This is a genomic window from Streptomyces sp. NPDC047061 (assembly GCF_040643955.1).
In the GTDB taxonomy this organism is placed as follows: domain Bacteria; phylum Actinomycetota; class Actinomycetes; order Streptomycetales; family Streptomycetaceae; genus Streptomyces.
Window position 1 is genome coordinate 413,029 of sequence record NZ_JBEYVI010000004.1, and the last position, 56,960, is coordinate 469,988.

Below are 56,960 nucleotides of genomic sequence, written 5' to 3' on the forward strand. Positions count from 1 at the left end.
ACATGCGAAGGTCGGGGCAGGCCGGTGCCACCCGGCGTTCTCTCCGGCCGGGGATCGGCTGCTTGCGTCAACTTTCGCCGCCCGACCCCGGGAAGGGCACCACACCGCAGAAATATTCACGGCAACTTTTGCGATCTCCACAACGACAGAGGAGTGAGGCCCGCTCCGGCGGGCCCGTCCCCAGCACTTCGGACGTATGTAAGGACTCCCCTGTGGCCTCTGTCTCTCACCGTCGGTCCCTCCGTAAGCGTCGTGTTCTCGTCGTCTCCGCCGCTGTCGTGGCCGCCGGGGTCGGTGCCGGTGCGCTCGTGCTGAGCGCGAACGCCACGTCGGCCGTCGACCTGTACCACCGGACGCTCGCCGTCAAGGACGGCTGGGCGTCGTCCGGTTCCGGTACGACCGGTGGTGCGAAGGCCGACGCCGCGCACACCTTCACCGTGGCCACCCGTGCCCAGCTGGTGAAGGCGCTGGGTTCGGCGAGCGACACCACCCCGCGCATCATCAAGGTCAAGGGCACCATCGACGCCAACACCGACGGCAGCGGCAAGAAGGTGACCTGCGCGGACTACGCGGCCGGCACCGGGTACTCGCTGAGCGCCTATCTGAAGGCGTTCGCCCCGTCGACGTACGGCCGTTCCAAGCTGCCCTCCGGCAGCCAGGAGACGGCGCGGGCCGCCGCGCAGAAGAAGCAGGCCGCGAACATCGTCTTCAAGGTGCCGGCCAACACCACGATCGTCGGCGTCCCCGGCACCAAGGCCGGCATCACCGGGGGCATGCTCCAGATCCAGAAGGTCGACAACGTCATCGTCCGCAACCTGACGTTCTCCGACACCGAGGACTGCTTCCCCCAGTGGGACCCGACCGACGGCGACGACGGCAACTGGAACTCCGAGTACGACGCGGTGACGCTGCGCGGGGCGACGCACGTGTGGGCCGACCACAACACGTTCACCGACGCCGGGCACTTCGACAGCCTCAACCCGAAGTACTACGGCCGTGAGTACCAGGTCCACGACGGCGAACTCGACATCACCAAGAGCTCGGACCTGGTGACCGTCGAGCACAACCAGTTCACCAGCCACGACAAGACGATGCTGATCGGCAGCAGCGACAGCGAGCCGAGCGGCAAGCTGCGCGTCACGCTCCACCACAACATCTGGAAGGGCATCGTCCAGCGCGCCCCGCTCACCCGCGTCGGCCAGGTGCACCTCTACAACAACGTCTACGACGTGACCCCCCTGAACGGCTACGCGCTGCAGTACAGCATCAACTCGCGCGCCAAGGCCCAGGTCGTGGCCCAGAACAACTACTGGACCGTGCCGAGCTCCGTCAAGGTCTCCAAGCTGCTCAGCGGCGACGGCACCGGCTCGGTCGCGGGCAGCGGCAACCTCGTCAACGGCACGGCCACCGACCTCGTCGCCGCCTACAACGCCGCGAACTCCAAGAAGATCAAGAAGACGGTGAACTGGACCCCGACCCTGACGGCGGGCCTGGAGAGCAGCGCGAAGAACCTGCCGGCGGAGCTGGCGAAGACGGCGGGGGCGGGAGTCCTCAGCTGACACGCACCGCGCATCGGATGGGTGAGGGCGACCGGAGGCCCTCACCCACGGTCGATAGCACTGCGTCAGATGGATGATGCACCGGGCCTGCGAAGCAAATAGCCCCACACAGGGCCGAAGCTTTCATCCTCCGGTGGGAGGGTGTCCGACCAGTTGCGCTTCTCGATGGGCGCCAGCAGGGACTCAAGGGTGCACGACCAGGCCTCGCACAGGGAGCGCAAAAAATATCCGTCCAGGTCACTCGACATCCGCCACCACCTCTTCTGCCAGGTTGCCCGGGTGTCGTTGCTCGCGGACTGATAGGCGGTGTCGCGGGTCTCCGTGTAGGGGAAGACCTCGAACAGGGGAGGGCCGGGGTACTTCTCGCAGATGAGGATCCAGCTGTCGGGGAGCCGCACCCGCTGCCAGGAGAGGTAGTGATAGACGCCTGGTGGTCGGGTGTTCCAGGCGAGGGGGGCGCCGACGGCCAGGAAGATCTGGTCATGCCGCGCGGCCCACTCGGCGATGTCGCGGGGGCGCATCGAGCCCTGTGAGGTGAGAGCGAATGCCACGTCGTCGGGGAGTGTGTTGAACGCTCGGTACAGGATGCCGGCCAGTTCCAGCTGCAGCGGTTCGCCGAACTGCTCCGTATCGCGCAGCTGTTGTACCTGGGCCCGTATCCACTGACGTACCTGTTCCTGGTTGGCGATCAGGTCAGCTCGGTCCCTCGAGGCACGGTTCGGCCGCCCGCCGAGGTATCCGACGAAGGGCGTTGCCTGGTCGGCCAGGAAACCATTGACCGTCACGATTCCCCGGTAGCGGTGACCACCTCGGTAGTACACGCTGTTCCAGAGCGTGGCCAGTCCGATACGGGCTCCGGAATCGTCCAGCACCTCGGTGGCCCGTGCGGCGAACTCGTCGCGCATCTCCAGGCGCTGCTTCTCCTCCCCGATGCTCCAGCTGTCGATGTCGGCCGGGTAGAGACGGTCGAAGACCTGCTCCGGGGAAGCAGCGGTCAGGGAGAACGGGGCGAGGGTGTCACCCGTGGCCGAGGCGGGCTCATGGGTGTGGATGGGAACCGAGTTCTCCAGGACCAGGCGCTGGACCAGCTGGCTGAGCCGGTCGTCCTCAGTGCGGTACAGGAGGCCCAGTGTGTCGTTGGGACTCTTCTTCAAGGTGACACGTACCGTCGTGCCCTCGGCCACCCAGCCTTGCGTGGGCATGGGCGTGAGCAGGGGGCGGTGCGTGGGTCCCCCGAAGGTAAGGCGCCGGGCGTCCTGGACCGAGGCGTCGTAACGGCGGGTGATCAGTTCCACGTGGTCGCCGAGCAGGAAGACCGAGAAGAAGCCGATGCCGAACCGGCCACTGGGCTTGAAGCCGCCGCTGGCCAGTCCGGGCAGGCGGTTGCGGAGGCCGGGGGAGCTCCAGCCGCTGTTGCCGAAGTCCAGCAGGTTATGGGTGAGCGTCTCCTCGTCCATGCCCACTCCGTTGTCACGCACTTCCAGGAACCAGGAACCGCTCGTCTCGGTCAGCCGGATTTCGATCCGTCCGTCGGTGAAGTCCGGCTGCAGAGCCTGGCGGGCAAGGATGGCATCCTGGGCATTCTGAACGAGTTCACGTAGCCCGACTTCGGGTTCGTTGCCGTAGAGCTGCTCTCCGCCCAGGCTCCTGACCAGGGCGGGGACGTCGGAGACCTTGATGGTCGCGTCGATCGGGCGCCAGCCTTGCACCGGAAAATGCTCGGCGAAGCGCTCGGGGGAGTCGACTCCGGCGACGGCGCGGGCCGCGAGCCGGTTCTTGCCCAGGTCGTGCAGGAGGGCGTCGACCGCTTTCAGCTCCTGGTCGATACCGCGCAGATAGTCGAGGGCCAGCCACCAGGAGGATGCGTCTTCCGGAAGGAAGGGCCGCTGTGAGGTGTACGTGACGCGGTCGCCGTTCAGGTCTGGGCGCCCGGTGTAGGTCTGGAAGCGCCAGTGCTCGCGGGAGGACTCCTGCGGATTGCGGAGCGCGAACAGCAGTGTGGGAGCGCGACGGCCGTCGATCTGGGCCGCGTCCGCCAGCCGTAGGATGCAGGCCAGCTTGAGCGGATCGATGGTCCAGTCGCGTGACTGCCACGGCCATGAGTTCAACCTGCGGCGGAACTCGTCGGCGAGTCGGTCCACCGGCCACCAGTGACTGGCCGCAAGGCTGCCGATCAGCGGACCGTACGCCTCCCGTAACCGGACGTCGTCGATGAGGTAGATCTCGTTGCCCGCGCTGGATCTCCAAGCCTGATCCACCAGTCGGCGTGCCTGCTCGGCGTGTGATTCACGGATCGCGGTGACACGGCAGGCGGCGGCGATCTCAGCAGTCGGGGAGTCGAGTTGATCCTGGTCCGGCCAGCATCCCTCTTGACGGTAGTAGGCCACGGACAGCAGGTCGCGCCATCGCTCCTCGCCCAGAGCTGCAGGTACGCCTGTCGAGTATGCGGCCTCCCCCATCGCCGCATCGTGGAGCACGAAGGCGCAGCCCAGCACGTAGGCTTCTGCGGGATTGAGCGTCACCTCCTTTCCGCAGACGAGATCGGCCGTCTCCCACAGGGCGTCCACGTGACTGATGTCGTGCACGGTGAAATCGGGCATGCTGCGAGCGTTTTCCTGAAGCAGCGTGGCTGCTTCCTGCCGCAGTTTCAGATACGACGTACGCAACCGCTCGCGCTGTTCGGAGTGAGGGTCGTCACCCGGGCACGCGGCAAGGGTGCTGTGCCATAGAAACGTGCTTGTGTAGTCGTGCTCGGACACCTGGGACGATCACCTCATTGCCGGCAGGAGGAAGAACGCGGCGATCAGCCACATCGTGATCACCGAGACGAGGATGAAGAGCAGCACGTAGGTCTCGTACCAGCGCAGGAAGTTGCCAGGGCGGGGGCGTTTGCGGAAGCCGGGGCCGACGATCTCGTCGGTGATGTCGCACTCTTCGTTGCGATAGTCGAGCCAGTTCATCGCACCCACCACGATCAGGGTGCTGGTGAACGCGGCGACTACGGTGACGAGGGCGAGTAACCCGATCACTCCGCCGCGTGCGGTGGCCGGTGCCAGGTCCCACTTCCGATAGCCCACGAAGAGGGCAAGAGCCGCACTGACCAGTGCCGTGGCGAGCGTCTGGTAGAGGGCGAGGAAGCGGTACGCGTTCTCGTTCACCGCGTGGATCTGCTGAAGGATGTACCGGTACCGCTCCAGCGCGAACTCGTTCCGGACCGAAGCCGTTTCCGGCCTGGTCTCCCCCGGTGCCGCCATTGCCCCCCACCTGTCCGATTCAGCAGCATAGGCAACTCACGGCTGCCGGGCTCCAGTTTCGCCCACACTCGTGGGCCGGGCCAGGGTGCCGCAGCGCCCGCCGTCGTGGGTCACGACTCCCACGCGGAGACCACCTCTCGTGCTCCCCACACCAGTCCGACTGCGCCGGCGGTCACCGCGGACGTTGTCCCGGACAGCGACACGACGGCCAGGCCGGTGGTCCCGGGGCTGAAACCGGGGATCTCCACGGCACCTTGCGCGAGGGCGTTCAGATCGCGCTGATCGAAGGGTGTGGCCAGCCACTTCACGGATCCCGCGAAGAAGATGGTTCCTGCCACCGGGGCGCGGTCGGCGCCGACGAGGTCGATCTCCGGTGCGAACCGGCGGTTCCACCAGCCGCCGACGAACTCCGTGTCGGGCCAGGGAAAACTCCCCGCGGCGGCGGCGAGTTCCAGCGCCTCGCGGATCAACGGTTCGACGGCCCGGCCGCGCCAGGCGGCCCAGCGTCGCTCGACCACCTGGTACGCCGCTTCGGGGCGACCGCGGCGGGACAACTCCTGCGCGGACCTCATGGCAGCCAGATAGAGACGGAGATTGCTGTCGGCCACCCGGTAGAGGGCGGGTTTGCCGGGCTTCGCCGACAGAGGGGCGTCCAATGCCAGAATCCGCTTCTCCTCGGTGAGACGGCGCAGCAAGGGTGACAGGACCCCTGAGGGCAGCGCCCCGCTCTGGCTGCCCGCCGTCGCCGCGATGTTGGCGTGCGTACGGTCGCCGCTGCCCACCGCCTCCAGTACACGGCGGGCCTGGTCGGGTGCCGGGAACTCGGCCAGCAGGGCGGCCTCCGGCACACCGAACAGGGGAGAGGCAGGGTCGGCGCACTCGGATCTGATGAAATCGAGTGCGGGAGTGCCGTGCGGCCAGGCACGCAGAATTCCGGGCAGACCACCGGAGACGAGGTGCGCGTCCAGGGCGTCGGCCGGGGCCAGTCCCAGCGCGTTCCCCGTCTCGGCCGGGTTGAGGGGGCCGAGGACCAGACCGTCGGCACGCCCGTAGAAGGGACGGTCGTAGGCCGTGAACCGTTCCATCATGTGCAGGTCACTGCCGAGCAGGAGCAGTAGGACGGGACGGGCGGACAGCAGTCGGTCCCAGGCGGTTTGCAGTGCGCCGTCGAACACGGGGTCCTGTTCGGCGAGCCAGGGCAGTTCGTCGAGTACGACGATGCTGGGTGCGTCGGGCAGCAGGGTTGCGAGGACGCGGAAGGCGTCGGGCCAGTTGGTGGGTGCTGTCCTGGGCACGAGTTCCGGGTCGGAGGGAAGCGAGGACTCACCGAGTTCTGTCATGAAGGCGGCGATGCCTTCCAGAGGCGAGGCGCCCTTGGTCGCGGTGAAGAAGACGTACGGGCGGCCTGCGCGGTCGCAGAATTCCTGGACGAGCCGGGACTTCCCGACTTGCCGCCGCCCTCTTATGGCGACCGCGGCTCCGGCCCCTTGCCTCTCGACCCGGTCGAGCCGCTTGGCCAGTAGGGCGAGTTCGGCGTGACGACCCACGAAAGGAGCGGGCATGGGAGCCTCCGGCACTTTGGTATGTCCTGGCTACATAGATTACTTCTACATAACGCGGACGGTCGTTCGGGCAGAGGCCGTGTCGGTGGGCGCGCGAGTTGAGAAGATCTTCGGCCCGGCTGTCACACACGCGGTGACGCTCGCGTCAGAGAGGTGTCCGACACCTTGTGGTGAGGGGAGCCTCTCATGCGTATCGCTCACGTCGTCGTCACCGTTGTCGCGGCCCTGCTGGCCGGGTTCTCCGGAACCGTGCTGCTGATGCGGGCCGACTGGATCGTCAAGGCGCTGACCGACTACCGGGTGCCGCCGGCCTGGTGGACCCCGCTCGGGCTGGCCAAGGCCGCCGGTGCGGTCGGCCTGCTGGTCGGGCTGGCCGTGCCGGTGGTCGGGGTGCTGGCGGCCGTGGGGCTGCTGGTCTACTTCACCGGGGCCGCGATCACCGTGGCCCGGGCGAAGTGGTACTCGCACATTCCGTTCCCGCTGGTCTACGCCGCGCCGGTGGCCGGAGCGCTGGTGCTGGGCCTGCTGAGCTGACGGCGGCCGGGGGAGCTCAGTCCTGGGGGGACTTGGGCTTCGCGCGGTGGACGCGGCGGCGCAGGGCCGGGCCCAGCCGGACCATGAGGCGCTTGTCGATGCCGGTGACCTGGCGTTCCACCGCGGACAGCCGCTTGGTGGCGGCGGCCAGTTCCTTGCGGAGGGCGGCGAGCTCGCGGGTCGTCTCGGTCGCGCGCTTCTCGGCGGTGGCCAGCCGGGTGCGCAGCTCCCCGTTCTCCCGGGCGTGCCGGTCGGCCTTGGCGTCGGTCGCGGTGATCCGCTCGCGGAGCCGGCTGATCCGGTACCGCAGCTGGCCGTCGTCGCCGCCGTCCCAGACCGGCATCGACGCGGGCAGGTCGAGGGCGGCCAGCCGGGCGTCGAAGGCGGCACCGCCGTCGCCGTGGGTGTACGTGTTCGGGAGGCCGTTGCGGTCGAGGAAGGCGATCATGCGCTCGAAGCGCTCGCCGTGTCCCTTGACCATGGCGGAGAAGTCGGCGTCCTGGTAGAGGTCACGCGGGTCGGTGGCGGCGGCCAGCTCGGTGAGCGGGCGGTGCGGGATGTCGAAGTAGCGGCACAGTTCGAGGGTGCGCGAGTCGTGGGTGAGGACGACGCTCGGGGTGCCGGCCAGCAGGGCGGCCACATTGCCGTGGATACGGGTGCCGTACGCGAAGTCGTAGCCGCGCAGTTCGTCGATCCAGGTGGCCGGGTCCAGCGGCATGCGGACCTTGTCCTCCTGGAACAGGGCGTGGCTGAGCTGGAGCGGGAAGGGGTCCGTGTGCCCGGACTCCGGGGAGGTGTCGCCCCACAGCAGCAGTTCCGCGTCGACGGTGTTCTGCGCGTAGTAGGTGAGGTGGGGGTAGCGCTCCCAGGCGTGCCGGGCGATGCCCGCTATGTCGCCGACGGGTATCGCGTCCGGGGAGAGGTTGAGGGCGATGCGTGAGTCGGGGCACGGCTCGGTGGCCCGGATCTCCGGGAAGGTGTCGCCGTACAGGAACATCGACGGGCAGCCGATGATGTCGACGTCGTGGAAGCCGAGGCTCCTGAGGTAGTCCGAGGTCAGCTCGCCGCGTACGCCGATGGAGGCGGAGCGGTCCAGGACCGCGCAGGCGAAGCGGCGGACCGAGTCCGCCATCGGGTTCAGCCACGTGGTGTCGTAGTCCGCGGGGGCCTGGGCGCCGACGCCGAACACCACGACCGGGATGGTGAGCTGTTCGACGAGCGTCGTCAGCCGGTCCAGGGAGGCCTGGAAGGCCGGGCGGAAGGCGTTGGCGAGCGGGACGACGAAGACGTCGTACTGCTCGTTGATCTCCGCGGCGCGGCGGGCCGAGGGGTCGGTGCGGATGCCGTTGGACGTCACCTCGGTGTCCGGGGTGGTCAGCATCTTGTGCGCCGAGTCGCTGAAGAGCAGGTTCCCGGTGTTGGTCCCGATCAGGTCCTGGTGGATGAACTCCGCCGGTGTGGCGACACGGAAGGGGCTCTTTCCGGAGCGGATCAGGATGCGTTTCACGAACGGCACACTATCCCGCAGGTAAACGTGAGGTGAAGGAGGAGTAAGAGGCTGATTGGTCTCTTACCTGAGACATGCCCCACGCCTGGACGGCGGAGGCCCGGCGGGAGGGGGACCTCCCACCGGGCCTCCGGTGGTGTGTGCGCGGGCGTCGGACGGCGTCAGGCGTCCGTGCCGCCGAAGCGCTCCTTGTACGTCTCCAGGTCCTCGTCCGTGAGCTTCGCGAACAGCACCGGGGGCACGGTGAAGGGGGTGCCGGCCGGGACGGAGGCCAGTGCCTTCGCCTCGTCGGCGGTGACCCAGGTCGTGGTGTCGTCGGCCAGGGCGAACGCCTCGCGCATCGTCTTCGCCGTCGCCGGGATGAAGGGCTCCGAGACCACCGAGTAGAGGTGGATCAGGTTCATCGCCGTGCGCAGGGTGAGGGCGGCGCCGTCCTTGTCCGTCTTGATCTCCAGCCAGGGGGCCTTCTCCTCCAGGTAGGAGTTGCCGGCCGACCACAGGGCGCGCAGGGCCGCGGCGGCCTTGCGGAACTGGAGGGACTCCATGTGGGACTCGTACTCGGCGAGGAGCGCGGCGATCTCCTCGCCGAGCCTCGCCTCCGCCTCGCCGGGCTCGCCGCCGGCCGGGACCTCCTCGCCGAAGCGCTTCTTCGAGAAGGACAGGACGCGGTTGACGAAGTTGCCGAGGGTGTCGGCCAGGTCCTTGTTCACCGTCGCCGTGAAGTGCTCCCAGGTGAAGGACGAGTCGTCCGACTCGGGGGCGTTGGCGATGAGGAAGTACCGCCAGTAGTCGGCGGGCAGGATGTCGAGGGCCTGGTCGGTGAAGACACCGCGCTTCTGCGAGGTGGAGAACTTGCCGCCGTAGTACGTGAGCCAGTTGAAGGCCTTGACGAAGTCGACCTTCTTCCACGGCTCGCGGACGCCGAGCTCGGTGGCCGGGAACATCACCGTGTGGAACGGGACGTTGTCCTTCGCCATGAACTCCGTGTAGCGGACGGTGGTGTCCACGTCGTACCACCAGGACTTCCAGTCCCGGTTCTCCGGGTCCTGGTCCGACCACTCCTTCGTCGCGCCGATGTACTCGATCGGGGCGTCGAACCAGACGTAGAAGACCTTGCCCTCGGCGGCCAGCTCCGGCCAGGTGTCGGCCGGGACGGGCACGCCCCAGTCCAGGTCACGGGTGATCGCACGGTCGTGCAGGCCCTCGGTCAGCCACTTGCGGGCGATCGAGGAGGCCAGCTGCGGCCAGTCGTCCTCGTGGCGGGAGACCCACTCCTCGACCTCGTGCTGGAGCTTGGACTGGAGGAGGAAGAGGTGCTTGGTCTCGCGGATCTCCAGGTCCGTGGAGCCGGAGATCGCCGACCGCGGGTTGATCAGGTCGGTCGGGTCCAGGACGCGGGTGCAGTTCTCGCACTGGTCGCCGCGGGCCTTGTCGTAGCCGCAGTGCGGGCAGGTGCCCTCGACGTAGCGGTCCGGGAGGAAACGGCCGTCGACCGGGGAGTACACCTGGCGGATCGCCCGCTCCTCGATGAAGCCGTTCTCGTTCAGGCGGCGGGCGAAGTGCTGGGTGATCTCGCGGTTCTCGGTGCTGGAGCTGCGGCCGAAGTAGTCGAACGCGAGTGCGAAGCCGTCGTAGACCGCCTTCTGGGCGTCGTGCGCCTGGGCGCAGAACACGTCCACCGGGAGGCCCTGCTCCTTCGCCGCGAGCTCGGCGGGGGTGCCGTGCTCGTCGGTCGCGCAGATGTAGAGGACGTCGTGGCCGCGCTGGCGGAGGTACCGGGAGTACACGTCCGCCGGGAGCATGGACCCCACCATGTTGCCCAGGTGCTTGATCCCGTTGATGTACGGAAGGGCGCTGGTGATGAGGTGTCGAGCCATCGGGGGCTGCTCCCAGGTCGGTCTGTTGCTGCTATTGCGAACCTTGAAATCGTAGCCGACATGTGTATGCCGCCCGCTTCCCGTTTTATCGGGTGAGAAGCGGGCGGCAGCGTTGGTTCCGAGGGGTCAGGGGCGCCAGTCGATCAGGAGACCGTCGTAGAGCTCGGCGTCCGTGAGCTCCAGGGGGGTCGGGCCCGCGTGGAAGAAGGCCGCGTTGCCGGTCTTCAGCTTGCGGAGGTAGTCGAAGGCCTTGTTCTCGTGCTCGCCGAACGCGACGAAGGAGAAGAAGACGGCGGGGTGGGACTTCGCGGCGTCCGTGAGGGCCTGGGTGGCGGGGGTCTTCGCGTCCGGGGCGCCGTCGGTCTGGAAGACGACGAGGGCGGGGGCGGCCGGGGTGGCGTCCTTGTCGTGGTGCTTGTCGTAGTGCGCGAGTACGGCCTCGACGGCTGCGTGGTAGCTGGTACGGCCCATGCGGCCGAGGCCGGCGTGCGCCTCGTCGATCGCGTTCTCGGGGGAGGCGGGGGTGAGGTCGGTGGTGCCGTCGACCTCGGTGGAGAAGAAGACGACGTGCACGGAGGGGGTCTCGCCGGCCGGGGTGAGGCGGGTGGCGAGGGCGAGGGTCTGGTCGGCGAGGGCCGCGGCGGAGCCGTCCTTGTAGTACGGGCGCATGCTCGCGGAGCGGTCGAGGACGAGGTAGGTGGCGGCGTGGGTGCCGGTGAGGCCGGCCTTGGCGAGCGCGGCCTCGGCTTCGCCGTCGGCCGGGGTGTGCCCACCCGCACCACCCGTGACGGTCTCGTCGTCGGGTGCGGGTGGCCCCTGCGGGGCGGATTCGCCGTCGGCGGCCGCGACGGGTTCCGGGGCGGCGGTGCCGGCTGCCGCCGCGACCGGTTCGGGAGCGGTTTCGGGGGCGGCTTCGGGAGTGGTTTCGGTGGCGGTGTCGGGGGTGGGTTCCGCGACGGTTTCGGCCACCGGCTCGGGGTCGGACTGGGGCTCGGCCGCCGCGGCCGGTTCGGCCACTTCGGCCGTCGGCTCCGGGGTCGGCTCCTCGGTCACCTCTGCTGCCGGTTCGGCTTCTGCCACCGGTTCGGCCGTGGCCTCAGCCTCAGCCGCGGCGTCGGCCACCGGCTCCGCTGTCGGCTCGGTCTCGGTCTCGGGAGTCGCCTCGGCGACCGGCTCCGGCTCGGCGACCGGCTCCGGCTCGGCGACCGGCTCCGGGTCGGCTTCGGCGTCCGACTTCGCGACCGGCTCGGCCTCGGGCTTCGCCTCTGCCTCAGCCTCGACCTCAGCCGTCGGCTCTGCCTCTGCCTCAGCCGTCGGCTCGGCCTTGGCCTCGGCCTCAGCCTCAGCCGTCACGTCGACCTCAGCCTCTGCCTCGGCCTCAGCCGTCGCGTCGGCCTGTGGCTCGGCTTTCGCCTCTGTCGCGGGCTCGGTGGTTGCCTCGGCCGTCGGCTTCGGCTCGGGTGCGGTCTCCGTCGTGTCGACCGCCACCTCCGGCTCGATCAGGCGGGTCGCCTGCTTCGGAACCGTTACGTTGTCGAAAGCTGCTGAGACCAGATCGTGTTCGTCGGTCGTTGCCGGGCGGGGCTCCGGGACCGCGGCCGGGGTTTCCGGTTCCGGGGTCTTCTGCGGAGCCGCCGGGGCCGGCGTGGACTGCGAGGGGAGCTGGTCCGCACCCTCTGCCTCGGCAGGGCGCGGCTTTCGCGACCTGCCGAATGCGTTCCGCAGGAGAGTGAGAATGCCCATGTGCGCAACCCTTCGCGTGAGTTGATACCCGTCAATCGCTGGCCAGGACGGACACGTAAGGTTAGCGGCCCCAGGTTGCGATCTTGGGGAGGGTCGATGACTCCTGTCGGGCGTACGGCGGTCGAGTCCCAGCCTGTCGTCAAGTAGCCCTCGGCTTGGTTCAGTTCACCTCACCTTCACTCGGCGGCCGTTCGGGTGCGTCGCCCCGTCCCTGTCATCACGCTTGTGTCAAGGGTTGGCAAGGGGAGAGTAAAGTACGGATGTGCTCAGTGGGGGGAGGCAATCGCTCTGGCCGCCGCCACCTCCTGGCGCAGGGGTTCCAGGACGCTGTCCGGGGGGCCCGTGAGGTCCGTGCGGACCGCGACGAGGGTCTCCGAGCGGCGGACGCCCTCCGCCAGCTCGCGCAGTTGCAGGGCCACCTGGTCGACCTCGGCCCGGTCCGGGGGCGGTGCTCCGTGCCGGACCCGGACCCGGGCCGCCGTCGTCGCGTCGACGATGCGTTCCACCGCGACGACCAGGGGCCACCAGGCGGCCGCCCGGCGCCCGGTGGGCGGCGGCTCGGTCAGGGCGCGCTGGAACTCGGTGCGGATGACGGACAGGTCGCGGTAGAGCCGGCGGCGCAGCCGGGCACGGGCGGCGGGGTTGGCGCTCGGATCGAAAGCCAGCTCCACATAGGCCGCGGTGTCCGCCACCGCGTCGGCCAGGCGGTCGCCGACCCGGGTGCGCCAGCTCTCCGGCCAGAGCAGGTACCCGGCGATCAGCGCGATCGCGCAGCCCATCAGGGAGTCGAGGAGGCGGGGCAGGAGCAGCGCCGTGCCCTGGTGGTTCAGTACGTCGGAGAGGAGCAGGATGACCGGGGTGACGGCCGCCGTCTGGAAGCCGTAGCCGCGCGGGGTCAGGGCCGGGACCAGCGGGGCCAGGACCATCATCACCGGTACGTCCCACCAGCCGCGCGGTACGACAGTGAGGACCGTCGCCGCCACCACCAGGCCCGCCACCGTGCCGACCGCGCGCAGCAGCGCCCGGGAGAACACCGAGCCGAAGTCGGGCTTGAGGACGAAGGTGATGGTCAGGGCGACCCAGTAGGAGCGCGGGACCGGGACCAGGGAGACCAGGGCCTGCGCGATGCCGATGCACAGGGCCAGGCGGATGCCGTAGCGCCAGGAGTTGGCGGAGAGGACCACGTTGCGGGCGGCCCGGGCGGTGCGGATGCCGAGGGCGGCGGGGAGGCCCAGGCGGTCGTCGATGCCATGGGGGTCCCTCCCGCTCGAGCGAAGCCGAGAGTGGGGGAGGGTCGACGCGGGGGTGGTGGCGACCTCGGCCACGTGCCGCAGGGCGTGGTCTACGGCGCGGCCGGTCTCGTTGACCGGCGTGGGCAGGTCGAGCCCTATCGGGCCGGTGTAGCCGGTCTCGATGGCGTCGGCGATGTGCAGGACCGCGGCCGGGACCTCGGGCGGCAGCGGCTTTCCGGCCTGCCGGGCGAGCCGGACGGCGGGGGCGGCCTCCACCACCGGGGTGATCGCGTTCAACTGGGCGAGCATGCGGGTGAGTTCGCTGCTGCGGCCGCGGTACCGGGCGCGCCGGGCCAGGATCAGGTCGTACGACTGGTTCAGCGACTGGGTGACGGTGTGCCGGGCGCGGTCGTACGCCTCGGCGTCGTCGGAGTCGCTGACGGACAGCAGGTCGGCGACCGTGCGGTAGGTGGCGGCGACCGCGGAGCGTTCCGGTACGCCCGAGCGCAGCGGCCAGGCCAGCAGGGCGAGGAGGAGGACCAGCAGGCCGCCGCCGGTCATCAGTACCGGGGTGAGCCACCAGGCGCCGGGCAGCGGGAGGCCCGCGCCGATCACGGAGTTGAGCAGGAGGAGCAGGCCGGAGACGGAGGACACCGCGCCGATCGTCGAGATCATCCCGGAGAGCAGGGCGATGCCGGTGATGACGGCGACCGTCAGCCAGCCCTGGCCGTAGACCAGGGAGCCGGCGGTGACGCCGACGGCGCCGAAGAGCTGCGGGACCGCGATGTTGAGGATCCGCATCCGGTAGGCGTCGGCGGTGTCGCCGATGACGCCGGACAGGGCGCCCATCGAGGCGAGTGCGCCGTAGGCGGGCTGTCCTACCGCGAGCCCGACGGCGAGCGGGAGCGCCATGCCGAGGGCGGCGCGGGCGAGGGCGGCCCAGTTGAGGGGGGCTGCCTGCTGCGGCCGGAGGTTCCTTACCAGCCAGTCGGGAGGGGTGAGGCCGATGGGGAACTCGCGGGACATGCGCCCATTATCAGGGGCGGTGCCTGATGGAGGGTGATGCCCACGAGGAGGGCGCGGGCCGGTTCGGGGGCTGCCGCCCCCGGACCCCCGCATCGGCCTGAACGGCCTCGTCCTCAAACGCCGGACGGGCTGGAAAGTGGGGGTGCGGGCCGGTTGTCGTCCTCGGGCGCCGGGCGGGTCGGGAGGGGCTGATCGGCTTTCGGATTCGGGGGTCGACCCGTGTGTTCGTCGGTGTGTCCGTCGTGAGGGGTCAGGAATCCTCGTCCGCCCGGGGCAGGAACTCCTCCAGTGCCCGGTTGAACTCCTCCGGGCGTTCCAGGTTCGGCAGGTGGGATGCGCGGTCGATGATGCGGAGGGTGGCGTCGGGGAGGAGGGCGTGCATGGCCTCGGCGTCGGAGACGGGGGTGTATGTGTCGTCCGCGCCCACCACCACCAGGGCCGGGACCGTGACCTTCGTCAGCAGCGGGCGGTAGTCGGGGCGTTCGGCGCGGCCGCGCAGGGCCGCTGCCGCGCCCTCGGGGTCCGTGGCCGTCATCATGCGGTGGACGTGGGCCTTCACGTCGGGGTGGGCGTGCGGCGCGACCATCTTCTCCAGGACCTCGTCGGCGTAGCCGCGCATGCCCTCGCGGAGCAGCCGGTCGGCCATGGCGTTCCGGGTCCGTCTGCCCTCCGGGCTCTCCGGGTCCGGGAAGGTGTCCGCCAGGACCAGGCCCCGGACGCGCTCGGGGCCGAGGCGGTCGTAGCACTCCATCGCGATCTGGCCGCCCATGGAGAGGCCGACGAGGACGCAGGTGGGCACGTCCAGTGCGTCGAGGAGTTCTTCCAGGTCCGCCGCGAAGCGGGAGAGGGGGGTGATACCGGGGGTGACCGGGGAGGCGCCGTAGCCGCGCAGGTCGGGGGCGACGACCCGGCGGGTGGGGGCGAAGGCCCGCTGCTGGGGGCGCCACATCGTGCGGTCGAACGGGTGGCCGTGGATGAGGAGGAGGGGGGTTCGTGTGGTGTGTGGGCGATTGTCGTGGTGGTCGCTGTTGTCGTCGTGTGCGAGGAAGGGGGGCATGTGGCCGACCCTAGGGATCTTCGACTCCTCGGTGCAATAAAATCTTTGCTCTCGGTGCAATGGGATATGGGGGGACACCGTGGACGACTTTCGGGGGATCGCGGACCGGATCGCGTTGGACATCGCGCGGGGGCGGCTGCGGGCCGGGCAACGGCTGCCGCCGCAGCGGGCGTTCGCGCGGCGGCACGGGATCGCCGCCTCGACCGCCGGGCGGGTGTACGCCGAACTCGTGCGACGCGGGCTGGTGGTGGGCGAGGTCGGGCGGGGGACGTTCGTGCGGGCCGCGCAGGCGGCGCCGGAGGGGCGGGCGCTGGTCGAGGACGGCGCCGCCCGGGTCAACCTGGAGCTCAACTACCCCTCCGTGCCGGGGCAGTCCGAGCTGCTGGCGCCGGCCCTCGCTCCCCTGCTGCGGCCCGACGCACTCACCGCCGCCCTCCGGCCGGGCGCCGCCGACGGCACCCCGCACGCCAGGGAGGCCGCCGCCGGGCTGCTCGCCACCGGCGACTGGCGGCCCGACCCCGGCCGCGTCCTCTTCACCGGCAACGCCCGGCAGGCCATCGCCGCCACCCTGGGGTCCCTGGTGCGGCCGGGCGGCCGGATCGGGGTGGAGCCGTTGACGTATCCGCTGGTCAAGGAGATCACCGGGCGGCTCGGCGGCACGCTCGTCCCGGTGCGGACGGACGAGGCGGGGCCCGTCGTCGAATCCGTGCTCGCCGCGCACCGGGCCGCGCCGCTCTCCGCGCTCTACCTCCAGCCGACCCTGCACAACCCGACCTCGGTGACCGTTCCGGCCGAGCGCCGCCTCCAGCTGGCGCGTGCGGTGAGCGACCTGGGACTGCCCGTGGTGGAGGACCGGATCTGGTCGTTCCTGCACCGCGGCCCCGAGCCGCCGCTCGCCGCCCTCGCGCCCCGGCTCGTGCATCTCGTCGACGGGCTCTCCAAGCGGGTCGCGCCCGGTCTCACCGTGGGGTTCGCCGTCGTACCGGAGGACCGGGTGGCGGCGGTGGCGGCCGCCGTGCGGTCCGGGGGATGGAGCGCGGGGGCGTTCGCGCTGGAGGCGGCCGTGCGGTGGATCGGGGACGGGACCGTGGCGCGGCTGGTGGCGGCGAAGCGGGAGCAGGCCGCGCGGCGGCAGGGGCTCGTGCGCGAGGTGCTCGACGGGTTCGCCGTACGGGGCGACCCGTACGGGTATTTCGCCTGGTGGGAGCTGCCCGAGCCGTGGCGGGCGGACGCTTTCACGGCGGCCGCGGCCGCCCGCGGGATCGCGGTCACGCCCGGTACCGCCTTCCGCGTCGACCCGAAGCGGACACCGGACGCGGTACGGCTCGGGCTCGCGTCGGCGGCGGAGCCGGAGCTGGTGGGGGCGCTGCGGACGCTGGCCGCCCTCGCGGCGCGCGGTCCGCGGCAGCCCCCGGCGGACGGTCCGCGGCAGCCCCCGGCGGACGGTCCGCCGCAGCCCCCGGCGGACGGTCAGTCCAGCAGGCCGTCGTAGTCCGGCAGCTTGTAGGTGGTGTCGGCGTAACCGCCGGACAGGTCCGTCGTGTTGTTGCCGATGTTCGCGACGATGTCGTAGCCGTTCGCCTCGATCGCCTTGCGCTGCGAGGTCTTGAAGTCCGCGACGGACTCGGTCAGCAGCTGGGCGACCGTGCGCGCGTAGAGGCCGTCGACGGTGTAGCCGACCGACTTCAGGTTGGCCTTGGTCACCACGTTGTACAGGTCGCTGCGGGCGCTGACGAAGAAGACGCTGACACCCTTGGCGTGCGCGTCCTGGGCGAGGGCGAGCACCGGCGGGGTGGCAGGGATGGTGATGCCGCCCTCGAAGTACGTCTCCAGCGAGGTGTTGTCGATGTCGAGGACGATCGCCAGCTTGGCGCCGGAGGTGTTGGCGGCGGCGCGGTTGTCGATGTAGGTCTGCGCGGGGCCGGTGACGGCGGCGACGTCGGACAGCCACTGGGCCTCGGTGACGGTCGAGTCGGCGGCCTGCGCGGGCAGCGCGGCGGCGAACGACAGGGCGAGGCCGGCCGTGAGGACGGCGGCGGCTCGGCGCGCGGTGGGACGGTTCATCGGGTGCGAGCTCCTCAGGTCACATCGGCCGCCGGCGTTCCGTACCGGTGGCCGTCGTTCCGCCACGGTGGTCGGCCGGGGCGCCCGCCAGGTGTCCCCCGGAGAAGCAGCCGGTTACGTGACTGGCATGTTCTGGTCAGAAGTCTGTGAATCGGCCCTGAGGGACGCGGAATCGGCTGTGCCGGCGGCCGGTTGCCGCGCCTCCCGGGACCTCGGCCGGCGCAGCCGTCCGCCGGCCCAGGTCGCCGCGGCCACCGTCAGGCCGAGGGCCACGAGCAGCCAGGCGACCGTGCGGAGGGTGGACGTCAGGGCGTCGTAGACGGCGGCCGCGGCCGGGTGCGAGACGTCCGGCGGCAGGTCGGCCAGGGTGAGCCGGCGGCCGACCGAGAGGGCGAGGCCGAGCAGGGCACCGCCCAGGGCCGTGCCCAGCGCGGTCGCCGTGACGGCACGGCGCCGGCGGACGGCGACGGCGATGCCGCCGGCCGCGAAGACGACGGCCGCGACGGGAAGCCAGAAGCCGGCGACTTCGAGCACGTGGAACCCCTTCCGGAGCCGGTCCAGTTCGGCGGCCGGGAGTACGGCGACCGCCGTGTGCTGGACCGGGATACGGGCCGCGAGCGGCACATGGTCCTGGGTGAGCTGGTCCTTGACCTGCGCGGTGACCGGGGCGAGGTCGACGGTCACGGGCTCCTCGCGCTCGCCCTGGAGCGCCCGCAGCACGGCGTCGTGGGTGGCCCGGTTGCCGGCGTCCCAGGCCAGCCGGAACGCCCGGGTCTGGGTGAAGGAACGGACCGCCTCGCGCACGAACGGCGCCACCGTGCCCCGCATCGGCAGGCCGACGTCCACCTCGCGCATGATGCCGTCGCCGACGGTGTCCGCCACGGCGTCCCGGACGTCCGGGTCGTCGGCCAGCGGTGCCATCGTGCTGACGTACTGTCCGGTGTCCGCCAGCCCGTACGCCGCCCACGCCGCGAGCGCGCCGAACGGCAGCAGCAGGCAGGCCAGCGCGATCAGCAGGGCCGACAGGGCGCCCCGAAGACGTGAGCGCGGCGCGGGCCGGGGAGGCACGGGGGGCACGCTTCCAGGCAAGCCCCTGGCGGCCGGTCAGGCGAGCGGTGTGACTCCGTTCGGGGCATCGCGGGGCACAGGTCAAGCCGAACGGGCGCTACGACGGCCCCGGCCGTGAGGGCCGGGGCCCAGGCCGGGGCCACGCGTACGCCGCGCCCACCGGGCGGCGGTGCCGCCACCGGATACGGCGCCGCTACCGAATCCGGTTCCGCTACCGGATACGGTTCCCGGCCGCGTCCTCGTGCGTGTAGAACCGGTAGAACATCAGGATGAACGTCACCGCCGCGACCGCCAGCGACATGCCGACGGACCTGAGGACCGACTCCCCGGTCTGGCTGTACAGGAAGCCGAAGGCGATGCCCGCGAACGCCGTCCACACCACCGCGTGCAGCTCCCGCCGCAGCCGTGGGGCATAGGTCAGCAGGGCGAACAGCACCACCGCGAAGACGAGTGCGGACAGGAAGCCGAACAGCAGGTTCCCGCCGGTGATGGGCCCGCCGCTGCGCCGGTTCGCCGCGGCCCAGTCGCCGTAGATCAGCCCGGTCACCACGGGCACGGCCACCCGGGCCCTGGCGTGCGTCTGCGCGCTGAACACGTCGGGCGTACGGCCGCCCCGGGGCATACCGCCGGACGTGGGTGCCGCTTGAGCCATGAGCGTGCTCCTCTCTCCTCGCCCCCACCCTCCAGAGCACACCTGCGGGTACCCCCTGGCAAGTCGGTCGGCACGAGAACCCGTCCCCCGAGCCGTCCCGTACGACGTGCGGTGCGTCCCCGCCCGTGTTTCCCTGACTGACGTGACCGACCACCAGGCCCTGCGGCGGTGGAAGGAGCTGCTGCGGGCCAGGGGCCGGAGCATCGCCTGGGTGGCGCCGCTCCTGCTGCTCGCCGGGATCACGGCGGTCGACCTCAACACCACGGAGCGGTTCCGGATCATCTCCTGGATCGTCCTGGTCCCCGGTATCGCGGCGGCGGTCTGCGGGGTCTTCGCGACCGCGGTCTTCGCGGTGCTGTCGGTCCTCGACTACGTCGCCGTGGACAGCGCCTGGCCCCACCAGTACCAAGCCGGACTGCCCGACTTCATCCTGGTCGCCTTCGCGGGGCTGCTGGCCATCCTCGCCTGCGCGGTCCGCAGGAACAGCGAACGGCGGATGCTGCACATGCGGGACATCGCCGAGACGACCCGGCGTACCGTGCTGCGGCCGCTGCCGCCGGGGTGGGCCGGGATGGACCACGCGGCGGTGTATCTCGCCGCCGACACCGAGGCCCGGGTGGGCGGCGACTTCTACGACATCCAGCCGGGGCTGTTCGGCACGCGGGTGCTGGTCGGGGACGTCCAGGGCAAGGGGCTGGGGGCGGTGGAGACGGCGGCGGCGCTGCTGGGGACGTTCCGTGAGGCGGGGTACCACGAACGGGACCTGGCGACGGTGGCCGACCGGCTGGAGACCCGGATGGTCCGGCACCGGCGGCACACGGTGGCGCTGGGCCGCGACGACGGGGACCGCTTCGCGACCGCGGTGCTGCTGGGGTTCCCGCCGGGGGCGCCGGATGTGGTGGAGATCGTCAACTTCGGCCACGAGCCGCCGCTGGCGGTGGGACCGACGGGGGTACGGGCGCTGCCGCCGGGCGGCGGACTCCCCCTGGGGATGGCCGACCTGACGCCGGCGACCGGTCCGCCACCGACCCTCACGGTCACCCTCGCCGCCGACGAGACGCTCCTCATCACCACGGACGGCGTGACGGAGGCGAGGAACGCGGACGGCGTGTTCTACGTTCTGCCCGAGGCGGCCGCGCAGGCCCCCGCCCCCGACCCGGCCCACCTGGTCGCCCACATCCGCGACAGCGTCCTGCGCCACACCCACGGCCACCTCTCCGACGACACCACGATCTTCGCGGTGCGCCGAGCCGCAACTTCCTAGAGCGCGGTACTGCAGCGCCCCGAAGGGGGCGCGGGGCTGTGTCGATGTGCGGCTACCGCCGCGTGGGCGCGACCAGCCACAACGGTGCTGTACTCCGCAGCAGCCCGACGGACCAACGGCGGCTACCGGCAGCCCGGCACCGCCGACTTCCACCGTCGTGGCCGAGCATCGTCGCGGCGGAAAGAAGGTTGCCGAGCACCGTCGAGACGGAAAGAAAGTTGCTGAGCACCGTCGCGGCGGAAAGAACAAGGGGCGGAGGTGTCAAGAGGAGCGGGGGCAGGTGGGGTGGTTCCGGTGGGCGGTGTCGGGGGGCGTAGCGGTTGTAACCCGGCCCAAACCTTCCCCGCGCACTCCGCTTTGCAAGCGCAGCGGTTACCGTGCTGACGTAAGTGAAGCCGGGGAACAAAGGGGGAGGGTCCGATGCCCGGAACCGTGCTGCTGATCGCGGCCTCGCCGACAGGCAAAGCGCGTCTGGTGGACGCGGCCTCCGTGCTCCCCGTGCTCGCGGCCGTGCCCCCGGCGATACTCTCCGGCACCGAGACCGCCAACGTCGTCGAACTCGCCGACCCCCTGGAGCCGCAGGCCGTACTGACCCGGCTGCGGGCCGCGGCGGCCGCCCCCGGTCCGCTGACCGTGTTCGTCACGGGCCAGCTGCACCTGGACCGCAGACAGCGGCTCCCGCATCTCGCGCTCGCCCGGACCACGCCCGCCACCGTCCGCTACACCGGCCTGCCCTGGCACTGGATCCGCGAGGAGCTGCGGCTGCGCCCGCCCGGTGCCACCACCCTGGTCGTCGACCTGCACGCGGACCCCGAGACCTGGCAGTACCTGCTCACCACGCCCCTCGACTCGGGGCGCAACAACGCCGTGCACGGGCGGATCGCACCACCGGCCGCACGCCGGGCGGTCGCCGTACCGTCGTACATGAAGGCCGTGGCGACCGTGTTGCGGAGCGGGCACCGGCCGGCGATGGCGGAGCTGCACCGGCAGGTGCTCGCGCGGCTCGGGGCGGACCTCGCCTCCGACCTGCTGCTCAGCACGCACACCCCGGACAGCGGGGATCCCCACGACGCCATCAGCGCGGCCGTGCGGGACGGGCGGTACGCCGAGGCGGACGGGATCGCCGCCCGCTGGGAGGAGGCGGCCGCCCGGGTGCACGGGCCGGCCTGCGAGGACGCCCTGCACTGGTCCGAGGTACGGGCGGACCTCGCGATGTTCGCCGGCGACGCGGCGCGCAGCTGCCGTACCTGGCTGACCGTGGCGCACTCCCGGCTGGCCGCCGGGCAGCCGGCCGACGCACCGGCCGTCGAGGCGGCCGCGGACCGCGCCCACCACCAGTGGGGCGCCATCAAGGACACGGCGCGGGCCCGTGAACTCGGGCCCGCGCTCGCGGAGTTGAGACTGCGGGTGCCGGGCCGCCGGGAGGGTGCGCTGGAGAACGTCCAGCAGCACCTGCGGCAGCTTCAGACCAGCTGAGGCACCGGCACGCGGTCAGCTCGTGAAGGTGAAGTACTTCCAGGCCCCGTACGTCGTGGAGTTGACCGTGTCGCCGGACGAGCCGTTGATGTAGTCGGAGCGGACCCGGAAGCGCCAGCCGACGTCGTCCTTGTGGCTGCCGGTGAACTCGACCTGGGAGATCCCGCTGGTGGCCAGCGCGAAGTACTGCGAGGTGTCCGAGTACCACGTGCCCTGGTAGTAGACCTGGAAGTCGAACCGCTGGGCACGGCCGCTGTAGTACGGCATCTTGGTCGTGAACAGCGGGTTCTTGGTCTTGTGGAAGTAGTGGTAGGTCTGGCCCCAGACCTTCTTGGTCTTGTACTCGCGGTCGACCGTCATGGAGACGCTGACCTTCGCGCCCACCGTGCTGGACACCGACCGCGGCTGCCAGCGGGCGTCGCCGGTGAACTTCGCGGTGACCTTGGTGTCCCGCTTGAGGTCGAGGACCACGGACAGGTTGCCGTGCGAGTCGACCTTGCCGGACTTCGCCAGCTTGTTGGGCTTGTCCGAGCCGAACGGGTCGGCCCAGATCTCCACCGTGCGGTTCTTGTACGTCGTGCCGAGATGGGCCGTGAACTTCACGTCCTTCCCGTACGCGTACACCTTGCCGTTGTTGTTCAGCGTCAGCGTCGGCTTGGCGCGGGAGACGTCGACGGTGTCCTTGCCGGAGGCGGCCGCGTGCTCGGTGTCGCCCGCGTAGGAGACCTTGTACGTCACCTTGCCGCCGGCCGGCGGGGTGTCGGTGAAGGAGTAGGTGCCGTCCGCCTTGAGCGTCGCCGCGGGCAGCGCCTTGCCGTTCGGGGAGTCCAGGTCGGTGCGGGTGACCGTGAGCTGCGCGCCGGCCGGGACCGCGACCGTCGAGGTCACCTTGCCGGTGACGGTCAGCTTCTTGGCACGCGTCGCCGACGACGGCGCGGTCACGGTGACGCTGGTGGCCGCCTTCGTCGGACCGTCGTACTCGCGCAGGGAGTAGACGCCGTTGTTGTTGTACGACACCGCGAACAGCCGGGACGCGTCGGGCGTCCAGGCGAGGGCGGAGGGGGCGAGTTCGTCGCCGCCGCTGCTGCTGCCGGTGGTCGGGAAGTCATACTGCCGTACCGCAGTGGTACCGCCCGGCTTGTAGACGAAGATGTCCGGGTTGTACAAGCCGTCGACGCCCGCCGCGACCGTGCCGTCAGGGGCGACGGCCACCGCGTTCGGGTAGGTGTCGCTGGCGTAGCTGCCGTCGGCGCTGAGGTCGGCGGTCTTGAACACCGGGTGGGAGTACGGATAGCCGCTGGCCACGATGACGTCCTTGCCGTCCGGTGTGACCGCGATCTCCCGGGTGTACTCGCCGGCGCCGACGGAGGCCAGCCTGCTCGGCGTGCCGGAGGTGACGTCGTACGAGACGACCTTGCCGGAGCTGTCGCCGATCTCCGCGCCCACCAGGATGTCCGAGCCGGGCGCCGCGTCCAGGATCGGCGCGTTGTACCAGCCGCCGTTGTCCAGGTCGAGGGTGACCTCGTGCTGGTCGCTCGCCAGGTCGACGGAGCCGATGTTGCCGGCTGCCGGGTTGCCGTAGCCGAACCACAGCTTGCCGCCCGCGAGGGCGACGCTGCGCGGCATGTCGCCCACCTGGTAGCGGGTGGTCTCGGTGTCGGTGGCCGTGTCGATCACGGCGATCACGTTCTCGCCCTGGACGGCCGCGTAGAGCGTGCCGGAGTCGGCGGACAGTTCGAGGCCGTCGACGCCGGACAGGTTGGTGGTGAGCTGCTTGAGCACGTGGCCCGAGTAGTCCGTGACGACGATCTTGCCGTTGCCCGGGTCGCTGATGAAGACCTGCTGGTGGGCGCCGTCGACGACGATGTCACCGAGCGACTTGACCGGCAGGAGCGCGCTGGTGTCGGCGTAGGCCGGAGTGGCGGCCAGGGCGGCGGAGCTGAAGAGGACGGCCAGAGTGGTGGCGGCCGTGACGGTGCGCATACGCACGCTGATTCGAACCCCCCGGATTGAATGTGAGTGGGCGCCACGGAACGCGGCCCATGAGTGTGCGAGTCCTCTTGTGTGAGTTCTCTGTGGGCCGCGTGTGGCGGATGCAACGAAGACTAGGTCATGCCACTGACAATCGGCATCCGGGATTCACCGGCGGGGGGCGGGAGTTGGTCAGGCGTACGGGTCGAACGTGATCGCGCTCGGCTTGGCCTTGTTGAGGTGGTCGTCGAACTTCGCGTCCTGGAGCGGGAGGTTGGCGTCGCCCCAGTCGGAGGCGTTCAGGATGTCGCGCAGGTTGGACGCCATGTTGTCCCAGGTGAGCAGGTTCTCCTGGTGCCAGGCGGCGTCGTCGTTCTCCGGGGTCTCGCCCCACTTGGCGAACCGGAAGTCATGGGTGCTCAGGCCGTCCTTGTGGTAGACGACCTGGACGCGCTGGCTGCTCATCGGGACGTCGGCGACCGCCTCGGTCTCGAAGTCGCCGTGCTGGGAGGCGGACAGGTACGACGGGTAGTCGGCGCCCTGCTTGACCCAGACGACGATGCACTCCCAGTCGTGGCGGTGCCCGATGCCCGGGGAGGCCTCGTCCTTCTCGAAGTAGCTGGCGTAGATGATCCCGCACCAGCCGTTGTTGCACTTGGCCCGCGAGTAGGTGTTGGCGTGGTCGAGATGGCCGGTGCGGCAGCTGCCGGTGACGGAACCGGTCGGCTTCAGGCCGCCGTTGAGGTTGCCGTCGGGGTCGATGGCGGCGGCGGGGTAGCAGCTGTCCGTGTCGTAGTCGTACAGCGGCTCGAAGAACTTCTGGAACGTGGTCGCGTTCTCCGGGAGGTTCTGGAGCACGCCCGCGGAGGCGCTGAAGGGGAGGGCGAGGGTGAGCGCGGCGGCGCTGCCCGCGACGGCGGCGGCTCGGCCGAGGCGGCGGGTCCTGCTTCGGGACATCGGGGGGCTCCAGTCGACGGTCCGGGGTGCTGTTCGTGCGTGTGCCTGCGCCTGCGTGTGGGCGGGTGCCTGTGCGCGGGCGTGGTCCGTTGGTACGGTCCTATTCGTCCCGGACATGACATCCGGGTGCGTGGACCAAGACTGGCAAGTTGAGAGTTCAATGGAAGGGCTTTCTGTCAAACAGGGAGCGGCAATTCGCGGAACTGATCAACGTGCGCGCACAGCAGGAAAGCCCCCGGCGGGACAGGGGGAGGGTCCCGCCGGGGGCGATCGTGGGGTGTGGGGGGGGATGGAGTGTGGGGCGGCGGCCTGGTGGCGCGGGCGGGCTCCTAGTGGCCGGCGGTGTGCCGGGCGGTCGCCGAGGTCGGCGAACCGGGGGAGTTGTCCGTCGCTCTGGCCGGACCGGCGTTGGCGGCGGTGATGAGCGCGGCCACGGCGATCACGGCTGCCACGACGCCGCGGGCGTACCGTGCAGTAGGGCTTGCGGTGGGGCGTGCGGATGTGCGTCCGGGCACGGCGACCTCGCAACGACAGGGGCGGGTTAAGCACGTTTAATTCGCGGTTTAACCTAGGGGTAGGCAGAGCGCAACGGCAAGGGGTCCAGGGGGAGTTGGGGGTAATGACAAGATGCAGGAACGGGACGATCCGGAGACCGTCGGGCGGCGGGTGCAGCAACTGCGCACCGAGCGGGGCCTGACCCAGCGGCAGTTGGCCGAACCGGCCTACACGCCCGCCTACATCTCCACACTGGAGGCCGGGCGGGTGCGGGCCTCCGACGAGGCGCTGCGGCACATCGCGGGCCGGCTCGGCGTCGGCTTCGAGGAGCTGGCCAGCGGGCGCCCCGCGCACCTCGCCACCGACCTGAGGCTGCGGCTCACCGAGGCGCAGCGCACCCTGGCCACCGGCGAGGCCGAGGCGGCCGCCGCCCAGTACGCCGCCCTCTTCGAGGAGGCGGAGGCGCACGGGCTCGCCGTCGAGCAGGCCACCGCGCTGCTCGGGATGGGCGAATGCGCCCTGGACACCGGCGAGCTGGGCCGGGCCAGGGAGTTCTTCGAGCGGGCCGAGCTGTGGACGGCCGACGAACCGCTGCCGGTACGCGTCCCGGCGATCCGCGGCCGGGCGGTGAGCCACTACCTAGCGGGTGAACTCCGATACGCCGTCTACCTCCTTGAGACCACCCTCGACGAACTGAACCGCAGCGGCCTGCACGACCCCGACGCCCTCCTGCTCCTGTACGCCTCCGCCATCGGTCCGTACATGGACATGGGCGCCCACGCCCGCGCCGCCCAGGCCGCCGAACTCGCCCTCGCCCTCGCCCCGCAGGCCGGCGACCCCGCGCTGATCGCCCGGATGCACCGTTCCGTCGCCCGCACCCTGCTCGCCGAGGGCCGGGTCGCCGAGGCGGACGCCTCCCTGGCCAAGGCCGCCGAGCTCTACCGCCAGCTCAAGCTCCGTACCGAACTCGCCAACTGCCACTGGATGCGCGGCTACGTCTACGCCCAGAACGGCGAACTGGAGCGCGCGGAGAAGGAGTTGCGGGAGGCCCTCGCGATGCTCTCGGAGACCCGTGCCGCCCTGTACCGCAGCCAGGCGGCCGTCGAACTGGCCGACGTCCTGCACCGCCGGGGCAAGTCCGACGAGGCCGCCGAACTGCTGCACGACGTGCTCGGCGACTTCTCCTCCGAGCGCGGCGCGGTCCACTCCGCCGCCGCGCACCGGCTGCTTGGCATCATCGCCGAGGACGCCCGGGACACGGAGGCGGCGGAGGAGCACTACGTACGGGCGCTGAGCCTGCTGGAGCGGGCCGGCGCGGCGGGCGACCTGGCGGACCTGTGCCGCCTGCTCGGCGACCTGCTGCGCCGCACCGGCCGGGTGGAGGCGGCACTGGACGCGTACCGCACCGGACTCGGCCACCGGACGGCCCCGGGCACGACGACCTTGGGACCGGCACCGGCCCAGCCGCCGTTGTAGGACCGCCGTTCCCCGTGGCGTGCCGTCACGTCCGGCTGCGGGCGGTGGGGGCTGGTCGCGCCCACGCGGCGGAGCCGCACATCGGCTCGGCCCCGCGCCCCTTACGGGGCCCGTTGTCCCCGCCGTCTGTCGCATGATCCGCGCGTGAGGCGACAGGAATGGCGTGCTTTCTGTACTCACGCCCTCGATATGGCGGCGAATCACCGATCGGCTTCTACAACAGTCTCGTCAGCGAAACGTTCGCGACGCTGCGAGCTGAGGGAGAAGACGATGACAGACCACGGAGCCGACCTGCTGATCCGCGCCGGCGCGGTGCACACCCTGGTGCCCGGCCAGGCCCCGCAGCGGGCGCTCGCCGTGCGCGGCGACCGGATCACGGCCGTGTCCGCCGACCCGCACGGCCTCGACCACCTGGTGACCGGGCGGACCGAGGTCCGTGACCTGCCCGGCGCCACCGTGCTGCCCGCCTTCGACGACACCCACACCCACCTGATCTTCGCCGCGCTCGGCGCCCAGGACGTCCCCGTCCACCAGGCCCGCACCATCCCCGAGTTCCTGGACCTGATCCGGCAGCGGGCCGCGGTCACCCCCGAGGGCGAGTGGATCCGCACCACCACCAACTGGCAGGAACTGAACCTGGCCGAGCGCCGCATGCCCACCGCGGCCGAGCTCGACACGGCCACCGACCGGCACCCGGTCCTGGTCAAGCGCGGCGGCCACAACGACGTCGTCAACAGCTACGCGCTGCGCCTCGCGGGCATCACCGAGGACACCCCCGTACCGCCCGGCGGCACCATCGGCCGCGGCGCCGACGGCCGGCTGGACGGCCGGCTGGTCGACAACGCCCTGCACCTGGTCGAGCGCCTGGTCCCGGCCCCGGACCGGGCCCAGCGCATCGAAGGCCTGCGGATCGCCACCCGCGACTACGCCGCCACCGGCATCGGCACCGTGCGCGACTGCGCGGTCGCCCCCGAGGACTACCGGGTGCTCCGGGCCGCCCGCGAGGCGGGCGCGCTGCACACCAGGGTGCGCGCGCTGATCTCGGCACTCGGCATGACCAGCGCCGCCCAGGTCGAGGAGCTGCTCGACGTCATGGAGGAGTGGCGCGACCCCTCCGACCCGTGGCTGTCGGTGTGGGGCGTGAAGTTCGGCCTCGACGGCGGCCTGGAGGCCGGCGCCACCGAGGAGCCGTACGCCTGCGACCACTCCTTCTCCGGGATGCTGATCTGGGAGCCGGACGCGCTGGTCGAGGCCGTCGAGGCGGTGGTCAGGCGCGGCTGGCGGGTCGGCACGCACGCCTACGGCGACCGGGCCGTCCGCACCCTCCTCGACGTCTACGAGCGGGTCCTGGAGCGCAACCCCGGCCTGCCCGCCGGCACGCTGGTCATGGAGCACGGCGGCCTCGCCGGCCCGGAGCAGCGCGCCCGCGCCGTCGCCCTCGGCATCCCCGTCACCATCCAGCAGCCGCTGCTGCACGACACCGCCGAGGTCGAGGAGGTCTTCTGGGGCCCGGAACGGGTCGCCCGCCTCTTCCCGGCCCGCGGCTGGATCGACCTGGGCGCCCAGGTCAGCGCGGGCTCCGACTTCCCGGTCGGCCAGTTCGGCGCGATGCGCTCGGTGTGGGGCATGACGACCCGGCAGACGGTCATCGGCGTCAAGGGCCCCGAGCACGCGATCTCGTACGAGGAGGCGCTGACCCTGCACACCACCCAGGCCGCCCACCTCACGGGCGAGGACCGGGTACGCGGCACCCTGACCCCGGGCCGCTGGGCGGACTTCACGGTGTGGGACCGGGACCCGGCGAACGCGGCGGGCGAGGAGCTGCGGGACCTGAAGCCCGTTCAGACTTTCGTGGGCGGGACCATGGCGCCCCGATAGGGGCGCGGGGAACTGCGCGACAAGCCCCCACCGGCCCGCACCCGACACACAGCAGTCTCTGTGCCAAGTAACAGCCCTGTTCACTAGCGTCCCCCGCGTGCAAGACCAACGGACAGTCGCCGACGGCCTGCGTCTCCTGACACGGGCCGTCGTCCACGTGGTCCTCGGCGGCACCGCCCTCCTCGCCATCGCGACCGTCGTCTCGGTCCTGGGCCCGACCCTCGCCCTCGACCTCTACACCCCACCGGTCGCCGCCTGGTGGACCGTGTTCACCGCGGTCGCCGTCCAGGGCGTCCCCTTCCTCCTCCTCGGCACCGTCGTCTCCGCGGCGATCGGCGCCTTCGTCCCGGAACGGGTCCTCACCCGCCTCCTCCCCCGCAACCAGGCCCTCGCCGTTCCCGTGGCGGGGGCCGCCGGCGTCGTCCTGCCGGGCTGCGAGTGCGCCTCCGTCCCCGTGGCCGGCAGCCTGATGCGGCGCGGGGTCGCCCCCGCCGCGGCCCTCGCCTTCCTCCTCTCCGCACCGGCGATCAACCCGGTCGTGCTGGTGGCGACCTCGATCGCGTTCCCCGGCCGGCCGGAGATGGTGCTGGCCCGGCTGCTCGCCTCCCTCGGCACGGCGGTGGTGATGGGCTGGCTGTGGGCCCGGTTCGGCCGCGACGAGTGGCTGCGCCCGCCGCGCACCGCCCGGGACTCCCACGCCACCGGCCCCCGCGCCTTCGTCACCGGCCTCCAGCACGACTTCCTGCACGCCGGCGGCTTCCTGGTGCTCGGCGCGGCGGCCGCGGCGACCTTCAACATCGTCGTGCCCCGATCGGTCCTCGACGTCTTCACCGGCTCGGCGTGGACCGCCGTCCCCCTCCTCGCGGTGCTCGCCGTCGTGCTGTGCGTGTGCAGCGAGGCCGACGCCTTCGTGGCCGCCTCGCTCAGCGCCTTCCCGGCCACGGCCCGCCTGGCGTTCATGGTGGTGGGCCCGATGGTCGACCTGAAGCTGATCGCCCTTCAGGCGGGCACCTTCGGCAGGCGCTTCGCACTCCGCTTCTCCTCGGCGACCTGGCTGGTCGCGTTGTCCGCCAGCGTCCTGGTGGGATGGTGGCTGCTGTGAGGCGGTACGGCGGCCCGGTCCTGCTCTGCCTGGTCGGCGCGGCGGTCCTGCGGATCACGCTCCTCAGCGACCTGTACCTGCGGTACGTGCAGCACGCGCTGCGCCCGTACCTGATCGTCTCCGGGACCGCGCTGATCCTGCTGGGCGTGACGACGGCGGTCCTGAGAAGCCGCACGGGGGGCGGCGAGGAAGCCGGTGGGGACGACGCCGAGTACGACGGCGAGCACGACGCCGAGCACGATGACAGCGACAGCGAGACCCATGACGACGGTCACGGCCATCACGGTGCCGCCGGTCCCCGGATCGCCTGGCTGCTCACCCTCCCCGCCCTCGCCCTGCTGCTCTTCCCGCCCCCGGCCCTCGGTTCGTACAGCGCGGGGCGCGAGGCGGCGCAGCGGGCGGCACAGGGCGTCGGGGCCTTCCCGGCGCTGCCGGCCGGGAACCCGGTCGCGCTGACGCTCGCCGGGTTCAGCTCGCGGGCGATCTACGACAGCGGGCGCTCGCTGAGCGGTCGTACGGTCCGGATGACGGGCTTCGTGACGCACGGCTCCGGCGGCACCTGGTACCTGACCCGGCTCATGGTCACGTGCTGCGCCGCCGACGCGACCACCAGCAAGGTCGAGATCCGGGGTGAGGACGCGCCGCCCACCGACACCTGGGTCACCGTCACCGGCACCTGGCATCCCAAGGGCAGGCTGGGCTCGGACGCGGCGTGGCCGCCGGTGCTGGACGCGGGGTCGGCGAGGACGGTGAAGCAGCCGTCGGACCCGTACGAGACGCCCTAGGCCTGCGCCCGCCCCTGCTCCCGTACCTGGGCGAGCCGTTGGACGCCGATGTCGAGGGCCTGCCCGGTGGTGTCGTCGGGGAGGGTGCCGAGCGCGCCGGCGGTGAGGACGATCGCGTCGTCGCCCACGCGGACGACGGCGACGTCGAGGGTGAGGGTGGTGGGGGCGTCGGCGGCGGAGGGCTGCGCGGTGAGGGTGATCCGCAGTCCCTGGCGCGCGTCGCCGAAGTCCCGTAGCCCGGCGTCGGCGACCTGGACGGCCTCGGTCCCGGCCGCGGTCGTCTGCGCGGTGAACTGCGCGCAGGCACTGGGCAGGGTCCGCAGCCAGGCCAGGGTGCGGTCGACGTCGGCGGAGCGGCTCGCGTCGACCTGGTAGCGGAGCTGGGCCGCGTCGTCGCCGTCGTCGAGGGCGGTGACGGCCTGCGGACCGGCCGGGGCGCCGAGCAGTTCGTCGGTGTACAGGGCCTCCAGGAGGCGCTGGCAGCCGGGCTGGCCGGTGGTCGCCTTGAGCAGTCCGTCGTGCCAGGTGGCGGTCCCGTCCGCGGCCGTCCACGGCACGCCCAGGTCGCTTTCGCCGATCAGCGCGGCCTGTGCCTGATCGGGGGTGAGCGCCGGGGCTCCGGTTCCGGCGCTGGTGCCGGTGCCGGGTGAGGCGGCGGGTGAGGCGGCGGGGCTGGCCGGGGCGGGCCGTTCGGCGGAGGTCGGCGCGGGGGCGGGGGCGTCGGCCTTCGGCGGCCCGGCGGCCGTACAGGCGCTGACGGCGGTGAGGAGGCCGGCCACGACCAGGCCGGAGGCGGTGACTCTCATGACGGGGCCTCCCCGGGAACCAGGAGCGGAGCGGAACGCGTGCTCTCACGGCACCACCGCTCGGGCCCGTCCACCACCGCTCCGGTCCGTCCGGGTGAGACGTGCCCGGTGGGGCACCCGGGTCGGCCCGGTCACCGGGGGGCGGCGCGCTCCCGGGGGCCGGGGGACCGGCGGCCGCCCGAACGGGGGGCCCGGGCGGCGGGGAGCTGCCGCAGGCGTTCGGTGTGCTCCTGCTGGATGTCGCGGGTCCGGGTCAGGTAGTCGGCGACGAGGGCGAGTTGCTCGGGTGTGTAGCGGGGCAGGAGGCGCTCGGCGGTGTCGGCGAGGAACGGGCCCATCAGGCCGTAGGCGCGTTCGGTGACGTCCGGGGTGGCGCGCACGACGGTCTTGCGGCGGTCGGTGGGGTGCGGGCTGCGGGTGAGGTAGCCGAGCTTCTCCAGGCGGTCGAGCATGGCGGTGACGCTGCCGGTGCTCAGGCCCAGCTTGGCGCTGAGCGTGCGGGGGGTCGTCTCCTCGACGTCGAGCAGGATCTCCAGGCAGCGCAGATCGGTCTCGTTGACGCCCAGCAGCCGGGCGACCTCGCGGTCGAAGTCGTCGACGGCCGCCTGGTAGCTCTGGACGACTCTGCCCAGGTCCGGGCCGGACGGACCGGGTTCCCTTGCGCCTGACATTCGAGGGACCTCTCTGCTCTGCACGGTGATGACGGATCCGGATTCGGGATATCCGAGATTCTCGAGATACCCGGCCTCAAAGGAATCATGGGAGCAGTCATGTCGTCCACGGCAGCCCGGGCCCGCTCGGCGCCTGGCCGAACGGGCCTTCGCGGCTCTCACGGGGGCGAGGCCGGGTGGGTCACAACGGGTCGCCGAGCGGCCCGTACTCCTTCTCCAGGTTGACCGGTGGGGTGTGCTCGACGCGCCGCCGCCCACGTGATGCCTGGCCGGCCCCGCGACGTCTACCTGGCCTCCGCGACGTCTAGCCGGCCCCCGCGATGCCTATCTGCTCCAGGATCCGGTCGCCTACGATCGGACGGCCCGGTTCGGCAGGGGCAGCCGGAGAGGTTCAGCCGAGCGCCCACGCCCGTCCAGCCCCCGGCCGGCATCCGCCGCGCCGCGACGATCGCGACTGCCCGCCGGCGCCCGACTCCACCCGTCCGCAGTCCGGCCCAGAGTGTGCTGGAGAGATGATGGCTCACGAATTCGTGCGTGTGACGGGGCGGGAGATCGCCTACCGCCGCAGTTCCGGGCAGGGGCGCCCGGTCGTGCTGGTGCACGGCAACTCCTCGTCCTCCAGGACCTGGAGTCGTCTCCTGGACGGTGAGTTCGGGCGGCGCCACCGCTGCCTGGCCCTCGACCTGCCCGGACACGGGGCGTCCCCGGCGGCGGAGCCCGGGTCGGGCGTGTACTCGGTGCCCGGCTACGCCGCCGTGCTCTCCGGGTTCGTGGACGCGCTGGACGCGCGGGACGCCCTGATCGTCGGATGGAGCCTCGGCGGCCACATCGCCCTGGAGGCGTCCGGACTGCTCCCGGACGCGGCCGGCTACGCCGTGTTCGGCACCCCGCCCCTCGGCGGACCCGGCGACCTGGCCGAGGCGTTCCTCCCGAACCCGGCCCTGCAGATCGGCTTCACGGCGGACGTGGACGAGGACACCGCGCGCACCTACGCCGAGTCCTTCTACGCCCCCGGCTCCCCCCTCCCGACCGCGGACCTGGTCGCCGACATCCTGGCCACGGACGGCGCGGCGCGCAGCGACCTGGCCGCGAGCCTCGCGGGGGCGACCGCCGACGAGACCGAGATCGCCGCGACCCTCGACAGGCCACTGGCCGTCCTGCACGGCGCGGGCGAACAGATCGTCGACCTGGCCTACCTCGACAAGCTGCACGCCCCCACCCTGTGGCGCGGCGCCGTCCAGATCATCCCGAACGCCGGCCACGCCCCCCAGGAGGAGACCCCGGCCGAACTCGCCGGCCTCCTCGACGAGTTCATCGCGGAGCTGCCGCAGAGTCCGGGTGCCTAGCCCGTCGCCGACAGCGAAGCCCGCGGTGGCGGTGACGGCACCGTGATGGCACATGCCGCAGCCTCCGCGTGGCCGGGACCTCCACTGAACGGTTCTCGTTGTCGTCGCGTCACAGGACCATGAAACGAACCGTTCTCCTCGCTTCCACGGTCCTTGCGACCGTTGCCCTTTCGGCCGCATGTGCCGCCCGGTCCGGCAACGACGGTCCGAGCACCGCGACCCCCACCTTCACCGGTGTCAAATGGCGCGCGTACGCCGTCACCGTCGACGCCGACAACCGCACCGTCATCGGCCACGATGGCTGCAACAGCTTCTCGGGCGAGGCGGTCGTGAACGCAGGCCGGTCCGCGATCACCTTCGGCGGCAAGTACAAGGCGACGGCGATCGCCTGCTGTCCGCCCGACCACGTCGACGTCATACCTTCCGCCGGCACCTACGAGGCCCGGACGACCGCCCGCACCCTCACACTCACGGGCCCGGACGGCCAGGTCGTCTCCCTGAGGCGGTGAGACGGCGACCCAGGTCATCATCATGAGGGGCCCCTACGTGAGAGCCGCCGTCGCCTCGCGTAGTTCGTTCAGGGTCTGGTGGGTCAGGTCGGGGAGGGTGCGGTCGTTCGTCGGGGTGATCCAGCGGGCGAAGGCGGCCGAGAAGGCCTGGGCGCCCAGGTGGGCGGCGAGGGACGCGGTGGGGTCGGGTACGCCGCGGTCGCGGAGGGCCGTGGCCAGCGTCGTGGCGAGGTTGAGGCTCTTGAACGCGGCGCGTTCCCGCAGCTCGCTGTGGCTGCCGATGACCTGCATCAGCCGGGGGGCGAACGCGCGCTGCTCCGGGGTGAAGGAGGCGGCCAGGGCGTCCAGGGCGGCGGCCACCGTCTCCAGCGGGGTCGCGGTGCCGGGCGCGGCCGCGGCTCCCTCGGCCAGGAGCCGGCCGTGCTCCGCCTGGCCCGCGAACAGCACCTCGCGCTTGTCCGGGAAGTGCCTGAAGAACGTCGTCTTGGTCAGCCCGGCCCGCTCGGCGATCTGGGCGACGGTGGTGCTGTCGTACCCCTGCTCGCCGAACAGGTCGAGCGCGGCGTGCACGAGGCGCAGTCGCGCGTTCGGTTCCCATCGAGCCATGGGGACAGCCTAAGTGATGTGACTCGGTACCGTCACGGGGGTATGGTGACGGTACCGAGTCACATCACCATTCCTTCCGTCCTGGGGAGAGTGCTGTCATGCGTGTTTTCGTCACCGGCGCGAGCGGTCACATCGGCTCCGCCGTCATTCCCGAACTCGTCGACGCCGGGCACGAGGTCGTCGGCCTCGCCCGGTCCGAGAGCTCCGCGGCGGCCGTGAAGGCCCTGGGTGCCGAGGTGCGCCGCGGCGACCTGGCGGATCCGGACGGCCTGCGGGCGGCCGCGGTCGACGCCGACGCCGTCGTCCATCTCGCCTTCGACCACGCGGCGATGGCCGCCGGGGACATGGCCGGTGCGGCGGCGGCCGACCGGACCGTGGCGCAGGTGTTCGGCGAGGCGCTCGCCGGGACCGGCAAGGCCCTCATAGGCATCGGCATGGGGCACGGCGACGGCAACGAGCACCTCGGCGCGGCGTACAGCGCCAACCCCCGGATCGCCACGGGCCGGCTGTTCGGCGAGTTCGCCGAGCGGGGGGTGCGTGCCGTGCTCGTCGGGATCCCGCCGGTCGTGCACAGTACGCGGGACCGGAGCGGGTTCCTGCCGATGCTGATCCGGATCGCCCGGGCGACGGGGGTCTCCGGCTATGCCGGGGACGGCTCGAACCAGTGGTCCGCCGTCCACACGCTGGACCTCGGGCGGCTGTACCGGCTGGCGTTGGAGAAGGCGCCGGCGGGCGCGGAGCTGCATGCGGCGGCCGAGGAGGGCGTCGCGGTGCGGGAGATCGCCGGCGTCGTCGGGCGGCGGCTGGGGATTCCGGTGGAGAGCGTTCCCGAGGAGCGGCTCGCCGCGCACTTCGGGTTCTTCGGTGGGCTGATCTCGCTGGACGTGCCCGTGAAGAGCGCACGCACGCGGGAGTTGCTGGGGTGGGAGCCGGTGGAGGCGGGACTGGTGGCGGACCTCGAGGAGGGGCACTACTTCAGGAACGAGTGAGAAGGGGCGCCTAGAGTCGGGGCTGACGGAAGGAGATCCACCGTGACCGGTCAGCCCATCCCCGTGATCATCGACTGTGACACCGGTGTCGACGACGCCCTCGCCCTGCTGTTCGCCGTCCGGCACCCGGGGCTGGAGTTGCGGGCGGTGACCTGTGTCGCCGGGAACACCGACGTGGACGGGGTGGTCCGCAACACCCTGACCGTGCTGGAGCGGGCCGGGGCCGGGGACGTTCCCGTCGCCCGGGGCGCCGAGCGGCCGTTGATCGAGGCGGCGCGGTCGGCACGGCATGTGCACGGCGCGGACGGGATGGGGGACCTCGGGCTGCCCGCGCCGACCCGGCGCCCCGCCGACGTCGACGCCGTCACCCTGCTGCGCCGCGAGATCCTCGGCTCGCCCCGCCCGGTCACCCTCATCCCCACCGCACCCCTCACCAACATCGCCCTGCTGCTGCGCACCCACCCGGAGGTGACCCGGAACATCGAGCGGATCGTGTTCATGGGCGGCGCGGTCGCCACCGGGAACGCCACCCCGGTCGCCGAGTTCAACGTCTGGCACGACCCCGAGGCCGCCGCCGTCCTGCTCACCGCCGGTGTGCCGATCACCATGTACGGGCTGGACGTCTTCCAGCGGGTGGTGGTGCCGGGCGCGGCGGTACGACGGCTGCGCGCGAGCGCGGAACCGGGGGCCCGGCTCGCCGGGGAGCTGCTCGCGCACCGGCCCGCCGCCCCGGACCCGGACGGCGACGTACCGGACGGCGACGACCCGGACGGCGGCCTCGGTGACGCGGGCGCGGTCTGTGCGGTCGCCGATCCGGCCGGCCTGACCACCCGGCTCCTCCCGGTCGAGGTCTCCCTCGCTCCGGGCCCCACCCGGGGCCAGACCATCGTCGACCGCCGCCCCCGCCCCGGCGAGGCCGAGATCCACGGCGGCGCCCGCGAACAGGCCCTGGTGGACGTGGCGTTGGACGTGGACGTGGAACGGTACGTGAAGCTGTACCTGGAGACCGTCGGCGGCGGGACCCCGGCCGGCTGAGGGCACCCTTCTCCGCTGCTGTGTGGGGGGCGGGAGTCGTCGGCATCTGTGCACCGCCTTTGTCCCGGACCGATCCCGAACGTCAACTGTTCGTAACCGAGGAGGAGTTGGGGAACCCGGGCGCTGTGGTGGACCTCATCGTGGGCGAGAGACGGACCGGCACGACGCCCCGGGGGGAACCATGCCGAGACAGCGGAACCCGATACGCGCCTGCCTGGCGCTGACGACCACGACCGCCATGGCGAGCCTGGCCCTCACCCAGACCGCCACCACCGCCACCGCCGCAGCCACTACCGCCATCGCCACCGCGAACACCGCAAGCCGCCCCGCGTCCTTCGCGGCCGGGGCCCACACCCTCACCCTCATCACCGGCGACCGGGTCACCGTCGGCGCCGGGGGCCGGGTCCTGGGCGTGCAGCACGCCAGGGGGCGGGAGCACGTGCCCGTGCAGACCCGTACCGTCGGCGGCCACACCCTGGTCGTGCCCACCGACGCCGCCGCCCTGATCGCCGCCGGGAGACTGGACCAACGGCTTTTCGACGTCACCGAGTTGAACAAGGACAGGGAGCGGGCGGACCAGCGGGACGGTCTCAAGGTCATCGTCGGCTACCGGGGCACGGCCGCGACCGCCCGCGCCGACGTCGAGGACGCGGCCACCGTACGCCGTACCCTCAAGTCGCTCGACGCGCAGGCGGTCCGGGCCCCGAAGCAGGACCCGGGCAGGCTCTGGGACGCGGTGACGAACGGCGGCGAGGCCGCGCCGGGGGTGGCGCACGTCTGGCTGGACGCGGTCCGCGAGGTCAGCGACGACAAGTCCGGGCCACAGATCGGTGCGCCCACGGCCTGGAAGGCCGGCTACACCGGCAAGGGCGTGAAGATCGCCGTCCTGGACACCGGTGTCGACGCCGACCACCCGGACCTCAAGGGCCAGGTGATCGCGGCGAAGAACTTCTCCGCCTCCGCCGACGCCGACGACCACCAGGGGCACGGCACCCACGTCGCGTCCATCGCGGCCGGCACCGGCGCCGGGTCAGGAGGCAGGTACACCGGGGTCGCGCCGGGCGCCAAGCTGCTCAACGGCAAGGTGATGGACGACGACGGCAGCGGCGACGACTCCGCCATCATCGCCGGCATGGAGTGGGCCGCCGACCAGGGCGCCGACATCGTCAACATGAGCCTGGGCGGCACCGACACCCCCGGCACCGACCCGCTGGAGGCCGAGGTGAACAAGCTCTCCGAGGAAAAGGGCATCCTGTTCGCCGTCGCCGCCGGCAACGAGGGGGAGTTCGGTGCGGGCACCGTCGACTCGCCGTCCAGTGCCGCGGACGCGCTCTCCGTGGGAGCCGTCGACGGCAAGGACAGGCTCGCCGACTTCTCCTCCACCGGCCCGGTCTCCGACGGCTCCGTGAAGCCGGACGTCACCGCGCCCGGCGTGGACATCACCGCCGCCGCGGCCCCGGGCAGCGTCATCGACAAGGAGGAAGGGGAGAACCCGCCCGGCTACCTGACCATCTCGGGTACGTCGATGGCGACCCCCCATGTCGCGGGCGCCGCCGCCATCCTCAAGCAGGAGCACCCGGACTGGGGGTACGCGCAGCTCAAGGCGGTGCTGATGGGTTCGGCGAAGGCGGGCTCCTACACGCCGTACCAGCAGGGCACCGGGCGGATCCAGGTCGACCGGGCCATCACGCAGACCGTGTTCGCCGAGCAGCCGTCGCTGTCGTACGGCATCCAGCGATGGCCGCACACCGACGACACCCCGGTCACCAAGCGGCTGACCTACCGCAACACCGGTACCGCCGCGGTCACGCTGAAGCTGACCTCGACGGCCCTGGACCCCGACGGCGGCAAGGCCCCGGCCGGCTTCCTGACCCTCGGCGCCACCTCGGTGACGGTCCCGGCGGGCGGTACGGCCTCGGTCGGCGTCACCGTGAACACCAAGGTGGGCACGGTCGACGGCGCCTGCTCCGGGTACGTGGTCGCGACCGGCGGCGGCCGGACCGTCCGGACCACCGTGGGCGTGCAGCGCGAGGTGCAGTCGTACGACGTGACGCTGAAGTTCGTGAACCGGGCCGGACCGTCCCCGGTGCACCTCACCACCCTGACCGGCTACTCCGGCGTCGGAGAGGGGCTGGACTACACCTCGCAGAGCACGGACGACACCGTGACCATGCGGGTGCCCAAGGGCAAGTACGTCCTCGACTCCGTCAGCATGAAGAGCCTCACCTCGGACGAGGGCGGCATCGACTGGCTGTCGCAGCCCGTCCTGAACGTCACGAAGGACGTCGGCATCACCGTGGACCTGAACCGGGCCAGGGCCTCGGACATCACCGTCCCGGACGGTGCCGCCAAGCCGTCGGACGCGGGCATCGGCTACCAGTACGCCGACGCGGTCGCCGACTTCTCCGTCCACACCACCTCCTTCGCCGGCCTGCGCGTCGCCCATCTCGGCCCGGCCGTCCAGGGCCTCACCGAGCGCTGGACCGGGCAGTGGACGCGGGGTGCGGGCAGCGAGTACGACATCTTCACCACCGCCGGACCGACCACGTTCAAGGCGCTCACCAGGCACTACCCGGCGAGCGCGCTGGCCACGGTCAGGGCCCGCCTCGGCAGCTCCGTGCCGGGCCGCACCGGCGCGGTCACCCTGCTCGCGGAGACCCCGGCCGGCACGAGCGTCACCCAGCCGGTCGCACAACGGTTGCCGGGCACCCGCATCCTGCACCTGTCCGCCGGGAGCGGCATCGCGTGGTCGGCGAGCTTCGACCAGTACGCGGCCGAGCCCGACGCGTACGGCTACCCGGTCAGCTCGGCCCACTACATCTCCGGCACCGGCCGGACCTACCAGGGCGGCCGGACCTACACCTCCACCTTCAACACCGCCGTGATCGCCCCGCTGCTCACCGCCGACTACGGCCTGGACCGCGACGGCAACGAGATCTCCGGCGACATCCCGCTGTTCTCCGACGGCGCCGGGCACGCCGGCTCCTCCGACTTCTCCTCGGTGCGCACCACCCTCTTCCGGGGCGGCACCAAGGTCGGCAGCAACACCGATCCGCTGTTCGGGTTCGAGGTGTTCAAGGTGCCGGCCGGGAAGGCGGCATACCGGCTCTCCACCTCCGTGAAGCGCTCGGCGGGCGTGGCGCGGACCTCCTCGCGCATCGACGCCACCTGGACCTTCACCTCGAAGAAGACCTCCGGACCGACCGCCCTGCCGGCCTCCGCCCTGCGGATCGCCGCGCGGACCGACCTGAGCGGCCACGCCCCGGCCGGCCGCAGGGTCACCGTCCCGGTGACCGTCCAGGGCTCGGCGGCGGGCAGGAACCTCCGGTCCCTCGCCGTGTGGGTCTCCTACGACGGCGGCGGGCACTGGACGAAGCTCGCCGTCACCCACGGCCACGTCACCTACAGGAACCCCGCCCAGGGCAGGGCGGTGTCCTTCAAGTACCGGATCACCGACCGGAAGGGCAACGCGTCGGCGGTCACGGTGTACGACGCGTACGTCGGCAAGTGAGCCGGGCGCTCCGCTGGAAGCGCCGGGACAGGCCGGGTGCCGACTGCGGCGCCGTCGTGGCTGGGCGCGCCCACGCGGCGGCAGCCGCACATGCAATGCAGCCCCGCGCCCCTATGGGGGCGCTTTCGGGGGCGCTGCGCCTAGCCGCCGACCTCGGGGACACATATACGCCCCGGCCGTCGCTGACGGCCGGGGCGTACGTGAGTACCCGATGGGATCAGGCGCGGGTCGCCTTGCGGCGGCGGGTCGCGATGACGAGGGCGCCGCCTCCGGCCAGCAGCACGGCCGCGCCGCCCGCGATGTAACCGGTGTTGGAGCTGGCGCCGGTGTGGGCCAGGTCGCCGCCACCGCCGGAGTTGGTGCTCGGGGCCGACGCCGGGGAGGTCGTCGACTCGGACGGGGAGGGAGACGCGGAGGCCGTGGCGGTCGCCGAGCTCTCCGAGGCCGTCGGGGTCGGGGTCTCCGCGGACGGCGGGGTGGCCGGGGTGGACTCCGACTCGGAGGCCGAGGGCGACGGGGACGGCGAGGACGACTCGGTGGTCGAGCAGTCCTTCGTGCCGCCGTTCCAGGACGCGATCAGCTTGTCCTTGATGACCGGGTGGTCCGGGCCGGCCGGCAGGTCGCCGTGCTCGAAGCCGTCGTTCGCGTCCTTGTTGCCGTCGAACTTCGTCGCGCCCCGGTAGAGGTCGATCTGCGCGAAGCAGCCGGCGTCCGGGACCGCGATGTCGAGGGAGTCGGTCTGGCCCTGCTTGACCGTCACCGAGTCGAAGTCGACGAAGATCTGCTGGCCCGAGGTGGCGAAGGAGGAGCCGTGGGCGATGTAGGAGGCGAGCGAGGCGGTGCAGGACGCGGCGTCGGCGGCGGCGCGGACCTTGACGTGGACCTTGCCGTCGTCGGTGACCTTCAGGTTCTGGTCGTCGACCTTGACCGAGTCGAAGAAGTTCGAGCCGTCGATCGAGAACTGGCACTTGTCGGTACCGGTCTCCGTACCGGCGCCGGTGCCGGGGCTGTAGTGGCCGCCGGACTTCCAGCCGTCACCGCCGGGGGTGCTGTTCGCCCAGGCGCCGGACGCGCCGGCGACGGAGGCGGCACACAGGGCGAACGAAGCGACGCCCGTCCCCAGCAGGCGGCGCGCGGTGACATGTCTGGCTATGGACATGGAAATCCCATCCGTGGGGTGCTCATCTCTCGCCGGCCCGTCGACGCTCGTCGCGAGGAGCGGACGAGCAGCGTGCGGGCGGCGGAAGGGCAGCGGAAAGCGAAGAGACACGGGGCCCATTGGTCACATGCGCCACTGTGTGCGGCCCATGGTGGTTGGCCCTGCCGAACCCTGTCAACCTGCCTTGAATCAAGGGCCGTTCGGGCACCATCACAACTCCCTCACACGGGGAACGATCCACTCCGGCCGGTGTGAAGTTTCGCTTTCTCGGCAATAGGGACAGACTTCATCTCGGTGTCTCTCCGCCCGATCGGTGTTTCTCCGCCCGAAAGGAACGCGCGTGGTCGACCTCTCCTCCAGGAATCCCGACTGGTGGCGTCAGGCCGTGATCTACCAGGTGTATCCGCGCAGCTTCGCCGACGCGGACGGCGACGGCCTCGGTGACCTCAAGGGCATCACCGAGCGGCTGTCCCATCTGGGCGCGCTCGGCGTGGACGCCCTGTGGCTCAGCCCGTTCTACCCGTCCGAACTCGCCGACGGCGGCTACGACGTCGCCGACTACCGGGACGTCGACCCGCGCCTGGGCACCCTGGACGACTTCGACGCGATGACCGCCGAGGCGCACCGGCTGGGCCTGAAGGTGATCGTCGACATCGTCCCCAACCACACCTCGCACCTGCACCCCTGGTTCCGGGAGGCGCTGCTCTCCGGCCCCGGCTCCGCGGCCCGGGAGCGCTACGTCTTCCGGCCCGGCCGCGGCGCGCACGGCGAACTCCCGCCCTCCGACTGGCAGTCGGTGTTCGGCGGCAGCGCCTGGCGCCGGGTCCCGGACGGCGAGTGGTACCTGCACCTGTTCGCCCCCGAGCAGCCCGACCTGAACTGGGAGCACGAGGAGGTCCGCGCCGACTTCCGCACCACCCTGCGCTTCTGGTCCGACCGGGGCGTGGACGGTTTCCGTGTCGACGTGGCCCACGCCCTGGTGAAGGATCTCGCCGAACCGCTGCGGGACGTCGCGGAGTTCGGCCCGACCGGGGAGGAGGCGCTGGAGCGCGTCGCGCCCGGCACCCATCCCTACTGGGACCGCGACGAGGTGCACGAGATCTACCGCGACTGGCGCAAGATCTTCGACACCTACAGCCCGCCCCGCACCGCCGTCGCCGAGGCCTGGGTGCCCGCCGCCCGCCGCGCCCTGTACGCCCGTCCGGACGAACTCGGCCAGGCCTTCAACTTCGAGTACCTGCAGACCCCTTGGGACGCCGAGGCGCTCCGCGAGGTCATCACCGGCTCGCTCGCCACCGCCCGTGCGGCCGGCGCCTCCGCCACCTGGGTGCTCTCCAACCACGACGTCGTACGGCACGCCTCCCGGCTGATGCTGCCGCCGGGCGCGGACGAGAACGCCTGGCTGCTGTCCGGCGGTCACGCGCCGGGCGTCGATGTCTCCCATGGCCTGAGGCGCGCCCGCGCCGCCACCCTCCTCATGCTCGCGCTGCCCGGGTCGTCGTACGTGTACCAGGGCGAGGAACTCGGCCTGCCCGAGGCCGCCGACCTGCCCGTCACCGTCCTCCAGGACCCGATCTGGGAACAGACGGGCCATGCCCGCAAGGGCCGCGACGGCTGCCGGGTGCCGCTGCCGTGGACGACGGACGGCCCGTCGTACGGCTTCGGGTCCGGTGGTGCCTGGCTGCCGCAGCCGGAGTGGTTCGCGTCGTACGCCGTCGCGGCGCAGGCCGGCAGTGCGGGCTCCACCCTGGAGCTCTACCGCACCGCCCTGCGGCTGCGCCGCAAGCTGCTCGACGGTGAGACGCTGACCTGGGCCGAAGCGCCTGCAGGTGTGCTGCACTTCGCCCGGACGGAGGGCTGGCGGTGCGTCACGAACGTGTCGGACGCGCCGGTGCCGCTGCCGCCGGGCGAAGTGCTGCTGGCGAGCGTGCCGTTGCCGCATGACGGCACGCTCCCGCCCGACACCACGGTGTGGCTGGGCGCCTGACGGGACTCAGCCGGCGGTGGGGGTGGCGCCCGGCGTCACGTTCACCGCGTTGGTCTGGGTGTTGCCGGCGGCGTTGCCGTCGGCGTTGCCGGTGCCGACCCCGGCACCGCTGCCCGTGAAGCCCTTCTCGCCGGGGAGGGCCGGCGGGCTGGTCGTGCTGTTGACCGGCGGGGTGAGGACGACCTGCGGCTGGCCCGCGGCCGGGGGCGGCGGGGTCAGGTCGGTGGCGGGCAGCTTCGGCGGGGTGGTCTCCTGGAAGAGGACCGACGGGAAGTCGACCAGGCCGGTCTGCTCCATCACCGTGATGTGGTCGAGGACCGTGGCGTTGGCCTGGTCGGCCAGGATCCGCACCAGGGTGTTCCGGGTGGTCGAGCGGATCTTCGCGATCGTGTTGAAGATCGAACCGTGCGTCACGCGCAGGATGTTGGCGAAGTCCGTGTCGAACTTCGTGCCGGTGTCCGCGGTCAGGGTGTTGACGAACCCCTGCTGCTGCGGGGAGGGCAGGTCGGGGATGGTGATGTTGAGCATGGGCGCGATCTTGCGGCAGCTGGCGTCCAGCGCCGCGTGGCCGTCGATCAGGTGCTTGCTCGCGGTGATGACCGCCTGGGACTGGCCCTTCTTCAGGCCGAGCTGTCCCACGGGGTACTCCCACAGACCGGCTGCCCGTACCTTCACCACGAAGTCCCGGTCGCCCTCGGTCAGCGGGCCCCACTGGGTGTTGGCGATGATGCGGGTGGTGTCGCTGGACACGGTGTTCAGACCCAGCATGCTCGGGTAGGCGAGTGCCACCAGGGTCATGCTCAGGGCTCCGCCCACGAAAAGCGTTCCCGTCGCGTTCCGTGAAAAGCGCACTGGTGCCTCCTGCCGGTCGGGGTCCCGCGCAGGGGCGGGGTCGGTTCGCAGAGGAATACGGGCCGGGGGCCGACGGAAACCTTTTGGTTTGGTAAAGAACTTGTGAGGCCTGGCCCTGCCCGGGGCCCTGACTTCCCATGTCTTGGCCAGGAGAAGGTGATGGTTTTCCCTGCTCGGAGTGGTCATGACAAAGCCGGGGGCAGGCTTCGCCGCATGCCCCCACACTCATCCCCCCGAGTCCCCCGGCTGCCCAACGGAGCGGCCCCGCGGGGAACCGCCGCGCCCGCCGCCCTGCCCGTGCTGCCCTACCGCAAGCCCACCAAGGGCCGCGACTACTGGGTGTTCGACGACGTCCTGCCGGACGTGGACGCCGTACGGGAGCGGTGCCTGGCCAAGGACGACTGGGTCCAGGGATACCCGTACACCTCGGAGACCTGGCCCGGACTGCGCACCATGCCCGGTCTGGAACCCGCCGAACTCGCCGTCGTGGAAGAGCTGGTGAAGAAGGCGACCGGCGCCGGGAAGCTGTGGGTGCAGCAGGCGCCCGGCGGCGGCACCCTCAACCACAACTGCGTCCAGGTGGTCGGCGAGGGCGAGAGCGAGCCGCGCCCGCACACCGACTCGCGGGCGCTGTGCCGGTACGCGGCGGTGCTGTACCTCAACCCCGGGGTGGCCAAGGACTGCGGCACCGCGTTCTACCGCCAGTCGCTGCCCGGCGGCCGGCTCGGCGGCAACATCGTGCAGGCCCCGCACAACAACCTCGTCGACGCCCTCGGGACCCGGTTCGTGCCGGGCGACCACTTCGAGGAGGACGTCCGCGTCCCGCACAAGTACAACCGCCTGCTCCTCTACAACGCCAACCTCGTGCACAGCGCGACCGGTTACACCGGGAAGACGCTGGAGGAGAAGCGGATGACGGCGGTCTTCTTCTGGATGGCGTGAGCGGCCGCGTCCACGGACCGCCTTTGTAACAGCGGTAGTGACACGACCACGACGGGCCCGTGACGGCGATCTCCGAACTTCCCTTCCCGGGCCCGCATCGAAAGGGGTGTCCGGCAGAGAGCCGGGAGGACACCGCCGCTGGGGGAGAAACCCATGTCGAAGCTTCGCAACCGCCGCACGAACGTCCGCAGGACCGCTGTCGCCGTGACCGGTGCCGCCGCGCTGCTGGCCCTGCTGACCGCCTGCAACGGCACCGCGAGCGGCTCCGTCAGCGCCGACGGCGGTACGGCGGCCCCGGCCGCCGGCGACTCCACGACGGCGAACGGCTCGACCGGCGGCTCCGGCTCCGGCTCCGACAGCGGCAGCGGTTCCGGCACCGGCAGCAGCGGGAGCACCTCGGGCTCGTCGACGTCCGGCGGCTCGTCCGCCTCCGGGGGCAGCTCCTCCGGCGGCTCCTCCGCCACCGGTTCGGTGCCCACCTGCCAGGCCGCCCAGCTCGGCTACTCGTGGGCCGACTCCGGCAGCGGCACCGGGCAGCAGAAGCACGCGGTCGTGGCGCTCACCAACAAGAGCGGCCACTCCTGCACGATGTACGGCTTCCCGGGCGTCGACCTGGTCAACAGCGGTCAGAAGTGGTCGCTCCCGCGGACGAACGCCACCCCGAAGCGGGTGACCCTGGCGAACGGCGCCTCCACCAGCTTCCCGATCACCTTCCTGGTGCCGGCGCAGGGCGAGTCCACCGACTTCACGCCGACCACCGTCGTCATCACCGCGCCGAACCAGCGCACCTCCTACGACCTGTCCTGGCACGGCGGTGCCGTGGTGCTCCAGGACGGCGCCACCCACCCGGGCAGCTTCATCGGTCCCGTCGGCCAGTGACCACGGGCCCCTGGCTCACCCCCCCTTGGCTCACCCCGCGTCGCGCACGCAGCGGAAGCCGGTGTGACCGGTGGAGCTGTCGGGGGTGTTGGCGGTGCGGGCGGCGACCCGGTAGCGGTTGCAGTAGGAGGCGTGGCAGAGGTGGGAGCCGCCGCGGATGACGCGGGCGCCGCCGGTCTGCGCGGTCCGGCCGTGCTCGGTGGTCCACCAGTCGGCACACCACTCCCACACGTTGCCGGAGGTGTTGTACAGGCCGTACCCGTTGGGCGCGAAGGCGTCGACGGGCGCGGTCCCGCGGTATCCGTCGGCGGCGGTGTTCCGGGTCGGGAAGGTCCCGCGCCAGATGTTGCACCGGTACTCCCCGTCCGGGTCCAGCTCGTCCCCCCACGGGAAGCGGGCCTGCTCCAGACCGCCCCGGGCCGCGTACTCCCACTCGGCCTCGGTGGGCAGCCGCTTGCCGGCCCAGGAGGCGTAGGCGGCGGCGTCGTACCAGGAGACGTGCACGACGGGATGGCGGCCGAGCCCCTCAAGACCGCTGCCCGGTCCGGCCGGCTCGTGCCAGGCGGCCCCCGCGACCGCACACCACCAGGGCGTCTCCGGCGGCCGGGGCGCACCCCGGCGCAGCGCGGCGGGCAGGAACCCGGCGAAGACGTACGACCAGCCCAGCCGTTCGGCGTCGGTGACGTAGCCGGTGTCGGCGACGAACGCGGCGTACTCGTCGTTGCTCACGGCACAGGCGTCGATCCGGAACGGCGCCACGCGCACGGTCCGCACCGGCCCCTCCCCGTCCGCGGCAAAGCCGTCGGAGTCCTCGGCGCCCATCAGGAACTCACCGCCGGGCAGCGCGACCATGCCGGTGCGCCGGGGCGCGGTGTCGCCGGGGGCGGGGAGGGGCCGTACCGGCGACTGCGCGGGGGCGGAGGGCGCGCAGCAGGCGGACGGCGACGGCTGGGTGGACTCCATGAACGGAGTGTGCCGCAGGCACCTGTGACGACGGCGGCGGGGGCGTCGGCCGCGAGGCCGCGGGCTGTGGAGGCCGCCGGCCGCAGGGGAGCGTCGGCTGTGGGGCCGCCGCGGATCAGCCGAGGAGTTCGCGGATCGCGGCGGCGACGCCCGGGCGGCCGGGAACCCCGGCACGGCTCGCCCCGGTGCGCGGGATGGTCTCCGTGGTCAGGCAGGACGGGCCATAATCGAGCCATGGCACCGTCCTCGGTCTCCGAACTCCGCCGCGCGAAATTCGCCCGCCGGCTGCCTGGGGAGCTCTCCGAACTCTGCGGCCCGTCGCACGGCAGGGTGCAGTTGCCGCTCCACCTGGCCTGGTCCGGTCTGACCGAGTTCGACCTCGACCGACCGCGCCTGCGCATGAGCTGCTATCGCATCGTCCTGGGCGAAGGACTCCACGACGATCTGATCCACTACCTCAACCCACAGGTGCTCATCAGCGTGTGGCCGACTCTGCGCACTCTGATCAGCAGGGATCTCCGCGACGTCTGGGAAGAGGCGTTTCCCGAGCTTCCGCGCGGGACACGGGCCGCTGCGTGAAGGCCACCGATCTCCATCGGCGTCTGCTGGCCGATCTCCTGTCCGTCGGCACGCCCTATCCACTGGCGCTGACCGGCGGCTATGCGGCTCAGGCCCACGGTCTCGTCGAGCGCCTCAGCCAGGACCTGGACGTCGCCACCGAGAACCCGTCGGCGATGGAAGGCATCGCCGACACCGTCGCCGCCGGTCTGCGAGAACGGGGCTGGGACGTCAGGACACTGGAAACGGACCCGCTCTCCGCTCGACTGATGGTCACGGATGCCGCCTCCGGGGAGGAGTGCGAAGTCGACGTCCTGAAGGAGGCGTTGTGGCGCCCGCTCGTGCAGACGGAACTCGGCCTGACACTCTCCCTCGAAGACGTGGTCGGCACCAAGGTCCGGGCGCTGGCCGACCGCGGCCTCGCCCGTGATCTCATCGACGTCCATGCCGCCGCGGACCGATGGAGCCGACTCGATCTCGAAGACCTGGGCCGCCGTCATGCCCGTGACACCTTCGACCTCACCGACCTGCAGTCCCGGCTGACCGGGGCCGACTGGATCGACGACACGGAGTTCGAGGCGTACGGCCTCGACGACGCGGCGATCGCCGCCCTCCGGCACTGGGCCCAGACCTGGGCGGACGACATCGCGGAACGGCTGATCGAGGGGCGGCCGCCGGAGGACTGAGCTGCGGACAGGCCCTCGATGCCCAGCCGGACGAACACCGTGATGTGCCGCCCGGCACCACTGAGCACATCAAGTCGGCGCCTGCAACGGGGAGCAAGACCTCGGCGGCCTCCCCCGGGCCTTCCCCCCCGGCCGGCCCTTCCGGGCGTGCCCGCCCGCAGTGTGCCGTGCCCCGCTGTCACGTGGTGGACATGACAGGGGGGCGGTGCCGGGGAGGGTGGTGCCGGTGGGCTATGGTGACTCGCTTTTGTCGCGTACCTATGGGGGGTCTGATGCGGCGAATCACAGCGGCCGCGGGTGTCGTCACCGTCCTCGTGCCGCTCTTCCTGGCAGGCGCTTCGACCGCGTCGGCCGCGACCAGGGGATCGCTCACCGTCAAGACGCTGGACCGGAGCGGCAAGCCGGTCTACGCGCAGGTGGCGGTGTACAACACGAAGACGAACGACTTCCGTTACATCGAGGGCAACAAGAAGACGTCGCTGCCCAACGGCAGTTACGAGCTCGCCACGTCCTTCGTCGGCGGCGACAACGAGGACGCCGTCGTCGGCGGCCACAGCGTGCGGGTCTCCGGGGCCACCACGACCACGTTCGACGGCCGGAAGGGGCGTGCGGTCAGCGTCTCGCTCAGTCCCGGCCCGGGCAGCGGATACGACCACACGGTCAGCGCGGCCGTCTGCACCACCGACGACAGCCCCGCCGAGATGAGCATCTCGGCACCGGCGGGCGACCTCTACGCCATCCCGAACACCAGCACGGCGTACGAGCTGTCCTACGGCACCGTCTACCAGCCGCGGTCGACGAGCGGCGGCGACTTCTGGCTGGCCTCCGGCACGCACAGCCGCGGTGTGCCGTCCGGGGTGTCCGCGAAGCTCACGAGGTCCGGGCTGACCACCCTCAAGGTGTCCGCGCATTCCGGCCCCGACAGCGGAGACGCGGACTTCTCGTTCCACGGCGAGCCGAAGGGCGCCGGCAGCTGCTCGTGGTCCACGAACATCCTGGACTTCCAGCGTGAACTGCCCGACTCCTTCGGCGTGCACGTCCCGGCCGGCCAGTGGTACGTGAGCCAGCAGAGCCACGACTACATCTACAGCGGGTCCCGCACGTACGCGGCCGGCAAGACGACCTCGCTCTCCCTCGGCCACGCGGTCTGGGGCCCCGGCGGGCGGCTGCCGTACACCTGGTACCACCAGCTGTACTTCGGCGACGACAACCTGTTCATGGACCCCAAGCTCACGGGCGGCGGCGTCCTCGCCTCCGGCACCCTGAAGCTGACCCACGCGGGCAAGACGCTCTACTCGCACGCGTACAGCCCCTCGACGCAGCTCGACCCGCATCCGCGGATCCCCGGGTCGGGCTGGTACACGCTCACGGAGACCGGCCACCGCGGCGGCCTGCCGGCCGGCTCGCTGTCGACCTCCGCCAGCCTCTCCCTGCACTTCTACGCGGACGCGGGCAAGAACCAGCAGATCCGGAACTACCTCACCCGGTTCTGGCCCGAGGCGCTGAACGGCAGGAACCAGGCGGCCGCCGGGTCGACCACGACCGTCGACCTGGGCATGCAGCGCCTCGGCACGGGGGACGGCACGATCCGTCAGCTGTCGGACGGCGTGAAGTCCGTCCGGGCCTGGTACACCACCGACAACGGCGCCCACTGGAACGCGACCGCCGCGAAGCTGTCCGGCGGCAAGTGGACCGTCGCCGTCCACAACCCCGGCTCCGGCGGCCGGGTCGGCCTGCGCTCGACGGTCAACGACACCCACGGCGACAGCTCGACGACCACGGTGTACAACGCGTACGCCGTGCGCTGAGGAACCACCGACGAGGAGGGGCGCGCCGGATCCCGGCGCGCCCCTCCCCCGTATCCGGACCCTGCGGTCAGGCCGGCTGCCACAGTTCGATGCGGTTGCCCTCGGGGTCGGTGACCCAGCCGAAGCGGCCGACGCCGTCCATGTCCTGGGTCTCCTCGGCGACGTCGGCGCCCTTGGCGCGCAGTTGCGCGAGCATCGCGTCCAGGTCGCGGACCCGGAAGTTGAGCATGGTCTGCTGGGCGGGGGAGCCGAAGTAGTCGGTCCCGGACTCGAAGGCCGCGAAGACCGTCGGCCCGGCCGCCTGCTGCCACAGGCCGTGCTCGTCGATGTCCAGGCCGAGGCAGTCGCGGTACCACGCCTTCTGGGCCGCCGGGTCGGCGGAGCGCAGGAAGTACCCGCCGATGCCTTGCACACGTTCCATGCCGCCATCCTGCCAGCACCGGGGCCGGGCGGCTCGGCCCCGGTGCGCACGTGTGAAGTCGGGGGCGGCGCGGTACGGACCTAGGTGCACGACCGCATCGCCACCTCAGCCTTCGGGAGAACGCCGTGAGCACTATCGCCATCGTGGGGGCCGGGCCGGGGCTCGGGGCCGCTGTCGCCCGGCGGTTCGGGCGGGAGGGGTACGGGGTGGCGCTGCTGGCGCGGGACGGGGAGCGGCTCGATGCCCTGGCCTCGGCGCTCGCCGCGGAGGGCGTCCGGGCCGGCGGGTTCGCGGCCGACGTCAGGGATCCGCTCGCTCTCACGGACGCGCTGGCCCGGGCCGCCGAGGAGCTCGGGACCGTCGAGATCCTGCAGTACAGCCCGGTACCGCAGCGGGACTTCATGCTGCCCGTCCTGGAGACCACCCACGCGGACCTGCTCGGGCCGGTCGAGTTCTCGGTGTACGGGCCCGTCGCCGCCGTGCAGCAGGTGCTGCCGGGGATGCGGGAACTGGGCCGCGGGACGATCCTCTTCGTCAACGGCGGCACGGCCGTCATCCCGCACCCCGACCGGGCCGGGACCTCCATCGCCTTCGCCGCCGAGAGCGCGTACGGGCACCTGCTGCACGACCGGCTCGCCGAGGAGGGGATCCACGTGGCGCAGCTGGTCATCCCGGGGGCGATCGTCTCCGGGCACGCCCGCAAGGACCCCGCCGTGCTCGCCGACACGCTGTGGGGGATGCACCGCGACCGGCACGGGTTCCGGCACTACGCCGACGACCTGGAGAGCTGACCGGGGTACAGAAGGGCCGATCTGCGCGAACATCATTTGTGGGACAAAATGGTGTTCGCCTGATTGCTCCCCGCAGGGAGCCAGCGATGGCTGAAGGAGGCCAGCGATGGCTGTGGAAATACCTCCTCTCCTCAAGCCCTCCCGGCTCAGACGCCGTGGAGGTCTGCTCGGTGAGTGCCTGGCAGAGTTTCTCGGGACCTTCGTCCTCATCTCGTTCGGTTGCGGTGTCGTGGCGATGGCCGTCGCGGCGCTGCCCGGGTCCGGGCGCGCGGAGACACCGACGACCATCTTCCTGGCCGCCGGTGACTGGCTCCTGATCACCTGGGGCTGGGGCCTCGCCGTGACCTTCGGCATCTACGTGGCCGGCGGCGTCAGCGGCGCCCATCTGAACCCGGCGGTGACCCTGGCGTTCGCCGTGCGCCGCAAGTTCCCGTGGGTGAAGGTGCTGCCCTTCTGGCTGGCGCAGGTGCTCGGCGCCCTCGCCGGGGCGGCGCTGGTCTACCTCGTCTACCACGACGCGATCAACGCGTTCGACGCCGCGTCGAAACCGCCGAAGGTGGGCGGGCACACCGAGGCGACCTTCTCCATCTTCGCCACCTTCCCGGCGCCGTACTTCCACGGCGGGAACTGGGGGCCGCTGATCGACCAGATCGTCGGTACGGCCTTCCTCGTCATGTTCGTCGTCGCGGTCGTCGACCTGCGCAACACGGCCGTGGGATCCAACCTCGGGCCGTTCGTCATCGGCCTCGCCGTCGCCGCGATCGGCATGTCCTACGGCGCGAACGCCGGTTACGCCATCAACCCCGCCCGCGACTTCGGGCCACGGCTGCTCACCTGGTTCGCCGGGTGGAAGAGCTACGCCTTCCCGGGGAACGGGGCGTGGTTCAGCAACTACTTCTGGATCCCGATCGTCGGTCCGCTGATCGGCGCGGTGATCGGGGTGCTGGTCTACGACCTGTTCATCGGCGACGTCCTGCACGCCCGGCTCCAGCTGGGCGAGTTGCCGGAGCCGGGCCGGACCCGTCCGACCACGGACGAACCGCAGTCGTAGGGGCCGTCACGCCTTCTCGGCGCCCTGCTCGCCCAGGCGCTGCACCAGCTGCTGCGCCTGGGAGACTCCGGTGTCGATCTGCTCGGTGTACTTGCCGTCGGTCCGCTCGTCGACCAGGTCGCCCGCCTTCTCCAGCCCGGTCCCGATCGCGTCACCGTGCTCCTCGGCGACGTCCTTCGCCTTGTCCGCCAGATTCTTGAGCCCGTCGATCCCGCCGATTCCATCAAACATGCAGGAATCGTCCCGAGCGGAGGCCGACGGCGACAAGACGGCGCGCGAGGCACAGCGCCCCGAAAGGGGCGCGGGGCTGTATTGCATGTGCGGCTGCCGCCGCGTGGGCGCGACCAGCCACGACGGCGCCGCAGACGAACGACGGCGCATCGCGGCAATGCCGGCGGGACGTCCAGTGGAGCGTGGCGCGACCAGCCACGACGGCGGCGCAGGCGAACCCCCCCCTGCTCACGTCGTTTTCCGGTGTTCACCTTGCTGTTGTGAGGATGCCCCGGCGTTCACGCCGGGGATGAATCGCATCCCGGTGTCGCGGCGCGGAGCGCCGCCGCCTCTGGTCTGTGGGCGCGGCGCGTTTGTGGGGCGTCGCGGAGCCAAGGGAAATGCGAACGCGTGTGCCAGTAGTCGCCGGTGGGAGTGGTGATCGCGTGATCGGGGTACGGGTGTGCGGCTGTCGCACGTACGGTTGCATGCGCAAGGCGCCAACGGGCTGTGGACTTTCGGTCCGAGGACCGTCTGAGGGGGTGGCGGGAGTGGGGGCGGTTGCAGAGGAAGTCGGGCATGCCCGGTGGACGTTCCGCTTGCGCGTGTCGTCCGCTGCGCTCGCCGCGCTGATGGACGAGTGGGACCGGTGCCGGTGGGTGTGGAACGAGAGCGTGGCCAAGTCCCGGCAAGTCCACGCCCGCAACCGGACCCGGCCCGAGGGCACGGGCAAGGAGACGTGTGGTCCGGCACAGCTGGACCGGATGCCGGGACGAAGGGCTACCGGGAGGCGAAGAAGTGGCGGGCGAAGACCTACGCGAAGATCGCCCGGCAGCGTCAGGACACCGGCCGTAAATGGGCCAAGTGCGTGGTCCGTGACCACGACGCCCTGGCGGTGGAGGACTTCCGCCCGAAGTTCCTCGCGAAGTCGACGATGGCCCGCAAGGCCGCTGACGCCGCGATCGGCGCCACCAAACGGGCCCTTACCGAAATGGCCCGCAAGCACGGCCGGATCGTGCACCTGGTGCACCCGGCCCACACCACGATGGACTGCGCTCAGTGCGGAGCGAGAGCCAAGCACGCACTGCCGCTGTCGGAACGAACGTACACCTGCACCGCGTGTGGAGCCGTCTCCCCGAGAGACAAGAACTCCGCCCGCGTGATGCTCGTCCGGGCTGGTCTCAACCCGGCTGGCGCAGAAGGCGTAAGACCCCCGGGAGCGCTGCTCCCAGAGGCTGCCTGAGTCAGGAATCCCCCTCATTCATGAGGGGGAGGATTCAATGACCTCTGACCTAACCCCGGGAGACGACCCCATGAGCACCAGCCCCCTCCTGACCGGCCTGAGCGAAGAGCTCCCCGAGCTGCGGGCGCTGTACGAGGACCTGCACACGCATCCGGAGCTGTCCTTCCAGGAGGAGCGGACCGCGGCCGTCGTCGCGGGGCGGCTGCGCGCGCAGGGCTGGGAGGTCACCGAGGGGGTCGGCGGCACCGGGGTGGTCGGGGTGCTGGCCAACGGGGACGGTCCCGTCGTGCTGCTGCGGGCCGACATGGACGCGCTGCCGGTGCAGGAGGAGACCGGGCTGCCGTACGCGTCGCGGACCGACGGGGTGATGCACGCCTGCGGGCACGACATGCACGTCACCTGGCTGCTGGGGGCCACCGGGCGGCTCGCCACGGTGCGGGAGGGCTGGCGGGGGACGGTGGTCGCCGTGTTCCAGCCGGCCGAGGAGGTCGGCGGGGCGCCGAAGATGCTCGCGGACGGGTTCGCCGAGCGGTTCCCGCGCCCCGACGTGTGCCTGGGCCAGCATGTCGCGGCCGCGCCGGCCGGGCTGGTCGGGACCCGGGCGGGGGCGCTGATGGCGGGCGCGGACAGCATGCGGGTCACGCTGTTCGGGCGGGGCGGGCACGGGTCCACGCCGGAGGCCACCGTCGACCCGGTGGTGCTGGCCGCGGCCGTGGTGATGCGGCTTCAGACGGTCGTCTCCCGGGAGGTGGCCGCGGGCCAGCAGGCCGTCGTCACGGTCGGCTCGATCCACGGCGGGACCAAGGAGAACATCATCCCGGACACCGTCGAGCTGAAGATCAACATACGGTCCGCCACGGAGGCCGTCCGGGAGCGGGTGCTGGCGGCCGTCGAGCGGATCGTACGGGCCGAGGCCGCCGCCTCCGCCGCGCCGAAGGAGCCGGAGTTCGAGCCCATCGACTCCTTCCCGGTCACCCACAACGACCCCGCGGCCACCGAGGCCGTCCAGGGCGCGCTGGCCGCCGAATTCCCCGGTCTCACCTTCGAGTTGACCTCACCGGTGCCCAACAGCGAGGACTTCGGGGCCTTCGGTACGGCCCTCGGGGTGCCCTCGGTCTACTGGTTCGTCGGCGGCGCCGACCACAAGCTCTACGAGGGCGTCGACCTGGAGGCCCTGGTCCGTGACGGCATCCCCCCGCAGATCCCCTCCAACCACTCCCCGCACTTCGCCCCCACCCTCGACCCGACGCTTGCGACGGGCGTACGGGCGCTGCTCGCGGCGGCGGGCCACTGGCTCGCCCCCTGAGGCGCACGGGTGCGCCCTGACCCGCACGGGCGCCTCCCCGACCCGCACGGCCGCACCGGCTCACCGCAGCGCGCTCGCCCGCCGGTGCCCCGGTATCGCCAGCCAGCCCGCGGCTGCCGTGCGCGCGGTGGGCAGGAAGCCCGGGTCGGACCGGATCTCCGCCAGCAGGTCGTCCCGGGCCGCCATGCCCAGGGCGTAGACCAGGCTCTCCACGGTGGCCGCGCTCACCGGGTCCCGGGTGCGCCGCCAGGCGGTGTGGTGGTGGGCGACGGCGCCGCGCAGGAAACCGGAGTCCGCGTCGTCGGCCGCCACATGGCCGAGCGCCCGCACCGCCACGTACGCCGTGCGGCGCGGCACGCCCGGCCGTACCGCGAGCGTCTTGAGCAGGGCCCGGTGCCTGCGGTCGCCGAGGATCCGCAGCGCCTCCAGCAGGGGCACCGCCAGTTCCTCGTGGCGGACGCTCGACGGCCGGGCCAGCTCGGCGGCGACCGCGTCGGCCAGCGGTTCCCGGTAGGGCGTGGCCGCGAGCAGGAACGCCGCGTACAGCCGGACGTCGAAGACCGGTGAGGTGAGGGCCTCGGCGACCAGGGCGTGCGCCACGGTGGTGTCCGGGACCAGGTCCGGTTCGATGGCCCGCACCGGGGCGGTGACCCGGCGGACGGCCGGCGTGAGCAGTCCGGCCGCGGTGTCCGCCGGGGGCGGCGGCGCTGCCGTGCCGCGGCCGCCCAGCAGGTCGCGGGCGTGCTCGGGGTGGGTGCGGGCCAGCCAGCGGCGCAGCGGGTCGACCTGGTCGGCGACCGGGCCCGCGCCGGAGGAGTCGCGCAGGGCGCGGACCAGGGTGCGCAGCTGGCCGCGGTCGAAGTGCCGGTAGCCGACCTTGCGGAAGCAGGCCATCACCGCGCCCCGGTGGGCCAACGGGCCGCTCGGGGCGATGAGTTCGGCGAGGACGCGGCCGGTTGCGTCGGGATGGCCGCAGTTGTCCAGGGCGCACACGATCTCGGTGGCCGTCGCCCGGGAGCGGCCCGCGGCGAGCTCGGCGCAGGCGAGGACGACGGTACGGCCGCCGCGCGGGTGGTTGAGGAGGCGGTTGAGGGTCTCGAAGCGGAGCATCCAGGGCAGGTCGTCGGCGATCACCATCTCCTCGACGAGGCGTTCGGCGAGGCCGTACCAGGTGCCGGACGGCATCAGCACCACGTCCGGGCGGGCGCACAGCCCGTCGGCGAGCCGGTCCCAGTCCTCGCCGGCCATCACCGCGCCGGACAGGGCCTGTTCGAGCAGGTCCTCCAGCAGGTCCTCGCCCGCGGCGACCGGGGCGGTGTCCAGGACCGGGGCCGGGGCCAGGTAGCGCCAGACCGTGCGGGCGGTCGCGGTGAGCAGGTTGCGGGGCAGACCGAGCAGCTCCTCGTAGCGGCGGACGGCCGCCCAGGGCGCCGCCGTCCGGGCGGTCTCCCAGCGGGACAGGGTGGAGACGCTGACGTCGCGGTCGTAGCAGCCGCCGCGGAAGGCCGCGGCGAAGGCCGGGAGGGAGCGGAAGGCGGGGTCCGTGCCGAGCAGGCGGTTGACGCGCAGCAGCCAGGCCACCCGGGGCCGCCGGCCCGGAGTGCCGCCCGTGCTTAAGTGCGCGCTCATGACGGACAGTTTGGCAGCAGCCGTCCGACATCGTGGCAAGCGCGGCAAACCTTTCCGGGGCGCATACCGGAGGCGCCGGGGGCGCGGCAGGGCCGTTGCACGCGCCCACCGGGTGTGCAACGCGCCCCGGGTGGTGGGCCGTACGGCGGTACCAAGAGGGGGGACGGGGAGGGCCGGCGAGGAGGACGGGGGCGCGGATGGTCGGGGTCGGGGTTCCGCCGCGCGGGCCTCTCGCCGACGCGCGGCCGGCCTTCCCCGTTACGGGCGGGGGGCGGCCTGGTCCAGGGCCGGCCGCAGGTCCGTGCGGCGGCGGATGCCCAACTTGCGGTAGGTGTGCGTGAGATGGGTCTCCACGGTGCGGCGGGCCAGATGGAGCAGGGCCGCGATCTCCACGTTGGTGCGGCCCTCGGCGGCGAGTTCGGCGATCCGACGCTCGCTGCCGGTGAGGGAGGCGGCGCCTGTA

48 protein-coding genes and 1 pseudogene (1 of these 49 running past the window's edge) are annotated in these 56,960 nt (G+C 71.9%); 24 read left to right on the plus strand and 25 right to left on the minus strand.

The genetic code is table 11. The features are described 5' to 3' along the window. The first annotated feature begins 212 nt into the window (after nucleotides 1-212). A complete protein-coding gene (locus tag ABZ887_RS10365) occupies nucleotides 213-1,559 on the plus strand; it encodes a polysaccharide lyase family 1 protein (RefSeq protein ID WP_361285603.1) in 1,347 nt (448 codons plus the stop codon). 65 nt (nucleotides 1,560-1,624) lie between these two features. Here ABZ887_RS10365 and ABZ887_RS10370 read toward each other — a convergent pair whose 3' ends face one another. From ABZ887_RS10370 to ABZ887_RS10380, 3 genes are all read right to left on the minus strand, one after another. Continuing rightward, entirely contained in the window at nucleotides 1,625-4,318 is a 2,694-nt protein-coding gene (locus ABZ887_RS10370; protein WP_361285606.1) for an ATP-binding protein, read from the minus strand. 9 nt (nucleotides 4,319-4,327) lie between these two features. Beyond that, nucleotides 4,328-4,813: a hypothetical protein gene (locus ABZ887_RS10375; protein ID WP_361285609.1), complete on the minus strand. Its 486-nt coding sequence runs from the start codon at nucleotides 4,811-4,813 to the stop codon at nucleotides 4,328-4,330. A 110-nt stretch (nucleotides 4,814-4,923) separates the two neighbouring features. Beyond that, the gene (locus ABZ887_RS10380) at nucleotides 4,924-6,375 is read right to left on the minus strand and encodes an ATP-binding protein (protein WP_361285612.1); all 1,452 of its coding nucleotides are present in this window, start codon (nucleotides 6,373-6,375) and stop codon (nucleotides 4,924-4,926) included. A 186-nt stretch (nucleotides 6,376-6,561) separates the two neighbouring features. On the opposite strand from ABZ887_RS10380, the gene ABZ887_RS10385 reads away from it, so the two are divergent. Beyond that, on the plus strand, nucleotides 6,562-6,909 hold the full coding sequence (locus ABZ887_RS10385) for a DoxX family protein (RefSeq protein WP_361285615.1): 348 nt from the start codon (nucleotides 6,562-6,564) through the stop codon (nucleotides 6,907-6,909). Between the two features lie 16 nt (nucleotides 6,910-6,925). Here the strand turns inward: ABZ887_RS10385 and ABZ887_RS10390 are convergent, their stop codons facing one another. The 5 genes from ABZ887_RS10390 to ABZ887_RS10410 all read right to left on the minus strand — a co-directional run bounded on the left by ABZ887_RS10390 (nucleotide 6,926) and on the right by ABZ887_RS10410 (nucleotide 15,351). Then, a complete protein-coding gene (locus ABZ887_RS10390) occupies nucleotides 6,926-8,416 on the minus strand; it encodes a polysaccharide pyruvyl transferase family protein (protein WP_361285618.1) in 1,491 nt (496 codons plus the stop codon). Between the two features lie 161 nt (nucleotides 8,417-8,577). Next, entirely contained in the window at nucleotides 8,578-10,293 is a 1,716-nt protein-coding gene (gene metG, locus ABZ887_RS10395; RefSeq protein ID WP_361285622.1) for a methionine--tRNA ligase, read from the minus strand. 126 nt (nucleotides 10,294-10,419) lie between these two features. Beyond that, the gene (locus ABZ887_RS10400; RefSeq protein WP_361285625.1) at nucleotides 10,420-12,036 is read right to left on the minus strand and encodes a VWA domain-containing protein; all 1,617 of its coding nucleotides are present in this window, start codon (nucleotides 12,034-12,036) and stop codon (nucleotides 10,420-10,422) included. A gap of 266 nt (nucleotides 12,037-12,302) precedes the next feature. After that, nucleotides 12,303-14,294: an FUSC family protein gene (locus ABZ887_RS10405; RefSeq protein ID WP_361285628.1), complete on the minus strand. Its 1,992-nt coding sequence runs from the start codon at nucleotides 14,292-14,294 to the stop codon at nucleotides 12,303-12,305. A gap of 250 nt (nucleotides 14,295-14,544) precedes the next feature. Further along, complete coding sequence (locus tag ABZ887_RS10410; RefSeq protein ID WP_361285631.1) at nucleotides 14,545-15,351, minus strand: alpha/beta hydrolase; 807 nt, start codon at nucleotides 15,349-15,351, stop codon at nucleotides 14,545-14,547. A gap of 79 nt (nucleotides 15,352-15,430) precedes the next feature. Between ABZ887_RS10410 and ABZ887_RS10415 the strand changes: the two genes are divergently transcribed. Then, a complete protein-coding gene (locus tag ABZ887_RS10415; RefSeq protein ID WP_361285634.1) occupies nucleotides 15,431-16,843 on the plus strand; it encodes a PLP-dependent aminotransferase family protein in 1,413 nt (470 codons plus the stop codon). Here the strand turns inward: ABZ887_RS10415 and ABZ887_RS10420 are convergent. The 3 genes from ABZ887_RS10420 to ABZ887_RS10430 form a co-directional block, all read right to left on the minus strand. Continuing rightward, a complete protein-coding gene (locus ABZ887_RS10420; protein ID WP_361285637.1) occupies nucleotides 16,822-17,415 on the minus strand; it encodes an HAD family acid phosphatase in 594 nt (197 codons plus the stop codon). The two genes, ABZ887_RS10415 and ABZ887_RS10420, sit on opposite strands and share 22 nt — an antisense overlap. A 114-nt stretch (nucleotides 17,416-17,529) precedes the next feature. Then, entirely contained in the window at nucleotides 17,530-18,492 is a 963-nt protein-coding gene (locus ABZ887_RS10425) for a hypothetical protein (protein WP_361285640.1), read from the minus strand. A gap of 202 nt (nucleotides 18,493-18,694) precedes the next feature. Beyond that, complete coding sequence (locus ABZ887_RS10430; protein ID WP_361285643.1) at nucleotides 18,695-19,135, minus strand: hypothetical protein; 441 nt, start codon at nucleotides 19,133-19,135, stop codon at nucleotides 18,695-18,697. Nucleotides 19,136-19,277: 142 nt separating this feature from the next. Here ABZ887_RS10430 and ABZ887_RS10435 point away from each other — a divergent pair, with 142 nt between their 5' ends. Next, nucleotides 19,278-20,399 carry a PP2C family protein-serine/threonine phosphatase gene (locus tag ABZ887_RS10435; protein WP_361285646.1) on the plus strand — a complete coding sequence of 374 codons (1,122 nt, stop codon included), beginning with the start codon at nucleotides 19,278-19,280 and terminating at the stop codon, nucleotides 20,397-20,399. A 420-nt stretch (nucleotides 20,400-20,819) separates the two neighbouring features. Then, a complete protein-coding gene (locus tag ABZ887_RS10440) occupies nucleotides 20,820-21,875 on the plus strand; it encodes a hypothetical protein (protein WP_361285648.1) in 1,056 nt (351 codons plus the stop codon). A gap of 15 nt (nucleotides 21,876-21,890) precedes the next feature. Here ABZ887_RS10440 and ABZ887_RS10445 read toward each other — a convergent pair whose 3' ends face one another. The 3 genes from ABZ887_RS10445 to ABZ887_RS10455 all read right to left on the minus strand — a co-directional run bounded on the left by ABZ887_RS10445 (nucleotide 21,891) and on the right by ABZ887_RS10455 (nucleotide 25,318). Continuing rightward, complete coding sequence (locus ABZ887_RS10445) at nucleotides 21,891-23,864, minus strand: Ig-like domain repeat protein (protein ID WP_361285651.1); 1,974 nt, start codon at nucleotides 23,862-23,864, stop codon at nucleotides 21,891-21,893. 174 nt (nucleotides 23,865-24,038) lie between these two features. Next, a complete protein-coding gene (locus tag ABZ887_RS10450; protein WP_361285654.1) occupies nucleotides 24,039-24,803 on the minus strand; it encodes an NPP1 family protein in 765 nt (254 codons plus the stop codon). 329 nt (nucleotides 24,804-25,132) lie between these two features. Further along, complete coding sequence (locus tag ABZ887_RS10455) at nucleotides 25,133-25,318, minus strand: hypothetical protein (RefSeq protein WP_361285656.1); 186 nt, start codon at nucleotides 25,316-25,318, stop codon at nucleotides 25,133-25,135. A 112-nt stretch (nucleotides 25,319-25,430) separates the two neighbouring features. On the opposite strand from ABZ887_RS10455, the gene ABZ887_RS10460 reads away from it, so the two are divergent. From ABZ887_RS10460 to ABZ887_RS10475, 4 genes are all read left to right on the plus strand, one after another. Further along, nucleotides 25,431-26,774 (plus strand): tetratricopeptide repeat protein, encoded by a 1,344-nt coding sequence (locus tag ABZ887_RS10460; RefSeq protein ID WP_361285659.1) that lies wholly within the window; start codon nucleotides 25,431-25,433, stop codon nucleotides 26,772-26,774. Between the two features lie 270 nt (nucleotides 26,775-27,044). Continuing rightward, nucleotides 27,045-28,652: an amidohydrolase gene (locus ABZ887_RS10465; protein WP_361285662.1), complete on the plus strand. Its 1,608-nt coding sequence runs from the start codon at nucleotides 27,045-27,047 to the stop codon at nucleotides 28,650-28,652. Between the two features lie 97 nt (nucleotides 28,653-28,749). Then, nucleotides 28,750-29,754, plus strand: a complete 1,005-nt coding sequence (locus ABZ887_RS10470) for a permease (protein WP_361285665.1) — start codon at nucleotides 28,750-28,752, stop codon at nucleotides 29,752-29,754. Then, entirely contained in the window at nucleotides 29,751-30,539 is a 789-nt protein-coding gene (locus ABZ887_RS10475; RefSeq protein WP_361285667.1) for a TIGR03943 family protein, read from the plus strand. Before ABZ887_RS10470 ends, ABZ887_RS10475 begins: the two co-directional genes overlap by 4 nt. Here the strand turns inward: ABZ887_RS10475 and ABZ887_RS10480 are convergent. Together ABZ887_RS10480 and ABZ887_RS10485 are read right to left on the minus strand one after the other, a co-directional pair. Further along, the gene (locus ABZ887_RS10480; RefSeq protein WP_361285669.1) at nucleotides 30,536-31,345 is read right to left on the minus strand and encodes a hypothetical protein; all 810 of its coding nucleotides are present in this window, start codon (nucleotides 31,343-31,345) and stop codon (nucleotides 30,536-30,538) included. The two genes, ABZ887_RS10475 and ABZ887_RS10480, sit on opposite strands and share 4 nt — an antisense overlap. Nucleotides 31,346-31,476: 131 nt before the next feature. Then, complete coding sequence (locus ABZ887_RS10485; RefSeq protein WP_361285672.1) at nucleotides 31,477-32,016, minus strand: MarR family transcriptional regulator; 540 nt, start codon at nucleotides 32,014-32,016, stop codon at nucleotides 31,477-31,479. 515 nt (nucleotides 32,017-32,531) lie between these two features. Here ABZ887_RS10485 and ABZ887_RS10490 point away from each other — a divergent pair. Beyond that, complete coding sequence (locus ABZ887_RS10490) at nucleotides 32,532-33,362, plus strand: alpha/beta hydrolase (protein WP_361285675.1); 831 nt, start codon at nucleotides 32,532-32,534, stop codon at nucleotides 33,360-33,362. 119 nt (nucleotides 33,363-33,481) lie between these two features. Next, complete coding sequence (locus tag ABZ887_RS10495; protein WP_361285678.1) at nucleotides 33,482-33,871, plus strand: META domain-containing protein; 390 nt, start codon at nucleotides 33,482-33,484, stop codon at nucleotides 33,869-33,871. A 33-nt stretch (nucleotides 33,872-33,904) separates the two neighbouring features. Here ABZ887_RS10495 and ABZ887_RS10500 read toward each other — a convergent pair whose 3' ends face one another. Next, nucleotides 33,905-34,477 (minus strand): helix-turn-helix domain-containing protein, encoded by a 573-nt coding sequence (locus tag ABZ887_RS10500; protein WP_361285681.1) that lies wholly within the window; start codon nucleotides 34,475-34,477, stop codon nucleotides 33,905-33,907. A 98-nt stretch (nucleotides 34,478-34,575) separates the two neighbouring features. Between ABZ887_RS10500 and ABZ887_RS10505 the strand changes: the two genes are divergently transcribed. The 3 genes from ABZ887_RS10505 (at nucleotide 34,576) to ABZ887_RS10515 (ending at nucleotide 40,012) form a co-directional block, all read left to right on the plus strand. Next, on the plus strand, nucleotides 34,576-35,466 hold the full coding sequence (locus ABZ887_RS10505; RefSeq protein WP_361285684.1) for an SDR family oxidoreductase: 891 nt from the start codon (nucleotides 34,576-34,578) through the stop codon (nucleotides 35,464-35,466). Nucleotides 35,467-35,508: 42 nt separating this feature from the next. Continuing rightward, on the plus strand, nucleotides 35,509-36,501 hold the full coding sequence (locus tag ABZ887_RS10510) for a nucleoside hydrolase (protein WP_361285687.1): 993 nt from the start codon (nucleotides 35,509-35,511) through the stop codon (nucleotides 36,499-36,501). A gap of 181 nt (nucleotides 36,502-36,682) precedes the next feature. Continuing rightward, nucleotides 36,683-40,012, plus strand: a complete 3,330-nt coding sequence (locus ABZ887_RS10515) for a S8 family serine peptidase (protein ID WP_361285690.1) — start codon at nucleotides 36,683-36,685, stop codon at nucleotides 40,010-40,012. A gap of 217 nt (nucleotides 40,013-40,229) precedes the next feature. Here the strand turns inward: ABZ887_RS10515 and ABZ887_RS10520 are convergent, their stop codons facing one another. After that, the gene (locus tag ABZ887_RS10520) at nucleotides 40,230-41,171 is read right to left on the minus strand and encodes an LPXTG cell wall anchor domain-containing protein (RefSeq protein ID WP_361285693.1); all 942 of its coding nucleotides are present in this window, start codon (nucleotides 41,169-41,171) and stop codon (nucleotides 40,230-40,232) included. Between the two features lie 340 nt (nucleotides 41,172-41,511). Here ABZ887_RS10520 and ABZ887_RS10525 point away from each other — a divergent pair, with 340 nt between their 5' ends. Next, complete coding sequence (locus ABZ887_RS10525) at nucleotides 41,512-43,158, plus strand: alpha-amylase family glycosyl hydrolase (protein ID WP_361285696.1); 1,647 nt, start codon at nucleotides 41,512-41,514, stop codon at nucleotides 43,156-43,158. A gap of 6 nt (nucleotides 43,159-43,164) precedes the next feature. Here the strand turns inward: ABZ887_RS10525 and ABZ887_RS10530 are convergent, their stop codons facing one another. Next, nucleotides 43,165-43,956, minus strand: coding sequence for a DUF4142 domain-containing protein (locus tag ABZ887_RS10530; RefSeq protein ID WP_361285699.1), 792 nt, complete (start codon nucleotides 43,954-43,956; stop codon nucleotides 43,165-43,167). A gap of 351 nt (nucleotides 43,957-44,307) precedes the next feature. Between ABZ887_RS10530 and ABZ887_RS10535 the strand changes: the two genes are divergently transcribed. Together ABZ887_RS10535 and ABZ887_RS10540 are read left to right on the plus strand one after the other, a co-directional pair. Then, the gene (locus tag ABZ887_RS10535) at nucleotides 44,308-44,952 is read left to right on the plus strand and encodes a DUF6445 family protein (protein WP_361285804.1); all 645 of its coding nucleotides are present in this window, start codon (nucleotides 44,308-44,310) and stop codon (nucleotides 44,950-44,952) included. Nucleotides 44,953-45,105: 153 nt separating this feature from the next. Then, nucleotides 45,106-45,831 (plus strand): DUF4232 domain-containing protein, encoded by a 726-nt coding sequence (locus ABZ887_RS10540; protein WP_361285702.1) that lies wholly within the window; start codon nucleotides 45,106-45,108, stop codon nucleotides 45,829-45,831. A 30-nt stretch (nucleotides 45,832-45,861) separates the two neighbouring features. Here the strand turns inward: ABZ887_RS10540 and ABZ887_RS10545 are convergent, their stop codons facing one another. Together ABZ887_RS10545 and ABZ887_RS10550 are read right to left on the minus strand one after the other, a co-directional pair. Then, complete coding sequence (locus ABZ887_RS10545) at nucleotides 45,862-46,794, minus strand: formylglycine-generating enzyme family protein (protein ID WP_361285705.1); 933 nt, start codon at nucleotides 46,792-46,794, stop codon at nucleotides 45,862-45,864. Nucleotides 46,795-46,909: 115 nt separating this feature from the next. Then, a complete protein-coding gene (locus tag ABZ887_RS10550; RefSeq protein ID WP_361285708.1) occupies nucleotides 46,910-47,035 on the minus strand; it encodes a hypothetical protein in 126 nt (41 codons plus the stop codon). Between ABZ887_RS10550 and ABZ887_RS10555 the strand changes: the two genes are divergently transcribed. The 3 genes from ABZ887_RS10555 to ABZ887_RS10565 all read left to right on the plus strand — a co-directional run bounded on the left by ABZ887_RS10555 (nucleotide 47,029) and on the right by ABZ887_RS10565 (nucleotide 49,846). Further along, on the plus strand, nucleotides 47,029-47,373 hold the full coding sequence (locus ABZ887_RS10555; RefSeq protein WP_361285711.1) for a transcriptional regulator: 345 nt from the start codon (nucleotides 47,029-47,031) through the stop codon (nucleotides 47,371-47,373). The two genes, ABZ887_RS10550 and ABZ887_RS10555, sit on opposite strands and share 7 nt — an antisense overlap. Then, nucleotides 47,370-48,038 (plus strand): nucleotidyl transferase AbiEii/AbiGii toxin family protein, encoded by a 669-nt coding sequence (locus ABZ887_RS10560; protein ID WP_361285714.1) that lies wholly within the window; start codon nucleotides 47,370-47,372, stop codon nucleotides 48,036-48,038. The genes ABZ887_RS10555 and ABZ887_RS10560 overlap by 4 nt, the downstream gene beginning before the upstream one ends. A 272-nt stretch (nucleotides 48,039-48,310) precedes the next feature. Then, nucleotides 48,311-49,846 carry a hypothetical protein gene (locus ABZ887_RS10565; protein ID WP_361285717.1) on the plus strand — a complete coding sequence of 512 codons (1,536 nt, stop codon included), beginning with the start codon at nucleotides 48,311-48,313 and terminating at the stop codon, nucleotides 49,844-49,846. Nucleotides 49,847-49,913: 67 nt separating this feature from the next. Here the strand turns inward: ABZ887_RS10565 and ABZ887_RS10570 are convergent, their stop codons facing one another. Continuing rightward, entirely contained in the window at nucleotides 49,914-50,267 is a 354-nt protein-coding gene (locus ABZ887_RS10570; RefSeq protein WP_361285720.1) for a VOC family protein, read from the minus strand. Between the two features lie 125 nt (nucleotides 50,268-50,392). On the opposite strand from ABZ887_RS10570, the gene ABZ887_RS10575 reads away from it, so the two are divergent. Both ABZ887_RS10575 and ABZ887_RS10580 read left to right on the plus strand, forming a co-directional pair. Beyond that, complete coding sequence (locus ABZ887_RS10575; protein ID WP_361285723.1) at nucleotides 50,393-51,058, plus strand: SDR family NAD(P)-dependent oxidoreductase; 666 nt, start codon at nucleotides 50,393-50,395, stop codon at nucleotides 51,056-51,058. Nucleotides 51,059-51,164: 106 nt separating this feature from the next. Beyond that, nucleotides 51,165-52,109, plus strand: coding sequence for an MIP/aquaporin family protein (locus ABZ887_RS10580; RefSeq protein ID WP_361285726.1), 945 nt, complete (start codon nucleotides 51,165-51,167; stop codon nucleotides 52,107-52,109). 6 nt (nucleotides 52,110-52,115) lie between these two features. On the opposite strand, the gene ABZ887_RS10585 is transcribed toward ABZ887_RS10580, so the two are convergent. Then, nucleotides 52,116-52,340 (minus strand): antitoxin, encoded by a 225-nt coding sequence (locus tag ABZ887_RS10585; RefSeq protein ID WP_361285729.1) that lies wholly within the window; start codon nucleotides 52,338-52,340, stop codon nucleotides 52,116-52,118. Between the two features lie 521 nt (nucleotides 52,341-52,861). Between ABZ887_RS10585 and ABZ887_RS10590 the strand changes: the two are divergent. Further along, nucleotides 52,862-53,562: pseudogene (locus ABZ887_RS10590) on the plus strand (transposase). 70 nt (nucleotides 53,563-53,632) lie between these two features. Beyond that, on the plus strand, nucleotides 53,633-54,868 hold the full coding sequence (locus ABZ887_RS10595) for an amidohydrolase (RefSeq protein WP_361285732.1): 1,236 nt from the start codon (nucleotides 53,633-53,635) through the stop codon (nucleotides 54,866-54,868). 60 nt (nucleotides 54,869-54,928) lie between these two features. Here ABZ887_RS10595 and ABZ887_RS10600 read toward each other — a convergent pair whose 3' ends face one another. Then, nucleotides 54,929-56,497 carry an XRE family transcriptional regulator gene (locus tag ABZ887_RS10600; protein ID WP_361285735.1) on the minus strand — a complete coding sequence of 523 codons (1,569 nt, stop codon included), beginning with the start codon at nucleotides 56,495-56,497 and terminating at the stop codon, nucleotides 54,929-54,931. 258 nt (nucleotides 56,498-56,755) lie between these two features. Continuing rightward, nucleotides 56,756-56,960, minus strand: the 3' portion of a protein-coding gene (locus ABZ887_RS10605; protein ID WP_361285738.1) for a LuxR C-terminal-related transcriptional regulator. 2,528 nt of this gene lie beyond the right edge of the window; only the last 205 of its 2,733 coding nucleotides appear in the window; its start codon lies off the right edge, out of view; the stop codon is at nucleotides 56,756-56,758.

Coding starts and splice junctions, on each gene's coding strand:
- ABZ887_RS10375 (WP_361285609.1), bottom strand. CDS start 4,813: ATGGCGGCACCGGGGGAGACCAGGCCGGAAACGGCTTCGGTCCGGAAC.
- ABZ887_RS10380 (WP_361285612.1), bottom strand. CDS start 6,375: ATGCCCGCTCCTTTCGTGGGTCGTCACGCCGAACTCGCCCTACTGGCC.
- ABZ887_RS10385 (WP_361285615.1), top strand. CDS start 6,562: ATGCGTATCGCTCACGTCGTCGTCACCGTTGTCGCGGCCCTGCTGGCC.
- metG (WP_361285622.1), bottom strand. CDS start 10,293: ATGGCTCGACACCTCATCACCAGCGCCCTTCCGTACATCAACGGGATC.
- ABZ887_RS10400 (WP_361285625.1), bottom strand. CDS start 12,036: ATGGGCATTCTCACTCTCCTGCGGAACGCATTCGGCAGGTCGCGAAAG.
- ABZ887_RS10405 (WP_361285628.1), bottom strand. CDS start 14,294: ATGTCCCGCGAGTTCCCCATCGGCCTCACCCCTCCCGACTGGCTGGTA.
- ABZ887_RS10410 (WP_361285631.1), bottom strand. CDS start 15,351: ATGCCCCCCTTCCTCGCACACGACGACAACAGCGACCACCACGACAAT.
- ABZ887_RS10420 (WP_361285637.1), bottom strand. CDS start 17,415: ATGAACCGTCCCACCGCGCGCCGAGCCGCCGCCGTCCTCACGGCCGGC.
- ABZ887_RS10430 (WP_361285643.1), bottom strand. CDS start 19,135: ATGGCTCAAGCGGCACCCACGTCCGGCGGTATGCCCCGGGGCGGCCGT.
- ABZ887_RS10440 (WP_361285648.1), top strand. CDS start 20,820: ATGCCCGGAACCGTGCTGCTGATCGCGGCCTCGCCGACAGGCAAAGCG.
- ABZ887_RS10450 (WP_361285654.1), bottom strand. CDS start 24,803: ATGTCCCGAAGCAGGACCCGCCGCCTCGGCCGAGCCGCCGCCGTCGCG.
- ABZ887_RS10460 (WP_361285659.1), top strand. CDS start 25,431: ATGCAGGAACGGGACGATCCGGAGACCGTCGGGCGGCGGGTGCAGCAA.
- ABZ887_RS10465 (WP_361285662.1), top strand. CDS start 27,045: ATGACAGACCACGGAGCCGACCTGCTGATCCGCGCCGGCGCGGTGCAC.
- ABZ887_RS10480 (WP_361285669.1), bottom strand. CDS start 31,345: ATGAGAGTCACCGCCTCCGGCCTGGTCGTGGCCGGCCTCCTCACCGCC.
- ABZ887_RS10485 (WP_361285672.1), bottom strand. CDS start 32,016: ATGTCAGGCGCAAGGGAACCCGGTCCGTCCGGCCCGGACCTGGGCAGA.
- ABZ887_RS10490 (WP_361285675.1), top strand. CDS start 32,532: ATGGCTCACGAATTCGTGCGTGTGACGGGGCGGGAGATCGCCTACCGC.
- ABZ887_RS10495 (WP_361285678.1), top strand. CDS start 33,482: ATGAAACGAACCGTTCTCCTCGCTTCCACGGTCCTTGCGACCGTTGCC.
- ABZ887_RS10500 (WP_361285681.1), bottom strand. CDS start 34,477: ATGGCTCGATGGGAACCGAACGCGCGACTGCGCCTCGTGCACGCCGCG.
- ABZ887_RS10505 (WP_361285684.1), top strand. CDS start 34,576: ATGCGTGTTTTCGTCACCGGCGCGAGCGGTCACATCGGCTCCGCCGTC.
- ABZ887_RS10515 (WP_361285690.1), top strand. CDS start 36,683: ATGCCGAGACAGCGGAACCCGATACGCGCCTGCCTGGCGCTGACGACC.
- ABZ887_RS10520 (WP_361285693.1), bottom strand. CDS start 41,171: ATGTCCATAGCCAGACATGTCACCGCGCGCCGCCTGCTGGGGACGGGC.
- ABZ887_RS10530 (WP_361285699.1), bottom strand. CDS start 43,956: ATGACCCTGGTGGCACTCGCCTACCCGAGCATGCTGGGTCTGAACACC.
- ABZ887_RS10540 (WP_361285702.1), top strand. CDS start 45,106: ATGTCGAAGCTTCGCAACCGCCGCACGAACGTCCGCAGGACCGCTGTC.
- ABZ887_RS10545 (WP_361285705.1), bottom strand. CDS start 46,794: ATGGAGTCCACCCAGCCGTCGCCGTCCGCCTGCTGCGCGCCCTCCGCC.
- ABZ887_RS10555 (WP_361285711.1), top strand. CDS start 47,029: ATGGCACCGTCCTCGGTCTCCGAACTCCGCCGCGCGAAATTCGCCCGC.
- ABZ887_RS10565 (WP_361285717.1), top strand. CDS start 48,311: ATGCGGCGAATCACAGCGGCCGCGGGTGTCGTCACCGTCCTCGTGCCG.
- ABZ887_RS10570 (WP_361285720.1), bottom strand. CDS start 50,267: ATGGAACGTGTGCAAGGCATCGGCGGGTACTTCCTGCGCTCCGCCGAC.
- ABZ887_RS10580 (WP_361285726.1), top strand. CDS start 51,165: ATGGCTGTGGAAATACCTCCTCTCCTCAAGCCCTCCCGGCTCAGACGC.
- ABZ887_RS10585 (WP_361285729.1), bottom strand. CDS start 52,340: ATGTTTGATGGAATCGGCGGGATCGACGGGCTCAAGAATCTGGCGGAC.
- ABZ887_RS10595 (WP_361285732.1), top strand. CDS start 53,633: ATGAGCACCAGCCCCCTCCTGACCGGCCTGAGCGAAGAGCTCCCCGAG.
- ABZ887_RS10600 (WP_361285735.1), bottom strand. CDS start 56,497: ATGAGCGCGCACTTAAGCACGGGCGGCACTCCGGGCCGGCGGCCCCGG.